General features: G+C 73.3%; 53 protein-coding genes and 2 pseudogenes (1 of these 55 cut by a window edge). 27 read left to right on the top strand and 28 right to left on the bottom strand.

The genetic code is table 11. The features are described 5' to 3' along the window. The 3 genes from IG94_RS0105835 to rhaI all read right to left on the bottom strand — a co-directional run. A protein-coding gene (locus IG94_RS0105835; RefSeq protein WP_031032014.1) for a rhamnulokinase crosses the window boundary here: on the bottom strand, nucleotides 1-451 show its 5' end (the start). 995 nt of this gene lie to the left of the window's left edge; the window shows 451 of its 1446 coding nt (coding positions 1-451); its start codon is at nucleotides 449-451; the stop codon falls past the left edge of the window. Continuing rightward, nucleotides 448-2487, bottom strand: a complete 2040-nt coding sequence (locus tag IG94_RS0105830; RefSeq protein ID WP_031032012.1) for a bifunctional rhamnulose-1-phosphate aldolase/short-chain dehydrogenase — start codon at nucleotides 2485-2487, stop codon at nucleotides 448-450. Before IG94_RS0105830 ends, IG94_RS0105835 begins: the two co-directional genes overlap by 4 nt. Before the next feature lie 148 nt (nucleotides 2488-2635). Continuing rightward, nucleotides 2636-3796 carry an L-rhamnose isomerase gene (rhaI, locus tag IG94_RS0105825; protein WP_031032009.1) on the bottom strand — a complete coding sequence of 387 codons (1161 nt, stop codon included), beginning with the start codon at nucleotides 3794-3796 and terminating at the stop codon, nucleotides 2636-2638. Nucleotides 3797-4080: 284 nt separating this feature from the next. On the opposite strand from rhaI, the gene IG94_RS0105820 reads away from it, so the two are divergent. The 9 genes and pseudogenes from IG94_RS0105820 to IG94_RS0105785 all read left to right on the top strand — a co-directional run bounded on the left by IG94_RS0105820 (nucleotide 4081) and on the right by IG94_RS0105785 (nucleotide 13207). Next, nucleotides 4081-5598, top strand: a complete 1518-nt coding sequence (locus tag IG94_RS0105820) for a sugar ABC transporter ATP-binding protein (protein WP_031032007.1) — start codon at nucleotides 4081-4083, stop codon at nucleotides 5596-5598. Then, nucleotides 5595-6635, top strand: a complete 1041-nt coding sequence (locus tag IG94_RS0105815) for an ABC transporter permease (protein ID WP_031032005.1) — start codon at nucleotides 5595-5597, stop codon at nucleotides 6633-6635. Before IG94_RS0105820 ends, IG94_RS0105815 begins: the two co-directional genes overlap by 4 nt. Continuing rightward, nucleotides 6628-7659: an ABC transporter permease gene (locus IG94_RS0105810; RefSeq protein WP_031032001.1), complete on the top strand. Its 1032-nt coding sequence runs from the start codon at nucleotides 6628-6630 to the stop codon at nucleotides 7657-7659. The genes IG94_RS0105815 and IG94_RS0105810 overlap by 8 nt, the downstream gene beginning before the upstream one ends. Before the next feature lie 50 nt (nucleotides 7660-7709). Further along, entirely contained in the window at nucleotides 7710-8792 is a 1083-nt protein-coding gene (gene rhaS / locus IG94_RS0105805; protein ID WP_031031999.1) for a rhamnose ABC transporter substrate-binding protein, read from the top strand. A 60-nt stretch (nucleotides 8793-8852) separates the two neighbouring features. Continuing rightward, nucleotides 8853-9173, top strand: a complete 321-nt coding sequence (locus IG94_RS0105800; protein ID WP_031031996.1) for an L-rhamnose mutarotase — start codon at nucleotides 8853-8855, stop codon at nucleotides 9171-9173. Between the two features lie 141 nt (nucleotides 9174-9314). After that, entirely contained in the window at nucleotides 9315-10340 is a 1026-nt protein-coding gene (locus IG94_RS0105795; RefSeq protein WP_031031994.1) for a LacI family DNA-binding transcriptional regulator, read from the top strand. A 245-nt stretch (nucleotides 10341-10585) separates the two neighbouring features. Further along, a complete protein-coding gene (locus tag IG94_RS0105790; RefSeq protein WP_031031992.1) occupies nucleotides 10586-11887 on the top strand; it encodes an alpha/beta fold hydrolase in 1302 nt (433 codons plus the stop codon). A 55-nt stretch (nucleotides 11888-11942) separates the two neighbouring features. Further along, a pseudogene (locus IG94_RS43335) lies at nucleotides 11943-12179 on the top strand (PIG-L family deacetylase); the annotation flags it as partial. Nucleotides 12180-12367: 188 nt separating this feature from the next. Then, nucleotides 12368-13207: a pentapeptide repeat-containing protein gene (locus IG94_RS0105785; RefSeq protein WP_031031989.1), complete on the top strand. Its 840-nt coding sequence runs from the start codon at nucleotides 12368-12370 to the stop codon at nucleotides 13205-13207. Here IG94_RS0105785 and IG94_RS0105780 read toward each other — a convergent pair. Then, nucleotides 13169-14749 carry a cytochrome P450 gene (locus IG94_RS0105780; RefSeq protein WP_031031986.1) on the bottom strand — a complete coding sequence of 527 codons (1581 nt, stop codon included), beginning with the start codon at nucleotides 14747-14749 and terminating at the stop codon, nucleotides 13169-13171. The genes IG94_RS0105785 and IG94_RS0105780 overlap by 39 nt on opposite strands. Before the next feature lie 122 nt (nucleotides 14750-14871). On the opposite strand from IG94_RS0105780, the gene IG94_RS0105775 reads away from it, so the two are divergent. Together IG94_RS0105775 and IG94_RS0105770 are read left to right on the top strand one after the other, a co-directional pair. Next, on the top strand, nucleotides 14872-15480 hold the full coding sequence (locus tag IG94_RS0105775; protein ID WP_031031984.1) for a TetR/AcrR family transcriptional regulator: 609 nt from the start codon (nucleotides 14872-14874) through the stop codon (nucleotides 15478-15480). 128 nt (nucleotides 15481-15608) lie between these two features. Beyond that, a complete protein-coding gene (locus IG94_RS0105770) occupies nucleotides 15609-16334 on the top strand; it encodes a DUF2470 domain-containing protein (RefSeq protein ID WP_031031980.1) in 726 nt (241 codons plus the stop codon). Here the strand turns inward: IG94_RS0105770 and IG94_RS0105765 are convergent. The 4 genes from IG94_RS0105765 to IG94_RS0105750 form a co-directional block, all read right to left on the bottom strand. Next, nucleotides 16302-17513 carry a lactonase family protein gene (locus IG94_RS0105765; protein ID WP_031031979.1) on the bottom strand — a complete coding sequence of 404 codons (1212 nt, stop codon included), beginning with the start codon at nucleotides 17511-17513 and terminating at the stop codon, nucleotides 16302-16304. The genes IG94_RS0105770 and IG94_RS0105765 overlap by 33 nt on opposite strands. Before the next feature lie 124 nt (nucleotides 17514-17637). Further along, entirely contained in the window at nucleotides 17638-18690 is a 1053-nt protein-coding gene (locus IG94_RS0105760; RefSeq protein ID WP_031031976.1) for a hypothetical protein, read from the bottom strand. Between the two features lie 128 nt (nucleotides 18691-18818). Further along, the gene (locus IG94_RS0105755; RefSeq protein ID WP_194963091.1) at nucleotides 18819-20084 is read right to left on the bottom strand and encodes an FUSC family protein; all 1266 of its coding nucleotides are present in this window, start codon (nucleotides 20082-20084) and stop codon (nucleotides 18819-18821) included. Nucleotides 20085-20199: 115 nt separating this feature from the next. Further along, nucleotides 20200-20694 carry an FBP domain-containing protein gene (locus IG94_RS0105750; protein WP_031031971.1) on the bottom strand — a complete coding sequence of 165 codons (495 nt, stop codon included), beginning with the start codon at nucleotides 20692-20694 and terminating at the stop codon, nucleotides 20200-20202. Nucleotides 20695-20874: 180 nt separating this feature from the next. Here IG94_RS0105750 and IG94_RS0105745 point away from each other — a divergent pair, with 180 nt between their 5' ends. Together IG94_RS0105745 and IG94_RS0105740 are read left to right on the top strand one after the other, a co-directional pair. Next, nucleotides 20875-22164, top strand: a complete 1290-nt coding sequence (locus IG94_RS0105745; RefSeq protein ID WP_031031969.1) for an ROK family transcriptional regulator — start codon at nucleotides 20875-20877, stop codon at nucleotides 22162-22164. A 151-nt stretch (nucleotides 22165-22315) separates the two neighbouring features. Further along, complete coding sequence (locus IG94_RS0105740; RefSeq protein WP_031031967.1) at nucleotides 22316-22609, top strand: hypothetical protein; 294 nt, start codon at nucleotides 22316-22318, stop codon at nucleotides 22607-22609. A 134-nt stretch (nucleotides 22610-22743) separates the two neighbouring features. On the opposite strand, the gene IG94_RS0105735 is transcribed toward IG94_RS0105740, so the two are convergent. From IG94_RS0105735 to IG94_RS0105720, 4 genes are all read right to left on the bottom strand, one after another. Next, on the bottom strand, nucleotides 22744-23784 hold the full coding sequence (locus IG94_RS0105735) for an SDR family oxidoreductase (protein WP_031031965.1): 1041 nt from the start codon (nucleotides 23782-23784) through the stop codon (nucleotides 22744-22746). Between the two features lie 300 nt (nucleotides 23785-24084). Then, a complete protein-coding gene (locus IG94_RS0105730) occupies nucleotides 24085-25281 on the bottom strand; it encodes an FUSC family protein (RefSeq protein WP_031031963.1) in 1197 nt (398 codons plus the stop codon). Between the two features lie 61 nt (nucleotides 25282-25342). Then, complete coding sequence (locus tag IG94_RS0105725; RefSeq protein WP_031031962.1) at nucleotides 25343-25999, bottom strand: HAD family hydrolase; 657 nt, start codon at nucleotides 25997-25999, stop codon at nucleotides 25343-25345. Nucleotides 26000-26147: 148 nt separating this feature from the next. Continuing rightward, on the bottom strand, nucleotides 26148-27179 hold the full coding sequence (locus tag IG94_RS0105720) for a PHP domain-containing protein (protein ID WP_031031959.1): 1032 nt from the start codon (nucleotides 27177-27179) through the stop codon (nucleotides 26148-26150). Between the two features lie 120 nt (nucleotides 27180-27299). Here IG94_RS0105720 and IG94_RS0105715 point away from each other — a divergent pair, with 120 nt between their 5' ends. Continuing rightward, nucleotides 27300-27536: a hypothetical protein gene (locus IG94_RS0105715; protein WP_031031956.1), complete on the top strand. Its 237-nt coding sequence runs from the start codon at nucleotides 27300-27302 to the stop codon at nucleotides 27534-27536. Between the two features lie 30 nt (nucleotides 27537-27566). Here IG94_RS0105715 and IG94_RS0105710 read toward each other — a convergent pair whose 3' ends face one another. From IG94_RS0105710 to IG94_RS0105690, 5 genes are all read right to left on the bottom strand, one after another. Then, complete coding sequence (locus IG94_RS0105710; RefSeq protein ID WP_031031954.1) at nucleotides 27567-28814, bottom strand: glycoside hydrolase family 16 protein; 1248 nt, start codon at nucleotides 28812-28814, stop codon at nucleotides 27567-27569. A gap of 133 nt (nucleotides 28815-28947) precedes the next feature. Further along, nucleotides 28948-29487, bottom strand: a complete 540-nt coding sequence (locus IG94_RS0105705; protein ID WP_031031953.1) for a VanZ family protein — start codon at nucleotides 29485-29487, stop codon at nucleotides 28948-28950. A 237-nt stretch (nucleotides 29488-29724) separates the two neighbouring features. Further along, the gene (locus tag IG94_RS0105700) at nucleotides 29725-30408 is read right to left on the bottom strand and encodes a DUF4230 domain-containing protein (protein WP_031031951.1); all 684 of its coding nucleotides are present in this window, start codon (nucleotides 30406-30408) and stop codon (nucleotides 29725-29727) included. Nucleotides 30409-30677: 269 nt separating this feature from the next. Continuing rightward, nucleotides 30678-31064 carry an anti-sigma factor antagonist gene (locus tag IG94_RS0105695; protein ID WP_031031948.1) on the bottom strand — a complete coding sequence of 129 codons (387 nt, stop codon included), beginning with the start codon at nucleotides 31062-31064 and terminating at the stop codon, nucleotides 30678-30680. Between the two features lie 154 nt (nucleotides 31065-31218). Next, on the bottom strand, nucleotides 31219-32160 hold the full coding sequence (locus tag IG94_RS0105690; protein WP_031031946.1) for an NADP-dependent oxidoreductase: 942 nt from the start codon (nucleotides 32158-32160) through the stop codon (nucleotides 31219-31221). Nucleotides 32161-32562: 402 nt separating this feature from the next. Between IG94_RS0105690 and IG94_RS0105685 the strand changes: the two genes are divergently transcribed. Genes IG94_RS0105685 through IG94_RS0105665 form a run of 5 tightly spaced genes read left to right on the top strand, consistent with a single transcriptional unit; the run spans nucleotide 32563 to nucleotide 36934 of the window. Then, complete coding sequence (locus IG94_RS0105685; protein WP_031031944.1) at nucleotides 32563-34320, top strand: ATP-binding protein; 1758 nt, start codon at nucleotides 32563-32565, stop codon at nucleotides 34318-34320. Nucleotides 34321-34325: 5 nt separating this feature from the next. After that, the gene (locus IG94_RS0105680; protein ID WP_031031941.1) at nucleotides 34326-34736 is read left to right on the top strand and encodes a roadblock/LC7 domain-containing protein; all 411 of its coding nucleotides are present in this window, start codon (nucleotides 34326-34328) and stop codon (nucleotides 34734-34736) included. Then, nucleotides 34733-35104 (top strand): DUF742 domain-containing protein, encoded by a 372-nt coding sequence (locus IG94_RS0105675; RefSeq protein WP_031031940.1) that lies wholly within the window; start codon nucleotides 34733-34735, stop codon nucleotides 35102-35104. The genes IG94_RS0105680 and IG94_RS0105675 overlap by 4 nt, the downstream gene beginning before the upstream one ends. Then, on the top strand, nucleotides 35085-35690 hold the full coding sequence (locus IG94_RS0105670) for a GTP-binding protein (protein ID WP_031031937.1): 606 nt from the start codon (nucleotides 35085-35087) through the stop codon (nucleotides 35688-35690). The genes IG94_RS0105675 and IG94_RS0105670 overlap by 20 nt, the downstream gene beginning before the upstream one ends. After that, nucleotides 35687-36934 carry a cytochrome P450 gene (locus IG94_RS0105665; RefSeq protein WP_031031935.1) on the top strand — a complete coding sequence of 416 codons (1248 nt, stop codon included), beginning with the start codon at nucleotides 35687-35689 and terminating at the stop codon, nucleotides 36932-36934. The genes IG94_RS0105670 and IG94_RS0105665 overlap by 4 nt, the downstream gene beginning before the upstream one ends. A 101-nt stretch (nucleotides 36935-37035) precedes the next feature. Here the strand turns inward: IG94_RS0105665 and IG94_RS0105660 are convergent, their stop codons facing one another. Beyond that, nucleotides 37036-38064, bottom strand: coding sequence for a 7-epi-alpha-eudesmol synthase (locus IG94_RS0105660; RefSeq protein ID WP_031031934.1), 1029 nt, complete (start codon nucleotides 38062-38064; stop codon nucleotides 37036-37038). Between the two features lie 260 nt (nucleotides 38065-38324). Between IG94_RS0105660 and IG94_RS0105655 the strand changes: the two genes are divergently transcribed. After that, a complete protein-coding gene (locus IG94_RS0105655) occupies nucleotides 38325-38720 on the top strand; it encodes a VOC family protein (protein WP_031031931.1) in 396 nt (131 codons plus the stop codon). 45 nt (nucleotides 38721-38765) lie between these two features. On the opposite strand, the gene IG94_RS0105650 is transcribed toward IG94_RS0105655, so the two are convergent. Both IG94_RS0105650 and IG94_RS0105645 read right to left on the bottom strand, forming a co-directional pair. Further along, nucleotides 38766-39068 carry a DUF4235 domain-containing protein gene (locus IG94_RS0105650; RefSeq protein ID WP_031031929.1) on the bottom strand — a complete coding sequence of 101 codons (303 nt, stop codon included), beginning with the start codon at nucleotides 39066-39068 and terminating at the stop codon, nucleotides 38766-38768. An 88-nt stretch (nucleotides 39069-39156) separates the two neighbouring features. Continuing rightward, nucleotides 39157-40182, bottom strand: a complete 1026-nt coding sequence (locus IG94_RS0105645; protein WP_031031927.1) for a glutathione S-transferase family protein — start codon at nucleotides 40180-40182, stop codon at nucleotides 39157-39159. 192 nt (nucleotides 40183-40374) lie between these two features. On the opposite strand from IG94_RS0105645, the gene IG94_RS0105640 reads away from it, so the two are divergent. Beyond that, complete coding sequence (locus tag IG94_RS0105640) at nucleotides 40375-41295, top strand: cation diffusion facilitator family transporter (RefSeq protein ID WP_031031923.1); 921 nt, start codon at nucleotides 40375-40377, stop codon at nucleotides 41293-41295. Nucleotides 41296-41359: 64 nt separating this feature from the next. Here IG94_RS0105640 and IG94_RS0105635 read toward each other — a convergent pair whose 3' ends face one another. Beyond that, nucleotides 41360-41809 carry a nitroreductase family deazaflavin-dependent oxidoreductase gene (locus tag IG94_RS0105635; RefSeq protein ID WP_031031921.1) on the bottom strand — a complete coding sequence of 150 codons (450 nt, stop codon included), beginning with the start codon at nucleotides 41807-41809 and terminating at the stop codon, nucleotides 41360-41362. 387 nt (nucleotides 41810-42196) lie between these two features. Here IG94_RS0105635 and IG94_RS0105630 point away from each other — a divergent pair, with 387 nt between their 5' ends. The 4 genes from IG94_RS0105630 (at nucleotide 42197) to IG94_RS0105615 (ending at nucleotide 45387) form a co-directional block, all read left to right on the top strand. After that, nucleotides 42197-43420 carry a cytochrome P450 gene (locus tag IG94_RS0105630; RefSeq protein WP_031031919.1) on the top strand — a complete coding sequence of 408 codons (1224 nt, stop codon included), beginning with the start codon at nucleotides 42197-42199 and terminating at the stop codon, nucleotides 43418-43420. A 24-nt stretch (nucleotides 43421-43444) separates the two neighbouring features. Continuing rightward, nucleotides 43445-43645, top strand: a complete 201-nt coding sequence (locus IG94_RS0105625) for a ferredoxin (protein ID WP_031031916.1) — start codon at nucleotides 43445-43447, stop codon at nucleotides 43643-43645. 149 nt (nucleotides 43646-43794) lie between these two features. Beyond that, on the top strand, nucleotides 43795-44340 hold the full coding sequence (locus IG94_RS0105620) for a flavoprotein (protein ID WP_031031913.1): 546 nt from the start codon (nucleotides 43795-43797) through the stop codon (nucleotides 44338-44340). A 78-nt stretch (nucleotides 44341-44418) separates the two neighbouring features. After that, on the top strand, nucleotides 44419-45387 hold the full coding sequence (locus IG94_RS0105615) for an aldo/keto reductase (RefSeq protein WP_031031911.1): 969 nt from the start codon (nucleotides 44419-44421) through the stop codon (nucleotides 45385-45387). Nucleotides 45388-45436: 49 nt separating this feature from the next. On the opposite strand, the gene IG94_RS0105610 is transcribed toward IG94_RS0105615, so the two are convergent. Both IG94_RS0105610 and IG94_RS0105605 read right to left on the bottom strand, forming a co-directional pair. After that, nucleotides 45437-46096: a DUF4232 domain-containing protein gene (locus tag IG94_RS0105610; protein WP_031031909.1), complete on the bottom strand. Its 660-nt coding sequence runs from the start codon at nucleotides 46094-46096 to the stop codon at nucleotides 45437-45439. A gap of 100 nt (nucleotides 46097-46196) precedes the next feature. Then, entirely contained in the window at nucleotides 46197-48602 is a 2406-nt protein-coding gene (locus IG94_RS0105605) for a SpoIIE family protein phosphatase (RefSeq protein WP_031031907.1), read from the bottom strand. Between the two features lie 604 nt (nucleotides 48603-49206). Between IG94_RS0105605 and IG94_RS0105600 the strand changes: the two genes are divergently transcribed. Further along, complete coding sequence (locus IG94_RS0105600; RefSeq protein ID WP_031031904.1) at nucleotides 49207-50808, top strand: RICIN domain-containing protein; 1602 nt, start codon at nucleotides 49207-49209, stop codon at nucleotides 50806-50808. 31 nt (nucleotides 50809-50839) lie between these two features. Here IG94_RS0105600 and IG94_RS0105595 read toward each other — a convergent pair whose 3' ends face one another. Continuing rightward, nucleotides 50840-52009, bottom strand: a complete 1170-nt coding sequence (locus IG94_RS0105595; protein ID WP_031031900.1) for a lactate 2-monooxygenase — start codon at nucleotides 52007-52009, stop codon at nucleotides 50840-50842. 360 nt (nucleotides 52010-52369) lie between these two features. Here IG94_RS0105595 and IG94_RS0105590 point away from each other — a divergent pair. Continuing rightward, a pseudogene (locus tag IG94_RS0105590) lies at nucleotides 52370-52615 on the top strand (subtilase-type protease inhibitor). A gap of 188 nt (nucleotides 52616-52803) precedes the next feature. Here the strand turns inward: IG94_RS0105590 and IG94_RS0105585 are convergent. The 4 genes from IG94_RS0105585 to IG94_RS0105570 are packed head-to-tail and all read right to left on the bottom strand — an operon-like array spanning nucleotide 52804 to nucleotide 54977. Beyond that, a complete protein-coding gene (locus tag IG94_RS0105585; RefSeq protein ID WP_031031897.1) occupies nucleotides 52804-53055 on the bottom strand; it encodes a CDGSH iron-sulfur domain-containing protein in 252 nt (83 codons plus the stop codon). Then, on the bottom strand, nucleotides 53036-53680 hold the full coding sequence (locus IG94_RS0105580; RefSeq protein WP_031031896.1) for a HemK2/MTQ2 family protein methyltransferase: 645 nt from the start codon (nucleotides 53678-53680) through the stop codon (nucleotides 53036-53038). Before IG94_RS0105580 ends, IG94_RS0105585 begins: the two co-directional genes overlap by 20 nt. A 33-nt stretch (nucleotides 53681-53713) precedes the next feature. Next, nucleotides 53714-54742 carry an iron-containing redox enzyme family protein gene (locus IG94_RS0105575; RefSeq protein WP_031031894.1) on the bottom strand — a complete coding sequence of 343 codons (1029 nt, stop codon included), beginning with the start codon at nucleotides 54740-54742 and terminating at the stop codon, nucleotides 53714-53716. 55 nt (nucleotides 54743-54797) lie between these two features. Then, a complete protein-coding gene (locus IG94_RS0105570; RefSeq protein WP_031031891.1) occupies nucleotides 54798-54977 on the bottom strand; it encodes a hypothetical protein in 180 nt (59 codons plus the stop codon). Between the last annotated feature and the right edge of the window lie 154 nt (nucleotides 54978-55131).

Below are 55131 nucleotides of genomic sequence, written 5' to 3'. Positions count from 1 at the left end.
GCAGCCGCCGGGCCGCGGCGAGCTGGGCCGTGCCCCGGGCGGCCACCAGCTGGTACAGGGTGTTGAAGGGCGCGTACTGCAACCCGGTCGCCGCGTACAGCTCCTGGGCGGGCAGCGTGTCCCACACCTTCTCCGCGACGCCCTCGGTGCGCGGGTCGCGGTAGTGCACGGGGTTGCCGAGCAGGGCGCCGTCCGCGTCGAGCAGGCCGTAGTCGACGGCCCAGCTGTCGACGCCGACCGAATCCACCCGGCCAGCCGCCCGCAGCCCGTCCAGCACACCGGCGTACAGCGACAGGACGTCCCAGCGCAGCCCCTCGGGCGTACGGACCGGCCGGTTGGTGAAGCGGTGCGCCTCGGTCAGCTCCAGCCTGTCGGGGCCGACGCGGCCGACCATGACGCGCCCGCTGGACGCGCCGAGGTCGACCGCGGCGTAGGACTTCACGGTGCTCATCGCAGGAACGCGGCGGCGACGCCGGCGTCGACCGGGACGTGCAGACCGGTGGTGTGGGTCAGGTCGCCGCCGGTCAGGGCGAACACGGCGTTCGCGACGTGCTCGGGCAGCACCTCGCGCTTGAGCAGGGTCCGCTGGGCGTAGAACTCGCCCAGCTTCTCCTCCGGCACCCCGTACACGGCCGCGCGCTCGGCGCCCCAGCCGCCCGCGAAGATCCCGGAGCCGCGCACCACGCCGTCGGGGTTGACGCCGTTGACCCGGATGCCGTGCGCGCCCAGTTCGGCGGCGAGGAGGCGCACCTGGTGGGCCTGGTCGGCCTTGGTGGCGGAGTAGGCGATGTTGTTCGGCCCCGCGAACACGGCGTTCTTCGACGCGATGTACACGATGTCGCCGCCCAGCTCCTGCGCGGTCATCACCCGGGCCGCCTCGCGCGAGACGAGGAAGGAGCCGCGGGCCATGATGTCGTGCTGGAGGTCCCAGTCCTTCGCCGTGGTCTCGAGGAGCGGCTTGGAAATGGAGATGCCCGCGTTGTTGACCACCAGGTCGACCCCGCCGAAGGCGAGCACGGCCGCCTTGAACGCCCCGGCGATCTGCTCCTCCGACGTGACGTCGACGGTCACGGCGACCGCCCTGTCGTCCCCGCCCAGCTCCTCCGCGACCGCCGCCGCGTTCTCGGCGTTCAGGTCGGCCACGACCACGCAGGCGCCCTCGTCCACCAGCCGCCGGGCGATCGCCCGGCCGATCCCGCTGCCCGCGCCGGTCACCAGGGCGACGCGGGTGGCCAGCGGCTTGGGCTTCGGCATCCGCCGGAGCTTGGCCTCCTCAAGGGCCCAGTACTCGATGCGGAACTTCTCCGACTCCTCGATCGGCGCGTACGCCGAGACCGCCTCGGCCCCGCGCATCACGTTGATCGCGTTGACGTAGAACTCGCCGGCCACCCGGGCGGTCTGCTTGTCCTTGCCGAAGCTGAACATGCCCACGCCCGGCACCAGCACGATCGCCGGGTCCGCGCCGCGCATCGCGGGGGAGTCCGGCCCGGCGTGCCGGCGGTAGTAGGCGGCGTACTCCTCGCGGTAGGCCGTGTGCAGCTCCTTGAGCCGGGCGACGGCCTCCTCCAGCGGCGCGGTCGGCGGCAGGTCGAGAACCAGCGGCCGCACCTTCGTCCGCAGGAAGTGGTCCGGGCAGGAGGTGCCCAGCGCGGCGAGCCGCGGGTGCCCGGCCCGCGCGAGGAAGTCGAGGACCACCTCCGCGTCGGTGAAGTGCCCGACCTGCGGCCGGTCCTGCGACGCCAGACCACGCACGTACGGCGCCAGCGCCGCCGCCCGCTCCCGCCGCTCGGCGTCCGGCAGGGCGGCGTACCCGTCGAGCACGGCGCCGAACGGCTCGGCCCTGCCCCGCTCGGCGAGGAACGCCTCGGCGGTGCGGATGATGTGCAGCGAGTTGCGCTCGCACTCCTCGGAGGTGTCGCCCCACGCGGTGACGCCGTGCCCGCCGAGCACACAGCCGACCGCCCGCGGGTTGGCCTCCTTGACGGCCGCGATGTCCAGCCCGAGCTGGAAACCGGGCCGCCGCCACGGCACCCACACCACGGTGTCGCCGAAGCACTCGGCGGTCAGCTTCTCGCCGTCCGCCGCGCAGGCCAGCGCGATCCCGGAGTCCGGGTGCAGGTGGTCGACGTGGGCGGCTTCGACGAGCCCGTGCATCGCCGTGTCGATCGACGGCGCCGCACCGCCCTTGCCGTGCAGGCAGTAGTCGAAGGCGGCGACCATCTCGTCCTCGCGGTCGACCCCCGGGTAGACGTCCTTGAGCGCCCGCATCCGGTCGAGCCGCAGCACCGCGAGTCCGCCCTCGGTGAGCGTCCCGAGGTCCCCGCCGGACCCCTTGACCCACATCAGCTCCACATCACCCCCGGTGACGGGATCGGTCCCGGTGCCCTTGGCGGACGCGTTGCCACCGGCGTAGTTGGTGTTGCGCGGATCGGCACCGAGCCGATGGGAACGGGCGAGGAGGGCATCGGCTTCGGGGTGAGATGTCATGACGCAGCCTTTTCGATCGAGGAGAGGTGTGTGACGCGCCCCTTCAGGGGTGTCGGGCTGTATCCATGTGCGGCTCCGCCGCGCGGGCGCGACCGGCCACATACGGCCCGCAGCCCGCGAACAACGGAGACCCGGCAGCCGCTGACGATCAGGCCCCCCACCCGGCCTGCTCACCACCGACCCGCTCGGCAACGACCTTCTCGCCCCAACCGGACGCCCGGTACGCCTTCATGGGCTCGGGGTCCAGCCCCGACTCCTCCCGCACCTCCCGAAGCAGTGGCCGCACATCCGTGTTGTACGCGTCCATCAGCACGGAGTTCGCCTCCAGGACGTCCCCCGCGCCCTGCGCGGCGGCCAGCGCCGTACCGTCGACCAGCAGCGCCTTCGCCGTGGCCTCCTGCACGTTCATCACCGACCGGATGATGGCCGGGATCTTCGCCTCGATGTTGTGGCACTGGTCGAGCATGAACGCCACGTCGGAGGTGAACCCCCCGCCGCGCACCACCTCGTACATGATGCGGAACAGCTGGAACGGGTCGGCCGCGCCGACCATGAGGTCGTCGTCCGCGTAGAAGCGCGAGTTGAAGTCGAACCCGCCGAGCCTGCCCTCCCGCAGCAGCGTCGCCACGATGAACTCGATGTTCGTGCCCGGCGCGTGGTGCCCCGTGTCGACCACGACCTGCGCCTTCTCGCCCAGCTTCAGGCAGTGGGCGTACGCCGTGCCCCAGTCCGGTACGTCGGTGGTGTAGAACGCCGGCTCGAAGAGCTTGTACTCGAGGAGCATCCGCTGCCCGTCGCCGAGCCGCTCGTACACCTCGGCGAGTCCCTCGGCCAGCCGGTCCTGGCGGGCGCGGATGTCGTCCTGCCCGGGGTAGTTGGTGCCGTCGGCGAACCACAGCTTCAGGTCGTGCGACCCGGTCGCGTCCATGATGTCGACGCACTCCAGCAGGTGGTCGACGGCCTTCCTGCGGACCGCCGCGTCCGGGTGGCAGATGCTGCCCAGCCTGTAGTCGTCGTCCTGGAAGGTGTTCGAGTTGATCGCGCCGATCCGGACCCCCCGGTCCTCGGCGTGCTGCGCCAGCGCGGCGTAGTCCCCGACCCTGTCCCACGGGATGTGCAGGGCGACGGTCGGGGCCGCGCCGGTGAACTCGTGGACCTTGGCCGCGTCGTCCAGCTTCTCGAAGGGGTCGCGCGGCACACCGGCCTGGGCGAACACCTTGAACCGCGTGCCGGAGTTGCCGTACGCCCACGACGGCGTCTCGACGGCCTGGGTCTTGAGCGCGGCCTTCACCGCGGCGAGCTCGGTCACTTCGGCGCTCCTGTGGTCGGGTCGTCGCCCCTGGAATGGACGGGAGTGGACGACCGTGGGTGAAACGATTCAGTAGGCGAAACTATGAGCCGCCCGAAGGGGTGTCAACCCTTCCGGTCGCCCGGTCGTTCGTGACTTGGCCGTTACCTTTGGGTGGCGGAGGTTTTTGGACTCCCAACCATTGACGTGACATATCTTCGCTGCCTAACGTCCCCGGCAACCGAGTTGAAACCTTTCACGACGCTGTGAGGGCTGTCCCGTCCGGCGTCGTCGAGGAGCCCCCAATGACCCACCCGTCCGACACGGGTACGGCCCCGGTTCTGGCGCTCAAGGATGTCTCCAAGTCCTTCGGCGCGGTCCGTGCGCTGCGGGACGTCTCCCTGGAACTGTTCCCCGGCGAGGTCCACGCCCTCGCCGGCGAGAACGGGGCCGGGAAGTCGACCCTCATCAAGACGCTCGCCGGAGTGCACCGGCCGGACGCCGGCCAGGTGCTGCTCGACGGCGCGCCGGTCGTCTTCCACGGCCCCGGCGATGCCCGCGACGCCGGCATCGCCGTGATCTACCAGGAGCCCACCCTCTTCCCCGACCTGTCGATCGCCGAGAACATCTTCATGGGCCGCCGGCCGCGCCGCACTTTCGGCCGCATCGACCACCGGGCGACCTACGCCGCCACCGCGGACCTGATGCTGCGCCTCGGCGTCGAGCTGGACCCCGACCGGCCCGCGCGCGGCCTGTCCATCGCGGACCAGCAGATCGTGGAGATCGCCAAGGCGCTCTCCTTCGACGCCCGGGTCCTGATCATGGACGAGCCGACCGCGGCCCTCACCGGCAGCGAGGTGGCCCGGCTCTTCGGCGTGGTGCGCACCCTGCGCGAGCAGGGCGCCGCCGTGCTGTTCATCTCCCACCGGCTGGAGGAGATGTTCCGGATCTGCCGGCGCGTCACCACGCTGCGCGACGGCGCCAGGATCGCCAGCGAGCCGCTGGAGGGCATGACCGAGGACGACCTGGTGCGCCGCATGGTCGGCCGCGACCTCGACGAGCTGTACCCCAAGCAGGAGGTCGCGCCCGGCGAGACGGCCCTGAGCGTCCGCAGGCTGACCCGCGAGGGCGTCTTCACCGACGTCTCCTTCGACGTGCGGCGCGGCGAGATCGTCGCCCTGTCCGGACTGGTCGGAGCCGGACGCACCGAGGTCGCCCGCGCCGTCTTCGGCATCGACCGCTGGGACGCCGGTCAGGTCGAGGTCGACGGCAGGCCGCTCGTCAACGGCGCCCCCTCCACCGCGATGGCCGCCGGCCTGGCCCTGGTCCCGGAGGACCGCCGCGCCCAGGGCCTCGTGATGGACATGTCCATCGAGCGCAACATCGGCCTCACCGGCCTGCGGTCGAGCGTGCGGGCGGGACTGGTGGACCGCGGCGCCGAGCGCAGCCGCTCCCTTGACTGGGCCGTCAGACTCCAGGTCAAGTACGCCCGCATCGCCGACACCGTCGCCACCCTGTCCGGCGGCAACCAGCAGAAGGTCGTCCTCGCCAAGTGGCTGGCCACCGGCCCCAAGGTGCTGATCGTCGACGAGCCCACCCGCGGCATCGACGTCGGCACCAAGGCCGAGGTGCACCGGCTGCTCAGCCAGTTGGCCGCCGACGGCGTGGCCGTCCTGATGATCTCCTCCGACCTGCCCGAGGTCCTCGGCATGGCCGACCGCGTCCTGGTGATGCACGAGGGACGTCTGACCGCCGAGATATCCCGCACCGACGCCACCGAGGAGGCCGTGATGGCCGCAGCGACGGGGAGGGCCGCCGCATGACGGTCACCGCACCCGACCAGGCCCCCGCGGCCGACGTGCCGAAGGCGGGCGCCACCCGGCTGGTGGACCGCATCTTCAAGATGCGCGAACTGGCCATCCTGCTCGTCTTCCTGGTGATGATCGCCATCACCCAGGCCGGCAACAGCGAGTTCCTGTCCGAACAGGGCATCAAGGACCTGCTGCTCAACGCGACCATCCTGGTCCTGGTCGCCACCGGCCAGTCCCTGGTCGTCATCACCCGCAACGTCGACCTCTCGGTCGGCTCCACCCTCGGCATCAGCGCCTTCGCCGCCGGCGTCCATCTGCAGGACGGCGGCAACCCCGTCGTGGCCGTGCTGCTCGCCGTGCTGCTGGGCGTCGGCTTCGGCCTCCTCAACGGCCTGCTGGTCAGCCTCGGCCAGGTGCCCGCCCTGGTCGTCACCCTCGGCACCCTCTACATCATCCGCGGCATCGACTCCATCTGGGTCGGTTCCCGGCAGATCACCGCGGCCGACCTGCCCGGCGGCTTCGTCGACTTCGGCTCCGGCGGCATCTCCGCCCTGCCGTGGCCGGCCGTGATCGCGCTCGCGGTGCTCGTCGCCACGGCGTACTACCTCAAGCACTTCGGCAGCGGACGCGAGCTGTACGCGCTCGGCTCCAACCCCGAGGCCGCGCGGCTCGCCGGCATCCCCGTCCGCAAGCGCATCCTCGCCGCCTACACCTTCTGCGGCGCCCTCGCCGGACTCGCCGGCGCCCTGTACCTCGCCCGGTTCGGCAACGTCGACTCCGGCACCGGCAACGGCTACGAACTGACCGTCGTCAGCGCCGTGGTGGTCGGCGGCGTCGTCTTCACCGGCGGTTCCGGCAGCGTCTACGGCGCGGCCCTCGGCGCGCTCCTGCTGACCTCGATCAACAGCGTGCTGCCCGCCCTCGGCGTCAGCTCCGTGTGGGTGCTGGCCATCAACGGCATCCTGCTCATCCTCGCCATCGCCGTCGACCGGATCGTCGCGCTGCGCGTGGCCGACGCCCTGAAGAAGAGGAACGCCCGCCATGGCTGACAGCCCCCTGACGCGCGCCGCCCGCCGGTCCGTCTCCTTGAGGTGGGACGGGGCGGTCGGTGCCCTCCTCGTGGTCGTGCTGCTGCTCTCCTTCGGCTTCGTCGACGGGTTCGGCAACGCCCTCAACCTGTCGTTCCTGATCGGCAACACCCTGCCGATCGCGCTCATCGCCCTGCCGATGACGCTGCTGGTCGTCTCCGGCGAGATCGACCTGTCGGTCGCCTCCACCGCCGGGCTGTCCGGCGCGGTGATGGGAGCGCTGTGGAACCAGGGTATGACCATCGAGGTGATCATCCCGGTCTGCCTGCTGCTCGGCGTCGTCTGCGGCCTGGTCAACGGCCTGCTGGTCACCCGGCTCGGACTGCCCTCCCTCGCCGTCACCATCGGCACCATGGCCGCCTACCGCGGCATCGCGCAGATTGTGCTCGGCTCCGACGCGGTGACCGACTTCCCCGCGCAGTACCTGGACTTCGCCGCCGGACGGATCGACGGCACCTTCGTCCCGTACGCCTTCCTGCCGTTCCTCGTGCTGCTGGCCGTCGCGGTGGTCGCCCTGCACGCCATGCCGTTCGGCCGGGCCCTGTTCGCGATCGGGGCCGGCGAGGAGGCCGCGCGGTTCGCCGGCATCAGGGTCAAGCGGCAGAAGCTGATCCTGTTCACGGTGACCGGGTTGATGTCCTCCCTCACCGGCGTCTTCTGGGCCCTGCACTACGCCAGCGCCCGCTACGACAACGCCATGGGCCTCGAACTGTCCGTGGTCGCCGCCGTACTCCTCGGCGGCATCGACTTCGACGGCGGCAAGGGCACCCTCGGCGGGGCGATCGCCGGCGTGTTCCTGCTCGGCGCGCTGCAGAACGTGATGAGCCTGGTCAACGTCTCCGCGCAGTCGCAGATCGTCGTCACCGGCGTCCTGCTCGTCGTGTCCGTGCTGGGCCCCCGGGTCGCACGGCAGATCTCCGTCGCACGGGCCGGACGCAGGGCGGGCGCGGCGCCCCGGTCCAAGACCCCCGCGCCGACTCCCTAGCCGCATGCCCTTACGAACCCGCCCTGCCCACCCCCGATAAGGAACCCACCATGCGCAAGTCGACCATCCGCCGCACCTGCGCGGCCCTCGCCGCCGTCACCTCTCTCGCCCTGGCGGCCACCGCCTGCGGCGGCACGACCAAGGAGGACGTCAAGAACGAGGGCGGCTCGGCCGCCGCCGGGGGCAAGGCCGACCCGAACGCCGAGACGAAGAAGGGACTGACCGTCGGCTTCCTGCCCAAGCAGGTCAACAACCCCTACTTCACCGTCGCCGACAAGGGCGGGGAGAAGGCCCTGAAGGAGCTGGGCTCCAGCTACAAGGAGGTCGGCACCTCCAGCGGCACCGACACCGCCGGCCAGGTCTCCTACGTCAACACGCTCACCCAGCAGCAGGTCGACGCCATCGCCGTCTCCGCGCAGGACCCGGGCGCGCTGTGCACCGCGCTCAAGCAGGCCATGAAGAACGACATCAAGATCGTCACCTACGACTCGGACACCAACCCCGACTGCCGCAACGCCTTCATCTCCCAGGCGTCCGCCGACGACATCGGCCGCACGCAGGTCCAGCAGATGGCCGAGCAGATCGGCAACAAGGGCGAGATCGCGATCCTCTCCGCCGCGCAGACCGCGACGAACCAGAACGCCTGGATCGAGATCATGAAGGACGAGCTCAAGGACCCGAAGTACAAGGACATCAAGCTGGTCAAGGTCGCCTACGGGGACGACGACGCCCAGAAGTCCTTCCAGCAGACCCAGGGCCTGCTCCAGGAGCACCCGGACCTGAAGGGCGTCATCTCCCCGACCACCGTCGGCATCAAGGCCGCCGCCCAGTACCTGTCCGGCTCCAAGTACAAGGGCAAGGTCAAGCTGAACGGCCTCGGCACACCCAACGACATGCGCAAGTACGTCAAGAACGGCACCGTCGAGGCGTTCGAGCTCTGGGACCCGGCCAAGCTCGGCGAGCTGGCCGCGCGCACCGCCGTCGCCCTGTCCTCCGGGCAGATCACCGGCAAGGAGGGCGAGACCTTCAAGGCCGGCGGCCTGGGCGAGTACACCCTCGGCAAGGACGGCGTGATCAACCTCGGCAAGCCGACCGTCTTCAACGCCGACAACATCGACGAGTTCGACTTCTAGTCAGCACCGGCCCCCGGTCACCCACGGCCACGGGCCACCACCGTACGGGAGCGGTACTTCATGCAGCGCGTCTGTTTCCTGCTCAAGGTCCGCCGGGACCGCATCGCGGAGTACCGCGAACGACACGCCGCCGTGTGGCCGGAGATGTGCGAGGCGCTCTCCGCCACCGGCTGGCACAACTACTCGCTCTTCCTGCGCGACGACGGCCTGCTCGTCGGCTATCTGGAGACCGGGGACTTCGCCGCCGCCTGGGCCGGTATGGAGGCCACCGAGGTCAACGCCCGGTGGCAGGCGGAGATGGGCGCCCTCTTCGAGTCCCTCGACGGGTCCCGCCCCGACGAGGCGATGAAGCCCCTCACCGAGGTGTTCCACCTCGCCTGACCCGTCCCGCCAGAGCGTGCGCGGGTACTGTGTGAAGGTCCTGCGGCCGCCCCCTGCCCTGCGGAGGGCGCCGTCCGGATCCCGCCGGGGTCGGCCGGAGCCGAACGAAACCCCCAGCCCGACCTCGGAGGTCTTTGCCCGATGGCCCATTCCGTGGGTATCAAGGACGTCGCCCGCGCCGCCGGAGTCTCCGTGGGCACGGTCTCCAACGTCATCAACCGGCCCGACACGGTCGCGACGGAGACCCGCGCGCGCGTCCTGTCGGCGATCGACCGGCTGGGCTACGTCCGCAGCGAGTCCGCGCGCCAGCTGCGCGCGGGCCGCAGCCGGATCATGGGACTGCTCGTCCTGGACATGGGCAACCCGTTCTTCGTCGACGTGGCGCGCGGCGCCGAGCGGGCCGCGCGCGACGCCGGGCTCGGCGTGATGGTCTGCAACAGCGCCGAGAGCCCGGGCGAGGAGGCCGAGTACCTCTCGCTCTTCGCCGAGCAACGGGTCCGCGGCGTCCTGCTCACCCCGGCCGACGCCACCGGCCGCAACATCGAGGGCTTCCGGCGCCACCGCATCCCCTTCGTGCTGGTCGACCGGGTCGCCGAGGGCGCCACCGAGTGCTCGGTCTCCGTCGACGACGTCGCGGGCGGCGCGCTGGCCGTGCGCCACCTCGTCGACGCCGGGCACCGCTCCATCGCGTACGTCAGCGGCCCGCCCGGCCTCCACCAGGTGCGCGACCGCCGCACCGGGGCCCTCGCCGCGCTCGCCGAGGCCGGTCTCGGCCCCGACGCGCTGCGCGAACTGCCCACCGAGCGCCTCGACGTCTCGGCCGGCCGGGACGCCGGTGCCCGCCTGCTCGGCCTCGCCGACCGGCCGACCGCCGTCTTCTGCGCCAACGACCTGCTCGCGCTCGGCGTTCTGCAGGCCCTGTACGCGGCCGGGGTCTCCGTCCCGGACGACCTCGCGATCGTCGGCTACGACGACATAGAGTTCGCCGCCGCCGCGGCCGTCCCGCTCACCTCCGTGCGCCAGCCCGCCGTGACCATGGGCGCCATGGCCGCCGAACTGCTCCTGGAGGAGACCGAACTGGAGGGCACCGACCGGACCCACCCGCACCGGCGGGTCGTGCTCCAGCCCGAACTGGTGGTGCGGCGCTCCAGCCTCGCCGCCCGCTGAGGACTCCGCCGGCGACGGGAGCGTCCGGTACGGCCGCTCGCCCCGTACGGTCGTACAGCGGGGTCCCCGAGCACGGGGTCGCTCACCGCGAAGGCGACTCGGCGCCGAGGCCCCTCCGTACGATTTCATGATCCCGGGGGTCGGCGGCCGCAGGACCGTGTGCTGAACTGGGCCACGGCCGAACCATCGGCTCGGGTCCGTCCGGCGGACCCGCCCGCCACTTCCGTCGTCCCCGGGGAGCCCCGTTGAGCGTCAGCTACCGTCAGCCAGGCGTCGTCCTCACCGACCGCCGCTTCACCGTGCCACTCGACCACGCCGACCCCGCCGGGGAGACCATCGAGCTGTACGCGCGCGAGGCCGTCGCGAGCGACAAGGCGGACCAGGACCTTCCGTGGCTGGTCTACCTCCAGGGCGGCCCCGGCTTCGGCGCGAGCCGTCTCATCGGCCGTCCCGCCTGGTTCGGCCGCGCGCTCAAGGAGTACCGCGTCCTGCTCCTGGACCAGCGCGGGACCGGTGCCTCCACGCCCGCGAACCGCCAGACCCTCCCGCTGCGCGGCGGCCCCGCCGAACAGGCCGACTACCTCACCCACTTCCGCGCCGACGCCATCGTGCGCGACTGCGAGGCCATCCGCCCCCACGTCACCGGCGGCGCCCCCTGGGCCGTCCTCGGCCAGAGCTTCGGCGGCTTCTGCGCCGTCGCCTACCTCTCGCTGGCCCCCGAGGGCCTGAGCACCGCCCTGATCACCGGCGGCCTGCCCTCCCTCGACGCCCACGCCGACGACGTCTACCGGGCGGCCTACCCCCGCATCGAACGCAAGGTCGCCGCGCACTACGCCCGCTACCCCCAGGACGTCGAGCGCGCCCGCCGCATCGCCGACCACCTGCTCACCCGCGACGTGGTCCTGCCGAACGGCTACCGCCTCACCGTGGAGGCCTTCCAGTCCCTCGGCATCCTCCTCGGCGGCAGCGAGGGCAGCCACCGCCTGCACTTCCTCCTGGAGGACGCCTTCGTCCGCACCCCCGGCGGGGCCGAGCTGTCCGACTCCTTCCAGGAGCAGGTCCAGGCCCAGCTCTCGTACGCCGGCCAGCCGCTCTACGCCCTCGTCCACGAGGCCACCTACGGCCAGGACACGCGCCCCACCGACTGGTCCGCCGAGCGCGTGCGCGCCGAGTTCCCGCGCTTCGACGCCGCCAAGGCCCTGGCCGGCGACGAACCGCTGCTCTTCACCGGCGAGTCCGTCCACCCCTGGGTGTTCGACTGCGACCCGGCGCTGCGCCCGCTGCGCGAGACCGCCGAACTGCTCGCCGCCCGCACCGACTGGAACCCGCTGTACGACCCCGCCCGTCTCGCCGCCAACGAGGTGCCGGCCGCCGCGGCCGTCTACCACGACGACATGTACGTCGACACCGCCCACGCGCTCACCACCGCCCGCGCGATCCGCGGCCTGCGCACCTGGGTCACCGACGAGTTCGAGCACGACGGAGTGCGGGTCGGCGGCCCCCGCGTCCTGGACCGGCTGCTCGCCCTCGCCCGCGACGAGGCGTGACGGACCGGCACCCGGAATCCGGGGGGAGGCAGGCGGCGCGGGCTGGTGTGCGGGCATGACGGAGCCGCCGCCCACCCGACTGGAGCCCATGCCCGGCGACCGGCACCGGGCCCGCGCCCTCGTCGCCCGCCCGGACGACCTGGGGTACGGCTGCGCGGCGGCGGTCGCCGCGTGGACCGACCAGGGCCGCGAGGTCGCCCACGTGCTCGCCACCCGCGCCGAGACCGGCATCGACACCCTGCCGCCGGCCGCGTGCGCGCCGCTGCGCGAGCGTGAGCAGCGGGCGAGCGCGCGGCCTTCTCACCGGCTTCGCCGGGGCCGCGGGGGAGCGGGGGAGTGGTTCGGCGGGACGCCGGCGGTGGCCTTCGAGGTCTTCGCGCGGTGGCGGCCCGAACCGCCGGCGCCGGAGTCCGGAGGGGACGGGGCGGGTGCGGAGGCCGTCGGCGCCGGGGTGCGGGCGTGGCCCGTATCCTCGACGACATGCGAGAACACACGGCGGACCGGGCCGACGGGGCGGAACTGCGCGCCGACTGCGAGAGCTGCTTCGGACTGTGCTGCGTGGCCCTGCCCTTCGCCCGTTCGGCGGACTTCGCAGCCGACAAGGACGCCGGTACGCCCTGCTCGAACCTGCGCACCGACCACCGCTGCGGCATCCACGCCGGTCTGCGGGAGCGCGGCTTCACCGGCTGCACCGTCTACGACTGCTTCGGCGCCGGACAGCGGGTCTCGCAGGTCACCTTCGGCGGCCGCGACTGGCGCACCGGCCCGCCGGAGCGGGCCCGCCGCATGTTCGACGTGTTCCCGGTCGTCCGCCAACTGCACGAACTCCTGCGCTACCTGACCGAGGCGCTGACGCTGCCCGCGGCCGGCCCGGTCCACGCCGGCCTGCGCAGCGCCCTCGCCGACACCGAGCGCCTCGCCGACGGCACCCCCGAGGAACTGGCCGCCCTCGACGTGGCCGCGCACCGGCAGCGGGTCAACGTACTCCTGCTGCGCGTCAGCGAGCTGGTCCGGGCCGGTGCGCGCGGCCGGAAGAAGAACCGCCGCCACGCCGACCTGCTGGGGGCCCGTCTCGGGGGAGCCGACCTCGCCGGTGCCGATCTGCGCGGGGCCTGCCTCATCGCCGCCGACCTCACCGGCGCCGACCTGCGGGGCGCCGACCTGATCGGCGCGGACCTGCGCGACGCGAACCTCACGGACGCGGACCTGACGGGTGCCTTCTTCCTGACCCAGCCGCAGGTCAACGCGGCCCGCGGCGGTCCCGGCACCCGCCTGCCGGACTCAGTCGCCCGCCCCGCGCACTGGACAGCGGGACGCTGAGAGCGCCTCGCCGGCACGGCCGTCGTCCGGCGCGGGCCCGTCGTCCTCGGCCGTCGTCGCCGTGCCCGCGGCGCGGTCGGGCACGGGCCCGCTCCGCCGGACCAGTCGCAGCCGCAGCCCCTCCGGCATCAGCGTCAGCCGCTCGGTCACCCGCAGCCGGTAGCCGGGGTCGGGCCGCAGCTCGTAGCGGCGCAGCAGCAGCCCGAGGACCAGCGTGGCCTCGTGCAGCGCGAACTGCCGCCCGATGCACGCCCGCGCGCCCGTCCCGAACGGCTTGAAGGTGTGCGGCGCCCGCGACCGTACGGCCTTCGCCTCGAAGCGGTCCGGGTCGAACCGCTCGGCGTCCGGCCCCCACACCTGCGGATCGCGGTGCAGCATGCCCGTGAGGACCAGCGCCCAGGCCCCGCGCCGCATCGGGTACGCACCGCCGAGCACCGTGTCCTCGCGGGCCTCCCGCGCGAAGCCGGGAGCGGTCGGCCACAGGCGCAGCGACTCGTCGAGGACCCGGCGCACGTAACGCAGCCTGGCCACCTGCTCGTAGCCGGGGGTTTCGGCGCCGCCCCACACGCGGTCCACCTCGGCGCGGGCCCGGTCGGCGACTTCGGGGTGCTGTGCGAGGTAGTGCAGGGCGAAGGAGAGGGCGCCCGAGGTGGTCTCGTGGCCGGCGACCAGGAAGGTGATGACCTGGCGGCGGACGTTCTCCGGCGACAGCCGCTCGCCCGTCACGGGGTGGGACGTCTCCAGCATCCGGTCGAGCAGGTCGCCGCCCCCGTCCCCGCCGCCCGCCCGGCGTTCGCGGACCAGGCCGTCCACGGTGCGGTTGAGGTACGCGATGTCGGCGGCGTTGCGGCGGCCCGCGTCGCGCAGCAGCCAGGGGGCGAGCGGCGCGGGCACCGTGTTCCGGCGCTGCGCGTAGCCCAGAGTGCCCACCATCGCGGTGACGAAGGGGTGGGGCCGGGAGCGTTCGAAGGAGCCGAAGTCGTGCCCGAAGCCGGTGCGCGCGATGGTCTCCAGCGTCAGCCTGGTCATGTCGCCCGCCACGTCGACCGTCCGTTCCGCGGCCTCGGCACGGTCCCAGTGGCCGGTGAGCCGCGTGGCCACGTCCAGCATCATCACGTGGTACCCGGCCATGGCCTCGCGGCTGAACCCGGGCGCGAGCACGTCGTGCGCGAGCTGCCAGTTGGGCTCGTGGTTGTACGCCGTGAACAGGCCGTCGCCCGCGACCGGCCGCAGGTTGGCCACCCCGAGCCCCACGTGCTTGGCGAACCGGGCCTCGTCCGCCAGGTCCGCGGCGAGGGAGGCGCCCCAGACGAACACGAACTCCTTGCCGAAGGCGCGCCGCCGGAAGATCGGCCCCAGCCGTCGCGCGTACCGCAGCGAGTCCTGCATCGGCGTGCTCCTGCTCGCGCCCACCACGTCCCCGAGCAGCGGGAGCCGGTACGGCGGGTGGGGTATGCGGTGAAGTTCGGGCCAGCCCAGCTCGGCGCTGCGGAAGCCTTTCGGCAGCCCGTCCCGGGCCGTTTCCCTCGCTGTCCGGGCCATGCGTGATCTCCCTTGACGCAGCGGCGTGCCGCCCATGCCGAGGCAAGCCTGTTGTACATGGATTCAATAACGCGGGCCCAGTCTCGTCCCGTTGTTGAACCGGCGTCAAGTAAGGTGCGGGCATGGCCGCTTCCCAGGGCGAGCGCACCCGCCGCCGGCTCAGTACCGGCGAACGCCGGGAGCAACTGCTCTCGGTGGGGGCGAGGCTGTTCTCGGAGAGCCCCTACGACGAGGTGTGGATCGAGCAGGTCGCCGAGATCGCCGGAGTCTCGCGCGGGCTGCTGTACCACTACTTCCCGAACAAGCGGGAGTTCTTCGCGGCGGTCGTCGAGCGCGAGAGCGGGCGCATGCTGCGGATGACGGCGGCCGTCCCCGGTGTCCCGGTCCGCGAGCAGCTCGCCGCGGGCCTCGACGCCTACCTGGAGTACGTCCGGGCCCACGCCCACGGCTACCGTGCCTTCCACCGCGCCGACGCCACCGGTGACCAGGCGGTGCGCCGCGTCTACCGGCAGGCGCTCGCCGCGCAGGAGCGGCAGATCCTCGCCGCCCTGGCCGCCGACCCGGAGTTCGGCCCGGCCGTCGGGGAGCGTCCTGACGTACGGCTGGCGGTGCGCGGGTGGCTGGCGTTCACCACCGCGGTCTGCCTGGAGTGGCTGCGGGATCCGGAGCCGGGGCGCGAGCAGGTGCGGGACCTGTGCGCACGGGCGCTGCTGGGGGCCATCGCGGCCTGAGGTGCCGATGGCCTGAGGGGCGCTCGCGCGAAAAGTCACGCAGAGATCACGCGATGTGGTTGGCGCACACCCCGATCTCCGATAAGTTAGGTGAGCCTTACCTAATGGTTGAACGACGGAGGTTGAGGATGGGTGACCGCAACGCCTGGACGGCCGCGCCCGCGGCGGCGGAGCAGGCCCGCTCCGTGCTCGCCGCCGCATGGTCCTGCGCGGTGACCGCGGAGGGCGGCCGCGAGGAGTTCGTCGGCGCGCACACCGTGGCCGAGGACGGCCGGGTGCTCCTGCGCGTACCCGAGGACAGCGCCCTGGTGACGGCGGCGATCTGCGCGCCGCGCGGAGAGCCGTCCGCCGTGCTGGAGTTCGCCGACGTGGCGCCCGTCCCGGTGCGCGGCCGGATCAGGGCCCGGCTCTGGCTCGCCGGCTGGTTCGCGCTGGAGGACGGGGACCTCGCCTTCCGGCCCACCCGCGTGGTCCTGCGGCAGCCCTCCGGCGCCGTGGTGGTCGACGTCGACGAGTTCGCCGCCGCCGCGCCCGATCCGCTGGCCCTGGCCGAGGCCCGGCTGCTGACCCACCTCGCCGACTGCCACGGCGACGCGGTGGAGCGGCTGACGCGGCTCGTCGACGCCGACAGCCTGCACGGCGCGGTGCGGGTGCGCCCGCTCGCCGTGGACCGGCACGGGCTGACCCTGCGCATCGAGCGCGTCCGCGCGCACGGCGACGTACGCCTGCCCTTCCACGCGCCCGCCGACGACATCGCACAGCTCACCGAACGGGTGCACGTCCTGCTGGCGCAGGCGAGCGCCGCCTCCTGCCCCCGCGCCCTACAGCGGCAGCGCACAGACGGCGACGGGTGAGGCGAACGGCTCGCCCGCGGGCCGCAGTCCGCCGTCCTCCCCGGACACGTGGAACACAGCGACCGTCCCGGACCGCTGATGCGCCGCGAACAGCAGCGCGCCGTCCGGGGAGAACGCGATCTGCCGGGGGAAGTCGCCGCCCGCCGGCACCGTGCCGAGCAGCCGCAGCCGGGCACCGCCCGCCTCCACCGCGTAACGCGTGAGGCTGTTGTGCCCCCGGTTGGCGAGGAAGGCGTACGCGCCGTCGGCCGTCACCAGGAACTGCGCCGGGTGGTTGGTGCCGGACCCCGTGCCCGTCGACTGGGCCTCGCCGACGGTCAGACGCCCGGTGTCCGGGTCGTAGCCGCAGACCGCCACGGTGTTGTCGAGCTCGTTGGCGAGGTAGGCGTGGCGCCCGCCCGGGTGGAAGGTGAGGTGGCGCGGTCCGGCGCCCGGCCGGGTCCGGGCCCGCGCGACCTCGGTGAGGGTGCCCGCCCCGTCGTCCAGGCGGTAGGTGTACACGGTGTCCGTGCCCAGGTCCACCGCGAGGACGTGCCCGCCGTCGGGAGCGGTGACGACCTGGTGCGCGTGCGGGCCCTGCTGTCCGGGGCCCGGCGGGGGAGCGGAGTGGGTCACCAGGCCGGTGCGCTCACCGATCGCGCCCGAGGCCTCGACGGGGTGCACGGCGACGCTGCCCGAACCGTAGGCCGCGCTCAGCAGCCAGCGTCCGCCCGGATGCACGGACAGGTGACACGGCGCCGCCGTGCCGGTGCTCCGGCTGCCCAGGACCGTGCGGTCCGACAGCCGCACCGCGGTCACCGCACCGTCCTCCCGCTCGCTCACCGCGTACAGGGTGCGGCCGTCGGGGTGCACCGTGAGGTACGAGGGGTCGGCCACGCCGGTGAGGACACCTCGGCCGGTGATCCGGCCGGTGCCGGCGTCGTACTCGGCGAGGCCGATCCCCTCGCCGCCGCCCTCGGCCGAGGTGTACGTGCCGACGTACAGCGGGCGCGGCCCGGAGGATCCTCGCTGCCTGCCCGACGCGCCCGTGCCGGCGCCCGGCGCCGCGGAGGACCCGGACGGCGCCGGGGCGTCCGGCTCCGACGGTCCGCCGCACGCCGCCGCGGGCAGCGCCGCCACACCGGCCGTCCGGCCGAGCAGGCCGACGAACCGCCGCCTGCTCCAGCCGCCACCGCTCATCCCGTGCTCCTCCCACCGCCGCGCCGCCACCGGCGCCGACTCCCTGTGCTCGCACATCAGACCACGTCGGCCGGCGGGGGCCTGCCGGGGACCGACAGGTGGTGCCCCGGCCGCCCGTTCCCGCCTACCAGTCCCCGTCCTCCACGGTCTTGCCCGGGGTGTCCTTGACGGGGCGGACCTGTTGCTCGCCCGGTGCCTGCCACGGCTCGTGGTCGTCCCCGATCCAGTCGCCGACGGGCCGCACGTCCCGCAGCGGCTCGGTGGGGGCCAGGTCGTCGGCGTCCTCGTCGTAGTAGTCGTACCAGGGAAGACCCGCCCGGGTGTACGCGGCCCGGTCGACCGGGGACGGCGGCGGCTCCTCGCCGGTGATGCGGCGCCACTGAGGAGGCGTCACCAGGTGGACGAAGACCCGGCCGGCCGGGCGCTCGGCCCAGTCGGCCGGGGGCCGTTCGTCGCGGTACACCTCCTGGCGCATGGAGCCCCCGACGCCCAGCCCCATGGCCGGTGCCGAACGGGCCCCGGGCGCAGCGCCGTAGCCCGGGGCCCCACCCGGCGCGGCGGGCGCCGAGCCCGGTGCCGGAGCGCCGAGTGCCCCGCCCGAACGGGCCGCCCGGCGCCGCAGTTCGGCGCGGTGCCGCTCCTCCTCCCGCCAACGGGCCAGCTCCGTCGCGTTCAGGCGGAACGCCTGCAACTGGACGCCGCCCCAGACCTCCTCCCCGGTGACCTGGCCCTCGACGGTCGCCCCCATGCCGAGCGGCACCGCCACGAACTGGCGGACCGTGCCCGTGCCCGAGTTGATGCCGTCCAGCCAGGGCTGGCGCGGCAGGATCACGTAGTTCTGCGGGTCGCGGGACAGCCGGTCGCTCCAGGGCCGCCCCGAGACCGCGCACACCTTGCCGACCCCGACCTGGAGCGCGGCCGGCTCCCGCGTACCGGCGAAGCTCAGCCACATGGCCTCGCGCAGGTACACCGGGAGCATCACCCCGCCGCGGGCCCGCCACGACTCGGGCACGGTGTCGGCGTGGTCGGCGACCCGGCGGAGCGGGAAGTCGCCGAGGCCGGGCGGCAGCGGATGGGTGCCCGTCTCGGGCAGTCGCAGGGTGCGGACGAACCGCACCCCCGCGCCGCCCGGCAGCACCAGCCGGTTCCCGTCGATCCGCACACCGGCGTCCGTCATCCGCGCTCCCTCGTCCGTGACTCTATTCCGTGACTCTCTTCCGCGCCCTGTCTCTGTGTCCTGTTCCGTGTCCTGTTCCGTTTCCGTGTGCTTCCTCCGCGACTTCTGTTCCGGTGTTCCACCGCTCCTCAGGAGGAACGCCGCGCGGCGGCCCCGCGGTTCCGCCGGCGGAACAGACGCCGGACCCGGTCCCGCAGCCGGGTCAGCCGCGGCATGCGCTCGCGCTGCTCGCGCGTGTGCCGGTCCAGCTCCTCCAGGAGCCGGCGGGAACGGTGCTCGGTGTCCATCTCGTCGATGATGCGATTGACCTCGGCCAGCACCGCGCCCTGCAACTGCCACTGCCGGGAGTCGCGCCGCACCTCCGCCAGGAGCAGCTCGTCCAGCCGGTCCCGGGTGACCGCTGCCTGCCGCAGCTCGGTGGCCAGGCGCTCCTCCGCGGACTCTGCGTCCCCACTGGCGTTCGTGGTGACCAGGACCGAGAAGCTCACCACCGCGTCGGCGATCTCGGACAGCAACTGCTGGATCGTGGCGCCCGTCTCCGCCGGGAAGAGGGGCTCGGGCTCGCGTTCCTTCGCGAGGTCGGTGAAGCTGCGGGCGAGGACCCGCATGACCACCGTGCAGATCTCCAGCGTGTCCAGACCGGTGCGCAGCACCACCCGGTGCAGCAGCCCCTCGCGCACCCGGGGATTGAACCGCAGGCTGTCCTCGGCCTGGCGGAGGTCCTCGTCCACCTCGCCGATGTCGTGGTCGAGCCGCCGGGCCTCGTGCAGCCGGGCCGCCGCCTCGTGGAACGCCGTACTTCCGGCCGCCTCCTCGCCCATGCGCAGCAGCAGTTGGCGCACCTGCCGGGCCAGCCCCACCACGGACTCGCCGGCCTGCTCCAGCCACACCGGAGGGGCGAGGAACAGGTTGAAGGCCAGCCCCACGGTCGCCCCGATCAGGGTCTCGACCACCCGGGCCCAGGCCAGGCTCCCGTGCGAGGTCACCCCGAGCACCAGCATCGCGCTGATCGCCACCTCGGCGGTGAACTCGTGCGCCCTCACCAGGTGCCCGACGCCCAGTGCCGCCACGATCAGCAGGCCCAGGCTCCACCAGCTCAGCCCGACCAGCTGGCTGAAGGCGATCGCGACCAGGACCCCTGCCACCACCGCGTTGACCCGGCGGAAGCTCATCTTCAGCGTCGCGTACAAGGTGACCTGGACGACCAGCAGGGCCGTCAGCGGCGCGGTGAGCGGCGCCGCCGACTTGTCCGGGGTCAGACGTACCGCGATGACATAGGCGATAGAGGCGGCGGCGGCCGAGCGCAGGGCCTGTGCGACCACGGGGTCGCTGAGCCACTTCACACGCCGCAGAGCCGACCTCACGGCCTCACGCAGATCCCGCACATCCCGCATCCTTGGGGCGTTTCCTTTCCCAAGCGCCTCGAACGTATCCGGACAAGGACGGTAGCCGGGCCGAGGGGGCGGCAGCGGTTCCCACGCGCCGGGCGGCGGCGCGCGTCCGCGATCGTCAGCCGGCGACCTTGGCGAGGAAGCCGGACAGGTTGCCGAGGGTCCGGGCGGCCTGCTCCTCCAGCGTCAGGCTCTCCTCGATGCGGGTACCGCCCTGCGGAACCTTCTTGCCCCGCAGATACAGGGAACAGGCCAGGTCGGTGCACATGTACAGGCCCACCGAATCGCCCTGGCGGCCCGCCGCGCCCGCCTTGCGCGCCGTCATCAGCGAGACCCCGCCGCGAGGGTGCGCGGTGAGGCACAGGGCGCACAGGCTGCGCTGGAAGAAGCCGCTCCTGGCGGTCTGGAAGCGCAGGGCCACGCCGGTGAGGCGTCCGTCGTGGTCGGTCACGAGGTAGCTGCGGTCCGGCGCCCCGGGGTCGCGCCAGCCGAGGAAGTCGAGATCGTCCCAGGGGCGTTCGCCGAGGTCGCGGGGGACGGCCAGGCGCTTGGCCTCGCCCTTGGAGCAGTTGATGAAGGAGGCGCGGACGTCCTTCTCGGCGAGTGCTCTCACGGAGGTCTCCCTGCGGATTCGTTCTCGGTACCGGCTGAACCTAAGCTGCCTAGGTTTCCGCCTAGCGTAAATAGACGCGGGGGCAACGGGCCAACGGTTTACCGAGGCGGCTTCGGCAAGCGGGCGGCGCCGGGTCGGATGTATGTTTGCAGGCCGGGCACGGCACGGGAGGAAGCCACCATGGCGGGGCGGAGCGGGCGCACGGTGCGCGACCTGAGACGGGCCAACCGTACGGCCGTACTGCAGCGGCTCTACTTCGACGGACCGCTCAGCCGTTTCGAACTCGGCCCGGCGACCGGTCTCAGCTCGGGTTCCGTCAGCAACGTCGTCGCCGACCTGGTCGCCGACGGCCTGGTGGAGGAGGCGGGCAGCGTCGGCTCCGACGGCGGCCGGCCGCGCACCCTGCTGCGCGTAGCCCCGGCCAGCGGCCACCTGATCGGCGTGGACGTCGGCGAGACCCGGGTCCGGGTCGAACTCTTCGACCTGACCCTGACCGAACTCGCCCGCGCCGAACGTCCGCTGACACAGCAGTCCCCCGACGTCGAGGCCGTCGTCGGCCACATCCACGAGGGCGTCGCCGAGGTGCTGGACAGGGCCGGTCTGCCGCCCGGCCGGCTGCTCGGCGCCGGCATCGGCGTCCCGGGCATCGTCGAGCACACGCCGGACCTCGGCGCCGTCGTGCACGGGCAGACCATCGGCTGGGACGCGGTTCCGCTGGAGGCCCTGCTCCGGTCCGGCTCCCCGCTCCCGGACACCGTCCCTTACCTCATCGACAACGGCGCCAAGACCCTCGGCCAGGCCGAGATGTGGTTCGGCGCCGGGCGCGGGGCCCGCAACGCGGTCGTGGTCCTCTTCGGCTCCGGCGTCGGCGCCAGCCTCGTCACGCCCGACGCCGAGCAGGGCCGTGCGGTCGAGTGGGGCCATCTGACGGTACGGGTCAGGGGGCGCCGCTGCCGGTGCGGGGCGTCCGGCTGCCTGGAGGCGTACGCGGGTGCCGAGTCGCTCCTTGCCCGCTGGCGCGAGGAGGGCGGCCGGGTGCCCGGGGGGACCGACGAGGAGACCGCCCTGTCCGCGATGCTCGCCGCGGCCTACCCGTCCGGCGGCGAGGCGGCCGACCCGGTCGCCCTCGCGGTCCTGGAGGAGACCGCCGAGTACCTGGGCGCGGGCCTCTCCGACCTCATCAACCTCTTCCAGCCCGAGCGCATCCTCATCGGCGGCTGGGCCGGCCTGAGGCTCGGCACCCGCTTCCTGCCCGCCGTCCGCCGCCACGCCGTGTCGTACGCGCTGCGCCACCCCGCGCAGAAGGTGACGGTGGAACTGGGGCGGCTCGGACCGGACGCGGTCACCGTCGGCGCCGCGATCCTGCCGCTCGCCGACTTCTTCGCGCGCGGCGGGCGACGCCCGGATCCCGTCCCCGCCTCCCCGGCCCCGGCCTGGCGCACGGCCCTCGCGGAGCGGGCACCGCGGTGAGGCCCCGGGACATACCGCGGTGAGGACCGGGCGCCGTGGAGCGTGACGGCGCTCCGGTGCGCGGTGCCCGCCCCGGCGGGGGTTTCGGCGCCCGACGCGGAGGTACCCGGAGCCGCTCGGACCACCGGGAAACCGCAGGAGGGAGCGTGCCGTGACGGACCGCCGCCACGAGGGACCGGGTGAGAACGGCACCCCGGTCCCGCGGGACCTGCCGGACCAGCAGGCCGGCGACCACGACGACCCGTGGGAGGCCGCCGCGCCCACCCGCGAGCAGCGTGAGCACCTCCAGGGCCTGGACGACGAAGAGGCTGACGAAAGGGCTGAGGGGGAAGAGGCCGAGAGGGACGTGCCCGACACCGACGAAGCGGGAACGGGCCGCCAGGGCGCACCCCACTCGGGCGCCGTGCACCCGGAGCACCCCGTGCCGGACGAGTCCCCGGGCTGAGGGCCTGAACGCCCGCACGCGAACGGCTGAGCCGAACGGCCGTACAGCCGAGACGCGAACCGGGGGAGACTGAGGGACTGAGGGACTGAGGGAGGGGGCGGGCACCAACCCCGTCCCCTCCCTCGCGCGCGTGCTCAACCGACCTTGCGCCCTCGCAGCGGCGCGGTGTCCGCGCCGGCACCCTGCTGGAAGCCGCGCAGGAACTCCTCCAGCACCTCCGTGGCCGTACGCGTGGGCCGCCAGCCCAGCTCGACCCGGGCCCGTGTGCAGTCCATGAGCGGCAGCCCGAGCACCGCGTCGAACAGGTGCGGCGAGGCGGGCAGCAGCCGCAGGCCCCAGGCGGCGGCGACGGCGGAGCGGGCCGCGCTGCGGGGAAGCCGTACCGGCCGGGTCCCGGTCATCTCGCTCAGCAGTCGCGCGTCCACCGGAGGGTCGGCCGCCAGGTTGAACGGCCCGCGGGCGTCCGCGGAATGTGCCGCCAGCCGGTAGGCGTGGGCCGCGTCGTCGGTGTGCAGGGCCTGGGCCCGCAGCCCGGGGACGTCCGGCAGGAAGGGGAGGAGATCCGGGCGCGCCGCCGGGCCCGGCAGGAACCTGCCGCCGAAGATCCGGCGCTGCTCGCTGGCCGACTCGCGCTTGAAGAGGAAGGCGGGGCGCATCCGCACCACCCTGATGTCGGAATGGTCCCGCTCGAAGGTGTCCAGGGCCCGTTCCAGATAGGCCTTCTCCCGGCAGTACGCGGCGTCCGGCCAGCCGTGCGTCGGCCACGACTCGTCCACCGCGCGGTCCTTCGGGCCCGGCGAGTACGCGCCGACCGACGAGGCGTGCACCAGCGCCGGTACTCCGGCAGCGGCCACCGCGTCGAAGACCCGGATGGAGCCCAGTACGTTGGTGCGCCAGGTCGTCGCCGGGTCGTGCGTCGGCTGGAAGGCCCAGGCCAGATGCACCACCGCGTCGGCGGCGGCCAAGTGACCGGCCAGGTCGGTCAGGTCGGCCCGGTCGGAGGCCAGGTCCACCGCGGCCCACTCCGTCTTCGCGGGCTTCCACCCGGGGATCCGCCGGGCCAGCCCCAGCACCGACCCCACCTGCGGGTCCTCGGAGAGCAGCCGCACCACGCTGCTGCCCACGTTGCCGGTGGCGCCCGTCACCACGATCCTGCTGCCCGTCGTGCTGCTCACTGTGCCGCTCCTCTCCGCCGCCTGCCCGTACCGAGGTCACCGGGTACCCGCCGCACGGGAGAGGAACGCGGCAGGAGGAAGCCCCGACCGCGACGGGGGAATCACGGCCGGGGCGGCTTTGCGTGGATACGGATGGCGGTCGCCTCTCGGCGGGGGGCTCCACAGGGCTTCAGCCGAACGATCTTCCCTGTGGGCTATGGGTGAGGCCCGGGGACACTGTTCCATCCGTACCCACGCTTGGTTCAACGGCGAAGTACCTGCTGGTGTTCCACCGTCTGTCGCGTTTTGCGGTGATGTGCGTCACTGCCCGGCGGACTCGTCCGGCTCGGGCACGATCTCGGCCCACAGGTTCTCCGCCTGCAGCACCAGCGTGCCGAGCACCGCCGTACGGGCGGCGCCCTGCCCCTGTTCGCGCAGCCCCTCCTGGAGCCGCCGGTGCAGTTCCTCCATCGTCGTCTCCGTCTCCGCCTCCCGGCGGGGCCCGGCGCTGCTCCCCAGGAGCCGGTCCGCCTCGGCGTGGCAGGCGTCGCCGATCAGCGCCAGCAGTTGTGCGTAGAGGTCCAGCACCGGTCCCTCCGGCGCCTTGGGCGTGCGGTGCTCGTCGACCGTCACCGCCAGCGTCCGGGTGAGCGCCGTGACGTTCCCGGTGACCCGGCTCCACCGCTGGTCCTCGTCCTCGGGCGGGACGGCGGCGGGCGCCCCCTGCAACCTGCGCAGCGGCCCGGAGGTCAGCCGCAGGCTCTCCCGGCTCCAGGAGCGCGCCGCGTACAGCGCGTCCAGCCGCCGCCCGAGCCGCGCGGCGTCACTGGACCAGCCGGCCGCGCTCTGCCCGTCCCACTCGCCCTCCCGCAGGCCCGTGGCGACGGTGTGCAGCAGGTCGCCCGACTCCCGGGCCAGCGCCGCGAGGTTCTCACGCACGTCCCTCAGGTGGATCGGCGGCAGCACGAGGGCGTTGACCGCCACGCCGATGGCCGCGCCGAGTGCCGCCTGCCCCACCCGGTGGCCGACCGCGGCGGCCGAGACCGCCGTCCCGGAGGCCAGGACGAACACCGCGGTCGTGGCGGCGTAGATCCCCTGCCTGCCGAAGCGGGACCAGTTCGCCATCAGCATCAGCACTGGCAGGCAGAGCGCCAGGGCCCCCGTGTGGTCGTCGGTGATCGCCTGGGCCGCCGACGCGATCACCGCGCCGGCACAGATCGCCGCGAACTGCTCACCGGCCTGCCGCACCGAGCTGTAGACGGTTGCCTGGACGAGGACGAGCGCGACCCAGGGAGCCATCAGCGCCATCGGGTCGCCCAGCCAGACGCCCGCCACCGCCCAGGCCAGGAGCGCGGCACCCGCGGCCTTCAGCGACTGCACCACCAGGTCGCGTTCGCGCCCGGGCCCCCGCCAGGCGGCCCGGACCGACCGTCCGACGGCACACGCCTCCCACCACACTGCGGCCGCCGGTCGGCGTCCCCTCAGTGCCTCCCGGGCCGTACGGATCACAGCGGTCATGCGGCGCCGGGTGCCCGCTCCGCCGGCGGGCACGTCGTGGGGTGGATCACGGCACGGCGCCTCATGCGAACGGGCTCCCCTCCCGCGAGGCCAGCAGGTCGGCCGGGTCCGCGAAGACCGCGTCGGCGCCCGCCTCCTCCAGGTCGGCGCGGGGCAGACCGCCGCACAGCACGCCCACGCAACGCACCCCGGCCCGGGTGCCCGCGCGCATGTCCCACACCGTGTCCCCGACGAAGACCGCCCGCTCGGCGGGCACCCCGGCCAGTTCCAGGGCATGCTCGACCGGCTCGGGCGCCGGCTTGCCCGCGTCGACGTCGTCGGCGCTCGCGGTGGCGGCGATCGCGTCGTCCGCGTCGATCGCCCGCCGCAGCGCCCCCAGTTCCGCACCGCCCGCGGAGGTGGCGAGGACCACGCGCCAGCCGTCGCCGGCCAGGCGGCGCAGCAGGTCGCCGGCGCCCGGCAGGGCGGGCAGGCGGTCGAAGTACTGTCCGTACAGCGCCTTGTGGGCGGCGCTCAGCCCGGCGTCCAGGTCGCGGTCGCGGTCCTCGCCCAGCAGGTGCGCGACGAGGTCCGAGGACGGCAGGCCGACGGCGCGGTGGACGGCGTGCATCGGCACCTGGTGGCCCGCCTGCCTGAACGCCTCCCACCAGGTCGTCACATGCAGGTGATTGGTGTCGACGAGGGTCCCGTCGACGTCGAACACGGCTGCCCGTTCCATGCACCGTTCCCTTTCCGGTCCGCCGGTCCGCCGGCCCGTGGTCTCGGGAGCCTCCGGCCCTCGGGCGCTCCGGCCCCCGGCCCTTCGGCCCACTCGTCCCGGTCCGCGAACCCTGCCGGTCCGCGGTCGTCGTCCACCGGGTACCACCTCAGCCGCCGGCCACTCCGGACGGCGTACGGCCCTCGCGGGTCCAGGCCAGCAGCTCGTCCAGGGACCAGGCCGTGACGACGCGCTCCGCCGGTACGCCGCACTCCTCGGCCCGCGCGCACCCGTGGATCTGCCAGTCCAGCTGCCCCGGGGCGTGCGCGTCGGTGTCGACGGAGAACAGCACGCCCGCCGCCACCGCCCGGCGCAGCAGCCGCCGGGGAGGGTCGAGCCGCTCCGGGCGGCTGTTGATCTCCACGGCCGTACCGGACTCCGCGCAGGCGGCGAACACCTCCTCCGCGTCGAACACGGACTCCGGCCGCCCCCGCCCGGTCAGCAGCCGCCCGGTGCAGTGGCCGAGAACGTCCGCGTGCGGGTCCCGTACGGCCGTCACCATGCGGCGGGTCATCGAGCGGGCGTCCATCCGGAGCTTGGAGTGCACCGACACCACCACGACGTCCAGCCGCTCCAGCAGCTCCGGCTCCTGGTCCAGCGAGCCGTCGTCGAGGATGTCGCACTCGATGCCGGTCAGCAGCCGGAACGGCGCCCAGGTCTCGTTCAGCCGGGCCACCACGTCCAGCTGTTCACGCAGCCGCTCGGGGGAGAGGCCGCGGGCCACCGTCAGGCGCGGCGAGTGGTCGGTCAGCGCCGCCCACTCGTGCCCGAGCGCCGCCGCCGCCCGCCCCATCTCCTCGATCGGGCTGCCCCCGTCCGACCAGTCGGAGTGCAGATGGCAGTCGCCCCGCAGCAGCTCCCGCAGCCGCTCACCGCCCTCGGCGAGCGGGGCCTCCGCCTCGTCCTCCAGTTTCTCCAGGTAACCGGGTGTGCGGCCGGCCAGCGCCTCCCGCGCCACCTGCGCCGTCCTGGGACCGACCCCCTTCAGCGACTCCAGCGAACCCGCCCGCTCGCGCAGCCCGTCCGCGCCGAGGTCGCCGAGGACCCGCGCCGCGGTGCGGAAGGCGCGCACGCGGTACGTGGGTGCCTGGGACCGTTCCAGCAGGAACGCGATCCGCTCCAGTGCCTCGACGGGCTCCATCGCCACCACCTCCGGCCGGTCCTCGCGACGGCTCCTCCGCCACGTCCAGGGTTCCCCAGGGGCCCGGGGCCCGCACCACGGACACGGCGCCCGGCGCGACCCGCGGCCTACCCTCTAGACATGACCGAAATCGACAGCCCGCACATCGGCAGCCCGCGGATCCTCGTACTCGGGGTGCAGCCGGGGACGCCCCCGTTCCGGATCGTCGAGATCGACGGCCAGGTGGCCGGTGCGGCCAGGGACGTCACCGACGTACTGGAGGCGGCCGCGGCCTTCGGCATCACGGTCCACGACCTGGACGACCCGGACGTGGTCCGCTGGGTGGGCGGGGACAAGTTCACCTGGACCCGGCGCTAGGGGGTGTCCGGGCCGGCCCCGCCCGGTGGCTCAGCCGACCGTCCACTTCTGGTTGGCGGTGCCCGCGCAGGTCCAGATCTGCAGCCGGGTGCCGTTGGCCGAGTTGTTGCCGGTGACGTCGAGGCACTTGTCGGCCTGCGGATTGACGATGTCGCGCGCCGCGGTGACGACCCACTGCTGTGCGGCGCTGCCGTTGCAGTCCCACAGCTGGACGACCGTGCCGTCCGCCGTGCCGCCGGCGTTCACGTCCAGGCACTTGCCGAGCGCCCGGACCGTGCCGTCGGGGTCCACCGTCCACTGCTGTGCCGTGGTGCCGTTGCAGTCGTAGAGCTGCACGGGCGTGCCGTTGGCGGTGTTCGCCGCGGCGACGTCCACGCACTTGCCGGCCAGGCCCCGGATCGCGCCCCCTGCCGGTGAGTCGCCGGTCGTCACCGAGACGTGGTCGACGACCAGGGTCTGCGGGAAGACCGTGGAGCCGTCCGGGTCGCCCGGCCAGTAGCCGCCGACCGCCAGGTTGAGGATCAGGAAGTACGGCCTGTTGAACACCCACTGCCTGCCGCCCAGGTCGGCCGGGGTGCGCCGCTGGTAGACGTTGCCGTCCACCGACCAGGTGACCGAGTCGGGCGCCCAGTCGACGGCGAAGGTGTGGAAGGCGTCCGCGAAGGCCTGGCCGCCCGGCAGGGTGTACCCGGCGCCGATGCCGCCGGAGCCGGAGTAGCCGGGGCCGTGCAGGGTGCCGTGCACGGTGGAGGGCTCGAAGCCGACGTTCTCCATGATGTCGATCTCGCCGGAGTCCGGCCAGTTGACCGGGGTGCCCAGCATCCAGAACGCGGGCCACATCCCCTGCCCGCGCGGCACCTTCATCCGCGCCTCGACGTGCCCGTACTGCGCTGTGAACTTCCCCGAGGTGTTGAGCCGGGCGGACGTGTACTGGCAGGTGCCGTACCAGCACTGGTAGTTGGCCGGGTTCTCCTTGCGGGCCGTGACGACCAGGTGGCCCTGGCCGTCCAGGGCCGCGTTCTTGTTGCCGGAGGTGTAGTACTGCCGTTCGTGGTTGTTGACGTTGTCGCCGGTCTCGATCTGCCACTTCGAGGAGTCGACGGCCGCGCCGGCCGGGCCGTCGAAGGTGTCGGAGAAGACCACGGCGGCGGCCGAGGCGCCGGCGGTCGCGGGGCCTTCGGGCTCCGCCTGGGCGGGGCCGGTCACGAGGGACGCGGCGAGCCCGGCGGACAGGGCGGCGGCGAGGAGACATCTGCGGAGCAGGCGTGGGCGGACCACGGCTCTCCCTTCCGTACGGCACTCCGCGGGGGAGCGCCGACCGAGGTGGGGGTGGAGTGGGGATGTCGCCTCTTTATTCAAATAGTGAGGTAAGGGGTGGTCAATACATTGGTACGGACCAGAAGTGCCGTCTTCAGTCCCGGGCCTTGCGCGCGTGCACCGTGCGGCTCATCCGCCGGCCGAGGAGCAGGTAACCGATCAGCGCGCCACTGGTGTTGAGGATGACGTCGTCGACGTCGAAGGCCCGCCCGGTGACGAGCGCGCCCTGCGCGAACTCCACCAGCAGCATCACCACGGCCGTCAGCAGCAGTACCCGCAGCACCCCGCGCGTGCGCGGCGCCACGACCGGCACGAGCACGCCGAACGGCACGCCCAGCAGGATGTTCCCGCCGATCTGCTTCACGGCGTCCCGCAGGGCGGGCTGGTCCAGGTAGGCCCTCAGCGAGCTGCCCGGTCGCATGTTGGTGTGCGTCAGGGCCTCGGAGGCGGGGGAGGGGTGCAGGGTCAGCCGCGCCAGCACCACCGCGAACGCCACCATGAAGACGAACGCGCACGCCGTGGCCAGCAGCCGCAACGGCAGGGCGAGCGCGTGCCGTTCGGGTGGGTCGGCCTTCCGCGCCTCGGCGGCGCGGGGGCGCGGCCACAGTCGCAATCCTGAGACGGCACGAGCCATGTCGGTCCTCCAGTCGTCAACGTCCCCGCGTGGAAGGGCGGTTACCCGCCGCGCCGCCGAGGATGCCCGGCAATGCGCAACGGGTCGTATCCGCTCCGCCCGCCGCCATCCGCGCGGTCCTCGGACGGCGGTGCGTCCGGAACGGACAGGGACAAGAATGGACAAAGGCAAGGGTGATGCGAGGGGCGGCCCCGGACCGGGCGCCGGGGCCGGCGCGCCCTCCCGCCCGCGGAGGGCTCAGCCCTTGTATGCCACCCGCACCTCATCGAAGCCCAGGGAGCGCAGCAGGCCCTGGAGCATCGCCGTGGTGTTGCTCTCGGCCCGGGTCTTCAGCTCGCTGTCCTTCGCCGCCTCGCCGATGTGCCGGGACGCGAGCTTCTGCACGGCCTGCTCACCGTTCGGGTTGTCCGAGAACAGGTCGCCCAGGCGGTCCAGCAGCCCGCGCTGCTTGGAGACCGCGTAGGAGCGGTCGGGGTCGAGGGCCGGCTCGCCGAGCGCCGCGTGCGGCAGCCGCAGCGTGGCCGACGTCCGGTCCCCGTCGACCTGCACGTCGTCCTCGCCCAGCTTCCCGAGGTCGACATAGGCGTCCACGGTGCCCGCCCCCACGTACAGGGTGCGGGTCCCGCGGATCGCGTCCGGCAGGAACTTGGTGTCCTTCTCCAGGTCCACGACGACCTGGAAGTTGCCGGACGCCGCGTCGTAACGGCTCATGTCCTGGATGGACTTCAGCAGCGCCGGTCCGGACCGGTCCTGCGTCTCCGAGCCGAACAGGTCCTTGAGGCCGGGCAGGACACTCAGCCGGAGCCCGGCGAACAGCACCGCGAGCACCAGCACCACCGCGGTCAGCGCCTTCGCCCAGCCGGGCATGCGCGGCGCGGGCTTCCGGTCGTCACTCGTGGGCTTCTTGACGGGAGTCGTCATGGCGACGGCCCTCCTTCCTACTCACCCGGATGCCCCTCATCTCCCGTGCCAGACCGAGCAGTTGGAGAACGGGCGGCAGGACGCGGGCATCCCGGGTGATTTGCGGCTGCCGGGGCTCACCCGCGGGGAGGCGGTGTGGTCCTCGCGACCGTCGACGGCCACCTCCGATGCACCGTCGGCCGAAACCGTGACGGCCGCACCGGTTCACCGTCAGCCGGACACCGTGACGGCCGCCGGGTCCGTGTGCCGCGCCGGTGGTGGTGTGCCGGTCAGCACCCCGTTCGGCGAGCGGTCGGCAGGGCGGGGCCGAGTACCTCCCGCAGGGTCGGCCGCGGTGGCAGCAGCCGGGTCAGGCCGGTGATCCGCAGCATGCGCAGGGTGAGCGGGTGCGAGCACACCAGGTGCACCTCTCCGCCGCCCGCGAGCACCTGGTTGCGGGCCCGGGCGAGCAGCCGGACCCCGGAGCAGTCGAAGAACTCGATCCCGCCGAGGTCGAGCACGACACGGGCGCCGGGGCGCCGCGTCTCGCGGTCCAGGCGCGGAGCGATCTCCGTGGCGGACGCGATGTCGATCTCGCCCCGGAACTCCAGCACCGCGTGCCCGCGCTCGTGGCGCACCCGCAGATGGCGGGTGGGCGACGGGGATTCCTGCCGCACGACGACGTCGCCTCCAGCCTGTTCCGGCCCGTTCCGGCCTGTCATGGGGGCCCAACTACCCGTTCTGCTCAGAAAGTTACCTCGGGCGAGCGAGTTTGAGCATGTTCGACTGACATATGTCGCCGACGTCTCATCGCACGGCCGTGCCGACCGTTCAGTCGACCACGAGAACGATCTTGCCGGTGGTGCGGCCGGTCTCCCCCAGAGCGTGCGCCCCGGCCGCCTCGGCCAGTGGGAACGTCTTCGCGATGGTGGGCTCCAGCTTCCCCGCCTCGACCAGCCGGGCGATCTCCCGCATGTCGGCCCGGTCGGCGTCGACCAGCATCCGCACCGCCCGCACCCCGAGCCGCCCGGCCTCCTCGAAGAACTCGCCGGACCCGACCGGCAGGATCGACACCACCACCCCGCCCGGGCGCAGCACGCGCAGCGACCGCAGCGACGTGTCGCCGCCGATCGTGTCCAGGACGACGTCGACGTCGCGCACCGCCTCGGTGAAGTCCGTCTCCCGGTAGTCCACGGCCTCGTCCGCCCCGAGGGACCGCAGGAACGCGTGCTTGCCCGCGCTGGCGGTGCCGATGACGTGGGCGCCCCGCGCCTTGGCGATCTGCACCGCCACGTGCCCCACGCCGCCGGCCGCCGCGTGGATCAGCACCCGCTGCCCCGGCTGGAGGTCCGCCCGTTCCACCAGGGCCTGCCACGCCGTGAGGGACACCAGCGGGAGCGCGCCCGCCCGGACGTGGTCGGTCCCGGCCGGCAGGTGCGTGAAGGTGCGCGCGGGAGCCGTCACGTACTCCGCGTGCGAACCGTGGCCGAAGGGATAGGAGAGCATGCCGAAGACCTCGTCGCCCGGCCGGAACGCGGCGACGCCGATCCCCACCGACTCCACCGTGCCCGAGACGTCCCAGCCCAGTACGAAGGGCGGCTCGCCGAGGAAGCCGCCGTCCGCCCGGTGCTTCCAGTCGGTGGGGTTCACCCCGGCGGCACGCACCCGGACCAGCACCTCGTTCGGCCGCGGAACGGGGCGCTCGACCCGTACCTCCTTGAGGACCTCGGGTCCGCCCAGAACGTCCTGGCTGACGGCGCGCATGGTGGTCATCGGAGAACCTCGCAACTCGGGAGGGGGGTCAGGGGCACGGTCTGCGACTCCGACGTGATCGTGCCATTCCCCGGGCCGGACGGCACCCGCGGGCGCGGCGGCCGGATCAGGGCGGCGGGCGTGCTCAGGCCCCGGTTTCCCGGGCGCGCCCTGTCGGCGCTCCTGGTCAATTGGGGGATTTGTCGACATCTGGCCCGCTGCCGGGTCGTGACGGAATCCTCACTTCCGCAGAGCCGTGAAATTGATCTTTTAGGCTTCCCAACCGATAAGCTCCCCAGCGGCACTGCGAGTTGACGCGATCGCGACGGGTCGGCCCGTGGTGCACACCCTGAGTGCGGTCCCCCTTGCGCACCCTTGCTCGACCATCCCCCCTGTTCGATTGTTTTGCTTCGAAGGATGCAGATGGAACTCGCCACTCCGCCACCGGCGGCGCGGGTCCCTGTCGCCTGGCACAGCTGGTGGCTCATGCCACTGGGGCTGGGCGGCGGGACGGTAGCCGCCACGTTCATGAGCTCGGAGCGAATAACCGTGGCCGTCGCCGGCGCGGCGGCCACCGTGGCCGGCACCGTGTGCGTACGCCTTCTCCTGCGCACCCGCGCCCAGCTGGGCCGGGCCGAGAACGCCCACCGTTCCGCGCGCTCCGAGAACTCCCAGCAGTGGCAGCAGCACGTGGCCGGCCTGGAACGCAAGTTCTCCGCCGAGCGCTCCGACCTGGACGCCCAGCTCACCGAGCAGGCCCAGACCTACGAGGAACGGCTCGCCGAGCACACCCGGGCCTACGAGGACCGGATCGCCGAGCAGGCCACGTCCTACGAGGCCCGGTTCGCCGAGCGGACCGAGGCCTGGCAGGAGCAGCTGGGACACCAGCTGGCCGCGGTGTCCCGGCTCGCCGACGAGCAGTTGCCCGACGCGATGCGCAGACTGCGCTCCGGTGACGCCATCGACGACATCCTGCCGACCGTCGAGCAGTGCTCCAAGGTCGGCGCCGACCTCCAGGCCGAACTGCGCAAGGTGCTCCGGACCGCGCTGATCGGCGTCGAGGCGGAGTTCGACCGCTCGACCTCCGCGGAGCAGGCGGTCATCAGCGTCGGCAACCGCATCCACGTGCTGACCAGCAAGCTCCGTGGCCGCCTGCACGAGATGCAGGGCGAGCACGGGCGGCTGCCCACCGTCGCCCGCGGCCTGATGGAACTCGACCAGGCCATCGGCCCCGCGGACTGCCTCGCCGCCAGCATCGGCGTGCTCGGCGGCTCGGACCGCCCGGGACGGCAGTGGCAGGAACCGCAGCGGCTGCTGAGCGTGATGCGCGGCGGCATCGGCCGGATCAAGGACTTCCACCGCGTCCAGCTGCGCCACCTGCCCGAACTGGGTGTCGACGGCGGCCTGGTGGACCACCTCACGCTGATCTTCGCCCACCTGCTGGACAACGCCGCGCGCTACTCGCCGCCCACCGAGCCGGTGGTCGTCTCCGGCAAGGAGGTGCCCAACGGCGTCGGCATCGAGATCCAGGACTCCGGCAAGGGCCTGAGCGACGAGAAGAAGCGCGAGGCCGAGCACGCGCTGGCCGGCACCTCGCCCGGTGCGGGACTCGGCGGCATCTCGGAGGACGCCAACATCGGCCTCCGCGTCGTCGGCGCCCTCGCCCGCCGCTACGGCATCCGGGTCACCTTCGCCGACTCGCCGTGGCTGGGCACGTCCGTGGTGGTCGTCGTACCCCACAAGTACTTCAGCCCGCTGCCGTCCGCCGCGGCCCCCGCGACCGTGCCGGACACCGCGCAGGCCGTCACCGCCCCCGCGGCGGACCTCGTGCCCCCGGCGGTCGTCGAGGCGGCAGCCGCCCCCGCACCGGCGGTCGAGTCCACACGGGCGGCCGACCCCGCGCCCGCGGCCGACCCCGCGGTGGAGACCACCCCCGGAGGCCTGCCCCGACGCCGGAGCAGGCGTGCCGAACCGGCCGCCGCCTCCGGGGCCGCCGCGCCGACCGCGCAGCCGCCCGGGAGCGAAGCCGCCGACCGGGCCCAGGCCTCCGCCGTTCCACCGGACGCGTCCTTCACCGGTCTCGCCGCCTTCGCCACCGCGGGCCGCGACCCCGGCGCCGGCACCTCCGAATCGACCACCGGTGGCGCGTCCACCGAGCACCGCACTGAAGAGAGCGACTAGTCCCCATGACGCACCAGGGAACCGACGTGAGCTGGGCGCTCCGCGACCTTGTGGAGAGCATCCAGGAGATCCGCTTCGCCCTCGTTGCCTCCAGCGACGGCAAGGCGATCACTTCCTACGGCGCCGAAGACCCCGACGACGTGGACCGCTTCGCCGCCGTGGTGGCCGGCCTGCAGGCGCTGGCCCAGCCGGTGGCCGAGCAGTTCCCGCAGCACGCGGGGCAGCTGCGGCTGGCGATGATCGAGGTGGACGGCGGGCACCTGTTCGTCGTCCGGGCGGGCATGGAGACGTATCTCGGCGTCCTCGCCCGCGAAGGACTCGACCAGGGCCTGCTGGGCCATCAGATGCGCGACCTGGCCCGCCGGATGGGTGAACTCCTCGGGACCACGCCGCGCCAGGAGGAGCACTCTGGATGAGTGCTCCCCGCCGACCGACCGATCCGTCCGGTCTCGAGCGCTACTACGTCCTCACCGGAGGGCGCAGCGGGCCGGGCGGTTCGGCGTCGACCCTCGACGTGGCGACGCTCGTCGTCGCGCGTGCCGCCCCCTTACCGGGCATGCAGCACGAGCACGAGGAGATCCTCCGGCGCTGCCGCGACCCGCTTTCGGTGGCCGAACTCGGCGCCCATCTGCACTTGCCCTTCAACATTCTCGCGGTGCTGCTGTCCGACCTGCTCCAGGCGGGCAGCGTCGAAGCCCGTGATCCCATCCCGGCACTGGATGCCGGCCGCGGGCCCGACCTCGCGCTCCTTGAGGAGGTACTCAGTGGACTTCAAAGGCTTTGACCGACCGGGGTCATCCACGGCGGGGGACACCCGCTCGGTGAAGGTGATGATCGCCGGCGGCTTCGGAACGGGCAAGACCACCATGGTCCGCGCCGTCAGCGACATCAAACCGCTGACCACCGAGGAGACCCTCACCCAGGCCAGCGCCGACGTCGACCCCCTCATCGGGGTGGCCGACAAGACGCAGACCACGGTCAGCCTGGACTTCGGCAAGATCGGCCTCAACGAGACGCTGATGCTGTACCTGTTCGGCACCCCGGGCCAGGAACGCTTCTGGTTCCTGTGGAACGGCCTGTTCAAGGGCGCCCTCGGCGCGGTCGTCCTGGTGGACACCCGGCGGCTGGCCTCCAGCTTCCGGGCGATCGAGGAGATGGAGCGGCAGAAGGTCCCCTTCGTCATCGCGCTCAACGTCTTCCCCGACTCGCGCGACTACCCGGTCGACGAGATCCGCGACGCCCTGGACATCGCGCCGCACACGCCGGTCGTCGCCTTCGACGCCCGTGACCCCACAGCCGGCCGCGACGTGCTGGTCACCCTGATCCGTCACCTGAAGGACCGCTCGGCCGCCGCCCTGGAGCCCCGATGAACGACGACCAGACCCCGTCCGCCCCCACGGGCGGCGGCTGCCCCGTCGCCCACGGCGAGGGCGCCGTCCGGCTCTACGGACCCGACGCGGCGACCGACCCGCACGAGATCTACGCGCGGCTGCGGGGCGAGCACGGGGCGGTCGCGCCGGTACTGCTGGAGGACGACGTCCCCGCCTGGCTGGTGCTCGGCTACCGGGAGAACCGGCGAGTGCTGGACAACCCCCTCCAGTTCAGCCGCGACTCGCGGATCTGGCGGGACTTCCAGGACGGCCGGGTCGCGGAGACGGCGCCGCTGATGCAGATGGTGGGGTGGCGGCCCGACTGCGTCTCCCAGGACGGCGAACCGCACCGCAGGCTGCGCGGCGCGGTCACCGACAACCTGTACGCCGTCGCGGGACGCGGCATCCGGCGGCACATCACGCACTTCGCCAACAAGCAGATCGACGCGTTCGCCGACGAGGGCCGCGCCGACCTGGTGGCCGACTTCGCCGAGTACCTGCCCATGCTGGTCCTCACCCGGGTCTTCGGCCTCGCCGAGCGGGAGGGACGCACCCTCGCCGAGTCCAGCAGCCAGGTGATCAAGGGCGGCGCGGACGCCCTCACGCACAACGAGCGCATCATGGGCATCCTCGGTGAACTCGCCGAGCGCAAGCGCAGGGAGCCGGGGTCCGACTTCGCCTCCGGTCTCATCGAGCACAACTCCGGCCTCGACGAGGACGAGATCGTCAACCACCTGCGCCTGGTGCTGATCACCGCCCACACCACGACCAGCAACCTGCTGGCCCGGGTGCTGCAGCTCGTCCTCACCGACTCCGCCCGGCTGTCCGGCCTGGTGAGCGGGCAGCTGAACATGTCCGCGGTGGTGGAGGAGGTCATGTGGAACTCCCCGCCGCTCGCCGTGCTGCCGGGCCGGTTCGCCACCGCCGACCTGGAACTGGGCGGCTGTCCGGTCAAGGAGGGCGACCTGCTCGTGCTGGGCCTCACGGCCGGCAACCACGACCCCGAGATCCGCCCCGCCACCGGCGTCTCGGTCGAGGGCAACGCCTCGCACCTCGCCTTCAGCGCGGGCCCCCACGAATGCCCGGGGCAGAACATCGGCCAGGCCATCATCGAGACGGCCGTCGACGTCCTGCTCCACCGCCTGCCGGGCCTGCGCCTGGCCGTGCCGGCGTCCGAGCTGACCTCCACGGCCTCCACCTGGGAGTCCCGGCTGGACAGCCTGCCGGTGGAGTTCGCCCGATAGCCAAACGGGACCGAGCGAAAGCCGCGGGACCGAGCGAAAGCCGCGGGACCGAGCGAAAGCCGCCGCCCGGCCGGAACACCGGCCGGGCGGCGGCTTTCGTCCTACACGCCCAGCAGGTCGTCCACCGAGCCCCGCCCGGCCTGTTCGGCCGTGGCGACCGGGCCGTCCTTGGCCGCCGCGTAGCGACCGGTCGTCAGTGCCCACTCGTAGTTGCCGTTGATCCAGTGCTGGATGGCCTCCACACCCAGCCGCACCCGCGTGCGCCCGTCGCCGTCGAGACCCAGCTCGTCGCACATCTGCGGCACGCGCGCCTCCAGGGCGACGTACTCGTCGAGGCAGTCGGTCGTCATGCGGTACGCCTCCTCGGCCGCCTCCTGCCAGGAGCAGCCCCGCTCGCGCTGCAGCACAGCGACGAGGTTGTGCCCGTCGCCGCGGCGGCGCTCGCGCTCGAAGGAGTGGATGTCGTTCATGAACCCGATGGTGTCCGCGGCCAGGTCCCGCATCCGCTCCATGAGGGGGTGCGCCATCGCCGCGGCCGGCACCTCGAAGCCGCGGCTGCGCTCGCCCGCGTCGATGCTGTGGTGGATGCCGACCGTGCGGCGCCGGAAGACGGCGTACTCCTCGATCCCCAGCGTGGCGGCCCGGCCGTGGGCCGCCAGGTCGACCTCCTCGCAGTGCGCCACCAGGAACCGGCCCCAGGACGCCGCGAACCGGGACTTCCACGTCAGGGACATGCCATCCGAAAGGTGACCCCAGACCTCCGCCCACGCCAGCGTGATGGGGCACTCCACGCGCGGCGGGGTCCCCGCCGGACGCAGCGGCGTGGCGATGAGTTCCCGGGCCACCTCGGCTATGCGCTCCGCGCGGTCCGGCCGGGCGGCGTCGAACTGGTCGTCGAAGAGGAAGGCCAGCGAGAACCAGTTCATCAGGACGACCATGTCGTCGGCCGACGCGTGCGGGTAGGTGCGGGCGGCGGCCTCGGAGAGGTCCCAGGAGCGGTACTCCTCGAAGCCCGCCGCGCTGCGCACCAGCCCCCGCTCGCGCACCCAGCGCAGATGGCGCTCACGGGCGTGCGCGAGATGCGGGCTGACGGGGGTGTCGAAGGGGAGGTCGAAGCGGACGTCCTGCATGTGGTTCCTTTCGGGAGACGGAGCGCAGAGTCCCCCCGGCCCTGCGAGCGGACGGCGGCGGGGCCGTCCGCGCACTCGAACTCGGCTTCACGGAAAGAAAGTTGAACCGAGAAGCGATACGAGGCTGCCCGTACCCTAAATGATCTACACGGCGTCCGCTGGTGATCTCCGTTACTCCCGGCTCCGCCGGGTATCCGCACAGTACGAGGTGTGGGGCAGACCGCCCCACACCCGGCATCTCCGGAGGGGAACGAGACGACATGGCACTGGTCAACGCGGGCGTCGTGGTGCTCGACTGCGCCGAGCCCGAGCGGCTCGCGGAGTTCTACAAGGGCCTGCTGGGGGCGGAGGAGACGGACGTGACCGCCAACCGGATCGAGATCGAGGGGCCGAGCGGCTTCCGCCTGGCCTTCCGGCGGGACGTGAACGCCACCCCGCCCAGCTGGCCCCGCCCGGAGAATTCGCTCCAGGTCCACCTGGACCTCGTGGTGGCGGACCTGGACGAGGCCGAGCGCGCGATCGTCGGGCTCGGCGGGCGGCCGGTGGAGGCCAAGGACGCGGCGGGGCCGCACGAGGAACGCGGCTTCTCCGACCCGGCGGGGCACTCCTTCACCCTGCGCCTGGCCGTCGCGCCGACGGCACCCAAGCAGGGCTGAACGCGGCCTGCCGGGTGCCGTCGCGGCGGGGGAGGGGCGGTGCGGTCAGTCCCGCCCGCCCTTGCCGGGGATCGGCCAGGTGCCGGTGGAGCGCGCGATGGCCTTCGCGCCGGTCCGGTCCACGGCACTGCGCACCGCCGCGAAGATGGCGCCCTGGATCGCGGCGGCCAGCAGGATCTCCCCCCAGCCGCGGTCCGGGTCGAGCGCGTCGGGCGCGTCGTCCTCGTCCCGGATCAGCTTCCAGGTCTTCTGGAAGGCCAGTCCGGCCAGCGTGCCGCCCAGCCACCCGAGCGCGAAGCCCACCGGTTTGTAGGCGAGCGGGAGCTTCTTCTTCTTTGTCTTCGCCATGCGGATCTCCTTGCGCGCTGTGCGATGTGCAGCGGGGAAACGGTGGAAGCGGTGGGGCGGTGCTGGAACGGGACGGCGGTGGAAGGGGTCAGGGCCTGCCGCGCGCCGGCACCTCCTCCTCGGCTCGGACCGGGCCCGGCGGCGTCCCGTCGCCGAACGGCCGGCCGCCCAGCTCCTCGCGGTGGTGGGGCGTGAGCCAGCCCGCCAGGTCCGGGCCCAGCGGGACGATGCCGGTCGGGTTGATGCCGGTGTGCACCTGGTAGTAGTGCCGTTTGATGTGGTCGAAGTCGACGGTGTCCCCGAAACCGGGCGTCTGGAACAGGTCGCGGACGTACGCCCACAGCACCGGGTTCTCCGTCAGCTTCCAGCGGTTGCACTTGAAGTGACCGTGGTAGACGGCGTCGAAGCGGACCAGCGTCGTGAACAGGCGGATGTCCGCCTCCGTGATCGTGTCGCCGACCAGGTAGCGCTGCCCCTCCAGCCGGGGCGCCAGCTGTTCCAGGCGCCGGAAGACGCCCGTGCACGCCGCCTCGTACTCCTCCTGGCCGGTCGCGAAGCCCGCCCGATACACGCCGTTGTTGACGTCCTCGTAGACGCCCGCCATGACCTCGTCGATCTCGGCGCGCAGCGCCTCGGGATACAGGTCGGGCGCGCCCGGCCGGTGCAGGGCGGCCCACTCGGTGGCGAGGTCCAGGGTGATCTGCTGGTAGTCGTTGGTGACCAGCTTCCCGCTGGGCACGTCCACCACCGCCGGCACGCTCACCCCGCCCGGGTAGCCCGTCTCCCGGCGGTCGTAGGCCTCACTGAGGAAGCGGATGCCGAGGACCGGGTCGCGGCCGTCCGGGTCCAAAGTGAACCGCCAGCTGCGGTCGTCCTGGACCGGGTCGGCGACCGCCAGGGAGAGGGCGTCCTCCAGGCCGAGCAGCCGCCGGGAGACCAGGGCCCGGCTGGCCCACGGACAGGCGCGGCTGACCACCAGGCGGTAGCGGCCGGGTTCCACCGGCCAGCCGTCCCGGCCGTCCGCGGTGATCCGGTCCGCGAAATGGCTCCGGGACCGCTTGAAGGCCTTCCTGCCGTAACCGCTGTTGCCCGGCGTCGCGTCGTCGCCGCTCATGGGTCTGCCTCCCGTCGTTCGTCTGCCACTGGACGCGTTCCCCGTTTTCGGCCGTCGGCACTGGCGGGCCACCCGCACGGCGGGTGTGAGGGGCACGGCCGGGGGCAGTCGGCCTTCGTGAGTGAGTCAGCCTCGGAACAGAAACCCGGCCGCGACGGCGAGAGCAGGGCCGATCGCAGAACGCGCGTCACCGTGCTCGTGGCCCTGGCCGCCAACCTGGTCATCGCGGTCGCCAAGGCCGTCGGCGGCTTCTTCGCGGGCTCACCGGCCCTGCTGTCGGAGGCGGCGCACTCGGTGGCCGACAGCATGAACGAGATCTTCCTCCTCGCCGCCCTGCGCCGCAGCCGCCGGCCCGCCGACCGGCGGCACCCCTTCGGCTACGGCAAGGAGCGGTTCTTCTGGTCGCTGCTCGCCGCCGTCGGCATCTTCGTGATGGGCGGCTGCTTCTCCTTCTTCCAGGGCGTCGAGGCCCTGCGCTCCGGCGCCGAGGAGGAACTGAGCGGCTACGTCGCCGGACTGATCGTGCTCGGTGTCGCCCTGCTCGCCGAGGGCGCCTCCCTGCTGCGCGCCCTGCACCAGGTACGCGGCCAGGGCGGTCTCGCCACCGGGCTGCGCGACCCGGCGCTGCGCACGGTGGTCGCCGAGGACGGCACGGCCGTGCTCGGCGTCACCCTCGCCATGATCGGCATGGTCCTGCACATGGTCACCGGGCAGGTGGTGTGGGAGGCCTGCGCCTCGCTCGCCATCGGCGCGCTGCTCGTGTACGTGGCCTACCGCCTGGGCCGCGAGGCCCGCGACCAGCTGATCGGCGAGGCCGCCGACCCCGAGGCCGACGGGCGGATCCGCGAGCTGCTGCGGGCGCAGCCGGAGATCGACAGCGTCGAGGCGCTGTTCACCATGAAGACCGGCCTCGACTCCGCCCTGGTGGCCGCTCGCGTCGACCTGGTGCCGGGCCTGGACAGCGAGGAGGTGGAGGAGGCCGCGGTGCGCATCAAGCGGTCGATCGCCCACACCGTGCCCGAGGCCGGGCAGGTCTTCCTCGACGTCACCGACCGCCCCGCGCGGGAGGCGGCGCAAAGCCCCGCCGCGACGGGGGAGCGCGGCGGGGCCTGACCGTCGTGTGCCCGGCACGCGACGGTCCATGCCGTCGGGTCCGGGAGAAGTCCCGTGCGCCGGATCAGCCGGCGTCGGCCGGCTCCAGCACGAAGACGGGGATCTCCCGGCCCGTCTTCTTCTGGTAGTCCGCGTACGGCGGATACGCCGCGACCGCGCGCTCCCACCACTCGGCCTTCTCCGCGCCGGTGACCTCACGGGCCGTCATGTCCTGCTTGCGTGGACCGTCCTGGAGCTCCACGTGCGGCTCGGCCAGCACGTTGAAGTACCAGACCGGGTGCTTGGGCGCCCCGCCCAGGGAGGCGACCGCGGCGTACCGGCCGTCGTGCTCGACCCGCATCAGCGGCGTCTTGCGGATCTTGCCGCTGCGCGCACCCCGGCTGGTCAGCACGATCACGGGCAGGCCCGTGTCCGGGTGAGTGGTGCCCTCGGTGCCGCCCGAGCCCTCGTACAGCTCGACCTGATCCCGGACCCACTGCGTCGGGCTGGGTTCGTACTCGCCCTCAAGAGGCATCTGTGCATCCGTCCCATCGTCGCGTCGTCGGACCGCCCGGCCGGTGCGGACCACCGGGCCGGTGCGGAACCCGTCCGTCCATCCTGCATCCTGCCCTGTACCCCCGAACACCGCGCGGACATCCGGAGCGGGCGCGTCCGTTCGACGGCCGGAACAGGACAATCCCGGCCGCACCCGGGGGCCGGGCCGTCCCGCCGAACGACGTGATCAGGCCACGCCCACCGTCCGTGGCGGCCGCGGGGAGGGCCCCGGACGTCCCTCACCCGGCGGTCCCCGGCCACTCTGCCCACGCCACCGGTCTGGCCGAACTTGACGTCGCCGTATAGGTGCCCAAGGCATCTAATTTAGCTCGGCACGAAGACACCCATTTCGTCTGCGAGGTCTTCCATGACAGAAACGACGGACACGACGACTGACCCGGACACGACGCGACCCGTCGCCTACCCGCAGAACAGGACCTGCCCCTACCACCCGCCCGCCGCCTACGACCCGCTGCGCACCGGCCCGCCGCTCGCCCCCATCACCCTGTTCGACGGCCGCCCGGCCTGGCTCGTGACCGGGCACACCCTCGCCCGCCGGCTCCTCGTCGACCAGCGGCTGTCGACCGACCGCACCCGCGACGGCTTCCCCCTCACCTCGCCCCGGCTGGCCGGGATACGCAGCCGCAGGCTGGCCCTGCTCGGTGTCGACGACCCGGAACACCGCGCCCAGCGCAAGATGGTGCTTCCCGAGTTCACCCTCAAACGCGCCGCCGCCCTGCGCCCGCGCATCCAGGAGATCGTCGACGAGCGCCTCGACGCGATGATCGCGGCAGGCCCGCCCGCCGACCTGGTGCCGGCCTTCGCGCTCCCGGTGCCCTCCATGGTGATCTGCGCGCTGCTCGGCGTCCCCTACGCCGACCACGAGTTCTTCGAGGAGCAGTCCCGGCGGCTGCTGCGCGGCCCGCTGCCGGCCGACGTGCGCGACGCCCGGGACCGACTCGAGTCCTACCTGGGGGAGCTGATCGACGGCAAGCGGACCTCGCCCGGCGACGGCCTGCTCGACGACCTCATTCGGGACCGGCTGGAGGAGGGCGAGATCGACCGCGAGCAGCTCATCTCCTTCGCCGTGATCCTGCTGATCGCCGGTCACGAGACCACCGCCAACATGATCTCGCTGGGCACCTACACGCTCCTGGAGAACCCCGGGCGCCTGGCCGAGCTGCGCGAGGACCCCGCGCTGCTGCCCGGCGCGGTCGAGGAGCTGATGCGCATGCTGTCGATCGCGGACAGCCTGCTGCGGACGGCCACCGAGGACATGGAGGTGGAAGGGCACACCATCCGGGCCGGCGACGGGGTGGTCTTCTCGACCTCCGTCATCAACCGCGACGGGACCGTCTACCCGGAGCCGGACGCCATCGACTGGCACCGCCCGGCCCGTCACCACGTCGCCTTCGGCTTCGGCATCCACCAGTGCCTGGGCCAGAACCTCGCCCGCGCCGAACTGGAGATCGCCCTGCGCGCCCTCTTCGAGAGGCTGCCCACGCTGCGCCTGGCCGTACCCGCCCAGGAGATCCCCCACAAACCCGGCGACACGATCCAGGGGATGCTGGAACTCCCCGTGGCCTGGTAGGAGGGTCGGGACATGGCAACGGGCATGGACATCGGTATCGACAAGGACGTCTGCATCGGCGCCGGTCAGTGCGCACTGACCGCCCCGGACGTGTTCACCCAGGACGACGACGGCTACAGCACCCTGCAGGCCGGCCGGGAGGACGGCGGCGGCAGCCCTCTCGTCCGGGAGGCGGCCCGGGCGTGCCCGGTCGGCGCCATCACCGTGTCGGAGCGGGTGGGCTGACCCCGGGGCGTTCGGCTCCCCCGGGGCCCGTCCCTTAGGGTTCCGGGGTGAGCGAACAGGCCGGGAACAGTCGACGGGCCGCGAGCGGCGGACCGGTGCCGGACGGCGGACCCGCGGGGAACCGCGAACCGGCGCGAACCGGCGCACGGGTGGGGGACGGTGAGCCGGGCGGAAGCAAGGGCGCCCCCTTCCTCTACGTCGTCGTCTGCGCGGCCGGCGTGGCGTCCGGCGTCGGTGCACTGATCGACGCCGCCCTGCGACGCGACTGGGAGGTGGGCGTCTTCGCGACCCCGGTCGCCATGGACGGCTTCTTCGACACCGCCGACGTCGAGGCCCGCACCGGGCGCCCCATCCGCTCGGCGTGGCGACGCCCCGGCGAGCCGCGCCCCTTCCCGGCCCCGGACGCCGTCGTGGTCGCCCCCGCCACCTTCAACACCGTCAACAAGTGGGCCGCGGGCCTGGCCGACACCCTCGCCGTGGCCACCCTGTGCGAGGCCTGCGGCCTCGGCGTTCCCGTCGGTGTCCTGCCGTGCGTCTCCGACGCGCTGGCCTCGCACCCCGCCTACCGGGCGAGCCTGGACCGGCTGCGCGGGATGGGCGTGCGCTTCGGCGACCCGTACGAGGGCGGGGCGGCGGCGGGCGGCGACCGGCGGTTCCACTGGGAGCGCGCCCTGGACCTGCTCGAACGGCGCTGACCGGGGTGGCGTTGGAGTGCGCGCGAAGTCGTACGCTCGCCCTGTACCGATGATCCCGAGAACACAGGAGCAGCAACGATGCAGTACGTGAAGCTCGGTTCGACGGGCCTCGACGTGTCGCGGATCTGCCTGGGCTGCATGACCTACGGCGTCCCCGGCCGCGGCGCCCACGAGTGGACCCTCGACGAGGACGCCGCGCGTCCGCTGATCCGGCAGGCGCTGGAGGCCGGGGTCACCTTCTTCGACACGGCCAACGTCTACTCCGACGGCACCAGCGAGGAGATCGTCGGCAAGGCGCTGCGGGACTTCGCCCGCCGCGACGACATCGTGCTGGCGACCAAGGTGCACGGCCGGATGCGGCCCGGGCCCAACGGAGCCGGGCTGTCCCGCAAGGCGATCATGACCGAGATCGACCACAGCCTCCGGCGGCTGGGCACCGACCACGTGGACCTGTACCAGATCCACCGCTACGACCCGCACACGCCCATCGAGGAGACGATGGAGGCCCTGCACGACCTGGTGAAGGCGGGCAAGGTCCGTTACCTCGGGGCCAGTTCGATGTACGCGTGGCAGTTCTCCAAGGCCCAGTACACGGCCGAGCGGCACGGCTGGACGAAGTTCGTGTCCATGCAGAACCACTACAACCTCGTGTACCGCGAGGAGGAGCGCGAGATGCTGCCCCTGTGCGCGGACCAGGGCGTGGGAGTACTGCCCTGGAGCCCGCTCGCCCGCGGCCGGCTCACCCGCGACTGGGACACCGCCACCGGGCGCAGCGCCACGGACGCGTTCGGCAGCACCCTCTACCCGGAGGGCGACCGCGCCGTGGTCGAGGCGGTGACCCGCATCGCCGGCGAGCGCGGCGTGCCGCGCGCCCAGGTGGCCCTCGCCTGGCTGCTGCACCAGGACACGGTGACCGCCCCGATCGTCGGCGCGTCGAAGCCGGGGCACATCGAGGACGCCGTGGCCGCGGTCGAACTGGTCCTCGGCGAGAAGGAGATCGAGGAGCTGGAGAGCCCCTACACGCCGCACCCGGTCGCCGGTCACTGACGGTCGGGCCGTGCGAGGCGGACACCCTGCCGGTGCCGGTGCCGGTGGGTCAGGGGCCGGAGCCCGCCTCCAGGGCGGTGACGGACACCGACGACGCGTTGCCGCCCACCGGGACCGCACCGGCCGTCCACTCCACCTTGAGGGAGGCCCGCTCGTCCGGCGGCGTGACCAGCAGCGCGGCCGGGGTCGCGGTGCGGGCGCCGCTGATCTCGGGGCTGGAGAACGACAGCCCGGCCCACGCGCTCGCGCCGGGCGTCAGCGTGAGGGTCTCGGGCGAGCCGGGCGCGCGCTCCGGGTCCGGGCCGAGCTGCCTGCCGGACGCGTCCACGAAGGCGGCGCCCGGATAGCCGTACACCGTGCAGGTGCGCTCGGAGGTGTTGGTCAGGACGAGCGGGAAGTTCCGCTGTCCGGCGCCCGGGTCGAGCCGGCCGACGGCGGCCCGCAACTCGGAGGTGTGGCAGCGGCCGTCGGTGCGGGCGGAGGCCGACGCGGACCCGGCGGTGTCGCTGGGCGTGCCGGCCGCCGCCGCGGTGCCGGGGTCGGTGGCGGTGCCCGCGCTCGGGGCCGCGTCCGAGGCGCGGGCGGAGTGCGAGGGCGGGGGCGTGCCGGACGTGCCGTTCTCGCTGCCGCAGGCGCTCAGCAGGCCGAGGACCGCGAGTCCGCCCGCGAGCAGGGCCGTCCGGCGCACCGGCTGGGACGTGTTGGCCATGGCTTCCTCACACTCCCGTGGTTCCCGCGCACGCCTGCCGTGGCGCCGTGCGCCCTGTACTCCGGGTGTCCCGTCGCACGGCCCGGGAAACGGCGACGGCTCACTCCTCCTCGACCAGGCCCAGCTCGGCCCAGATCGTCTTGCCCTCCGTCGTGTGCCTGCTGCCCCAGCGCTGGGTGAGCTGGGCCACCAGCAGCAGACCGCGCCCGCCCTCGTCCCAGGTGCGGGCCCGGCGCAGGTGGGGCGCGGTGTGACTGCTGTCGGAGACCTCGCAGATCAGCGTCGTCGCGTCGTGGATGAGCCGCAGCCGGATGGGCGGGGAGCCGTACCGGATCGCGTTGGTGACCAGCTCGCTCACCACCAGCTCGACGGTGAAGGAGGCATCTGCCAGACCCCAGACGGCGAGCTGGTCGAGCACCTGCTTGCGCACCGGGGCGACCAGCGACGGGTCGGCCGGGATGTCCCAGGTGGCCACCTGCCCGGTGGGCAGCCCCCGGGTGCGGGCCAGCAGCAGGGCCACGTCGTCGCCGGCGCTGCCCGCCGGGAGCAGGCTGTGCAGCACCCGGTCGCAGGCGGCGTCCAGCGAGTCGCCGGGCGCGGCCAGCGCCTCGCGCAGCAGTGCCAGGCCGGCGTCCGGGTCCCGGTCCCGGCCCTCGACCAGTCCGTCGGTGTAGAGCGCCAGGACGCTGCCCTCGCTCAGCTCCAGCTCGGCCGACTCGAAGGGCAGCCCGCCCACGCCCAGCGGTGGCCCCGAGGGCAGCTCGACCTGCCGCGCCGGGCCGTCCGGCGGCACCAGGACGGGCGCCGGGTGCCCGGCCCTGGCCATGGCGCAGTGCCGCGAGACCGGGTCGTACACCGCGTACAGGCAGGTGGCGCCGACCTCGCCGGCCCGGTCGTCGCCGGACTCCTCGGAGAGGCGGACGACCAGGTCGTCGAGGTGGGTGAGCAGTTCCTCGGGCGTCAGGTCGATGTCGGCGAGGGTGCGTACGGCGGTGCGCAGCCGCCCCATGGTGGCCGACGCCGCGATGCCGTGCCCGACGACGTCCCCGACGACCATGGCGACCCGCATCCCGGACAGCGGGATGACGTCGAACCAGTCGCCGCCGACGCCCGAGCGGGCCGCCGGAAGGTAGCGGGAGGCCGCCTGCACCGCTGCGGTGGGCGGCAGCCACCGGGGCAGCAGGCTGCGTTGCAGGGTCAGGGTGGCCTCGCGCTCGCGCGAGTAGCGGCGGGCGTTGTCGATGCAGACGGCGGCGCGGGCGCTGACCTCCTCGGCCAGCAGGACGTCGTCGTGCGTGAACGGGTGCAGGCGCCGGAACCGGATGAAGACCGCCACGCCGAGGGTGGTGCCGCGGGCCTGGAGCGGCACCGACATCACGGAGTGGACGCCGTGCTCCCGCACCTGCCGCAGGCGCGCCGGGTCCCAGCCCATCCAGCGCTCCAGGTCGCCGTGCGCCTCGGCGGCCACGATCGCCCGGCCGGAGAGCAGGCACTCGGCCTGGGGCGAGCCCGCCGGGTAGAAGTCCAGCCGGCCGGTCTCGGCGGCCGCAGGCGGACACGTCGACGAGTGGGCCGAGCCGGCCGAGTGGTCGGGCAGGTGCGTCCGGTGGGCCGTCCGGCGCAGGCCGACCGGCGGTTCGACCACGGTGGCGGGCTCACCGCCGTTGTCCCGCGGGTCCAGCAGGTCGACGCTCACGAAGTCGGCGAGCGCGGGCACGCACACGTCCGCCAGTTCCTCGGCGGTGCGGTTGACGTCGAGGGTGCTGCCGACCCGCACGCTGGCCTCGTTGACCAGTTGCAGCCGTTCCCGGGCGAGGTGCTGCTCGGTGAAGTCGTGGGCGCTCACGCACACGCCGCGCACCAGCCCGTCGGCGTCGGTGAGCGGCGCCATCAGGGCGACCCAGGCGTGGGCGCGCTCCTCGCCCTCGGCCTTCAGATGACTGCGCAGGTCCTGCCGCCGGCCGGTGGCCAGCACCCGGCGCAGGAGGCGCTCCAACTCCATGTTCTGCGGCCGGCTGTTGATGTCGGTGGCGCGCAGGCCGTGCAGCCGGTCGCGCGGGAGCCCGAGGAGCCGGGCCATGGCGTCGTTGACCCCGCGCAGCAGGAGCCGGTCGTCGAAGACCATCACGGCGCAGGGCGACTGGGTGAGGGCGGCCCTGATCAGCGGGTCGTCCTGCGGCGCGGCGGCGGGAGCGGGCGGAGCGACGGCGAGCCAGCTGCCCGGGGCGCCGTCCGCCGCCGTCCGGTGGTGCGCCAGCACCCACACCGAGACGGTGTGCCCGTCGCGGTGCCGCAGCGCCAGGGTGCCGTGCCAGCGGCCGTTCTCCGTCGTCGGCGGCCCGTCGTGGCGTCCGTCGAGCAGGTCGGCCGCGGGGCTGCCCACCACCTCGCCGGCCAGGTGGCCGAGGAGCAGGCGGGCGCCCTCGTTCCACTCCCGCAGGGTGCCGGAGTCGTCGACGACGACGCGGGCCGTGGCGGCGTCGTCGAACGGGTTGACCGGACTCATCGTCGCCACTCCATTGCGCACTCACAGTGAACAGCGCGTCACCTGGCACCCAGCCTAGTCCGTCCGGGACGCCGAGCAGGCCCGAACCACCGGGCCGGCCGCCGCCCGCGCCGACCCGGTGCGGTACGGGGCTGGGACGCCCATGGCAGAAAGGGCTTCCCCCGCCCGTCGGGCCACACATCGGTACGGAGTCGGAATCCGTTCGGTCACGATCGGTAGTGGACGTTTCCGTGCCACCCTCGGTTCGGTGGGCCGGAGCCCCGCCGTCGCGCCGACGTGTGCCGGCGGATGCCCGGCCGCCGCGCGTGAAGGAACGGGAAAGACCGTGTGTCTCCGCTGTGTTGGCCGCCGGAACTGACCCAACTTCAATCGCTTCCCGGGTTGCCCGCTCGCCTTGTTGACCATGAGTGGTTTGTGCAAGAGTGAAGCACCCGTGCGGGGGGTAAAGACCGTGTCTCGCACGCGCCTTGACGGACCAGGTCCGATTTCGCCATGGCGAATTCACGCTCCCCGCACTGTGCCCAAGAGGTACACACCAATCCGCGTGTCCCTTTTCGGCGACCGCGACTTCTGAGTCACATGCGCGTGGGAAGGAACCAGCTCAGTGCCCACCCCCCACCCCCCTCGACCCGCGTACCCGCCACCGGGCGGGGACCCCGGGGAGTCCGACGAGTTGCTCGCCGCGCGGCTGCGGGAGGGACCGGACACCGAGGCCGCGCGGGTCACGGCGCTGCTGATGGCGCGTCACTGGCAGCCCGCGCACGATTACGCCGCCATCTGCCTCGCCACCTCCGCCCCCGTCGGCGCCATGGTCACGGCCGCCGCCTGGCACCGGGTGCTGGACCGTCTGGCCGAGGGGGAGCCCGCCACGGCGCTGCGCCCGCGCCTCCTGGTGGCCGTGCGCGACACGGTGCGGCAGTGGTCCGGCGACGAGGAGATGTCCGAGGTCGTTCCCGAGCTGCTCAAACCGGCCGGGGGGCGCGGTATGCGGGCGGCGAAGTCCCTGACCCCGGAAAACCGCACCCTGGCCGCGCGGGCTTTCGCATCTCTTCCCGGACCGTCCCGTTGTTTGCTGTGGCATACGCAAGTGGAAGGCGAACCCATAAGTGTCCCCGCCGCCCTGCTCGGCATGGATACGGACACCGCGACCGCCACCCTCGAACAGGCGCGGGAGAAATTCCGCGAGGGTTGTCTGCACGTTCACAAGCAGCTCGCACCCGGCGAGGAGTGCCGCTACCACAGCCGGCTCCTCGACGTCCCGATCCGCCGCGGCGGAGCCCTGCTGCCGGAGGTCCGCAAGCATCTGGCGGACTGCCGGCACTGCCGGCACGCGGCCGATCAACTCGGGCACTTCAAGGGCGAGCTGGGCACGTTGATCGCCGAAGCGGTACTCGGCTGGGGCGCCCGGCGCTATCTCGACTCCCGTCCGGCACGCGCCGCAGCGGGGGCGTCGGCGAAGGGCTCCTCCCGGCACCGCGGCCGGCGACCCGGGCTGCTGGCCCGGATTCCGGTGCCCGTGCGCCGGCCGCCGGGCCGGCCGCGCTCCGGCAGGACGCTGCTCAGGCAGTTCGGCGCGGCCTCCGCCGGAGTGGTGGCCGTCGTACTCGTGGTGAGCGTCTGGTCGTACGACGGCGGGGGCGCCGATCCGGCCGCCTCCACCAGCGACGCCGGCGGCGCGATGTCCGCGACCAGCCGTCCGAAACCGCCCGGCGCGGCCGGCCTGCCCGCGGCCGCCGACCGCACCCGGCTGCGCAACGTCGCGGCAGACCTGTGCCTCGACGTCCGCGGCGAGCCGAAGGCCGGTGCGGGGGCCCGGCTCGCGGGCTGCTCCGAGGCGTGGACCCAGCAGTGGACCTTCGAGGACGACGGGCTGCTGCGCAGCGTCGCCGACCCGGGGCTGTGCCTGGACTCGCAGGCGGACGCCGGCGTCGTCATCCTCGGTACCTGCGCCGACGAGGGCACCGAGCGGGGCGACGACGTGCGCTACGACCTCACCGCCGAGGGAGAGCTGGTGCCGCGCTGGCAGCGGCAGCTGGGGCTCGCCACCACCACCGGGGGACCGGACGCGGACGTCGTGGTGAAGGTGCACGAGCGCTCGGACGCCCAGCGCTGGCGGAGCGACCCGGTGCCGACGGCGGAGGGATCCCTGTCGATCGACCGCACCGACCGTCCGGACGCGCGCTCCGTGGAACTGCCGGGCCGCTGACACCGGAGCGGCCGGTCGCGCGGACGGCTCCTCACACCGGGCCCTCGACCAGGTCCGCGGGGCCCGGGAAGCGGGGCGAGGCGTGTCCGGACAGGGCCAGGGTGAGGTCGAGTTCGGCGAGCAGGCAGCGGATCACGTGCTCGACGCCCGCCTGCCCGTCGAGGCCCAGACCGTAGACGTAGGGGCGGCCGAGGAGCACCGCGCGGGCGCCGAGCGCGAGCGCCTTGAAGACGTCGTCACCGGTGCGGACACCGCTGTCGAACAGCACGGTGAGCCGGTCGCCCGCCGCCTCCACCACGCGCGGCAGGGCGTCGGCCGCCGCGACCGAGCCGGCCACCTGACGGCCGCCGTGGTTGGAGACCACCACGCCGTCCATCCCGGCGTCGGCGGCGAGCCGGGCGTCGTCCGGGTGCAGGACGCCCTTGAGGACGATCGGACCGTCCCAGTTCTCGCGCAGGAACGCCAGGTCCGGCCAGGACTTGCCGGGGTCGGAGAACATGCCGACGAAGTGCATCACCGCCGCGTTCGGATCCTCGTGCACCGGCTTGGCCAGACCCGCACGGAACGCCGGGTCCGAGAAGTAGTTCGCGGTGCCCACCCCGTGCAGGAACGGAAGGTACGCCCGGTCGAGGTCGCGCGGGCGCCAGGACAGCAGCGGGGTGTCGAGCGTGACGAACAGCGCGCTGTACCCGGCGGCCTTCGCCCGGTGCAGGAAGCTGCGGGCGACCTCGCGGTCCTTCGGCCAGTACAGCTGGAACCAGCGTTCTCCGTCCCCCATCGCCTCGGCGACCTGCTCCATCGGGGTGCTCGACGCCGAGGACAGGACGTACGGCACGCCCTGCGCGGCGGCGGCCCGGGCGGCGGCCGGCTCCGCCTCCGGGTGCATGATCGACAGCACGCCCACCGGCGCCAGCGCCAGCGGCGCGGGCAGCGCGCGGCCCAGCACCTCGACGGAGAGGTCGCGCTCGCGCACGTCCCGCAGCATGCGCGGGACGATCCGGCGCCGGTCCAGGGCCGCCCGGTTCGCGTCCGCCGTGCTGCCGGTTCCCGCACTGCCCGCCACGTAACCGACGGGGCCGGGGCCGAGCCGGTGCTCGGCCAGCTCCTCCAGCCGGGACAGGTCGGTGGGCAGCCGCGGGACGGCGCCCGTCATGCCGTTCAGGTAGATCTCGTACTGGAAGTCCGCCCAGTGCCCGGCCATTCCACGCCCCGCCTCTCCTCGTCGAGTTCGCGCCGCCAGCACCGTACCCGCCGGTATGCCGGTGGCCGACGCCAGGGGGGAGGGGTGCGACAGGGGTGTTTCCGGCCTATTGGCACCTACGTGGATCACGCCATTTGGCCAATTCAGTTCTCAATTACCGATCAAGAATCGCCCTGTTCCGGACGTGGAACGTTGGAATTCCGTTACTTCACGCCACTGATTCAATACGCAAGGTTACCGAAATCCGAGGGGTCGAGATGAGTTCCGGAGCCGGACTCGGCAGACTCGCGCTCGCCGGTCCGGCACCGACCGAGCCGGACCGGCGCCACCCTCGAACGCAGGAAGCGGAAGGTGCACACCATGCGGAACACCGCGCGCCGGGCGGCAACTCGGGGCCTGGCGGTCACCGCCGTCTGCGGGCCCCTCGCGGGGACCTCCCCGGCCGCCGCCCCCGCGTCGCTCCACGCCCCCTCGGCCCTGGTGCTGCCGCGAGTGCGCCCCCGTCGTCGTGACCGTCGACGGAGTCTGGGCCGCCTCTCCTACGAGCGCACCTTCGCCAACGAGTGCCTGAAGAACGCGACCGGAGCGGGCGTTTTCGCGTTCTGAGAGACCGGGACCGTCCGGCCCGTGCGGCATGACCGGCCGCTCGCCACTGGGGAGTGCGAGCGCCACCGCATCCGGGCCCGCGGTCCCGCACCGGGGGCGGCGGACGGAGTGGGGCCGTCCGCCGCCCGCCGTCCTTCGCCCGTGGTCCGCAGTCCGCACCGCACCTCGTACGGGCGCTCGCCCAGGCCTCAGCCGTCCGTCCGGGGCGGATCGTCGGACGGGCCGTTCGACCTCGCGCGGTGGCTGGTGTCGCACCAGGGATAGCGCCGGCTGCGCCGGCAGGTGCACAGGGCGACCCGGAAACGGTCGGAGTACACCGTCGTCCCGTCCTCCAGCTCCACCTCCACCGGGCCCTCCACCAGCAGCGGTCCCCGCCGCTGCATCTTGACCCGGCGCCGCGCGCCGGACGGACGCCGTTCGTCAGACGGGGAGTTCGGCACGGACGACCACCAGCTCCTCCTCGTTGTCGGCCGGGGCCAGCAGACCCCGCTGCCGCAGCCAGCGCTCCCGGCCGCGCACGACGGGACCGAACGCGATCCGCCGCCGCCGGATCACCGAGGCCTTCAGCCCCGCCTCGCGCAGACACCCGACGGTCAGGCCGGGGTCGCTCAGCGCCGAGTGCACGAGCAGCAGCACGCCGCCGGGCCGCAGCAGTGCGGGAGCCTCGCGGCAGATCCGGTCCAGCACCATCCGGCCGTCGTGCCCCGCGTCCCAGGCCCGGGCCGCACCGCGCGGACGGCGGCCGCCCAGGGGTGCCGGCACGTACGGCGGATTGGCCAGGACCAGGTCGAAGGTCTCGCCGTGCACGGGAGTGAAGAGGTTGCCGTGCCGGACCCGGACCCGCAGCCCCGACCGCGCGGCGTTGAGCCGCGCGCCCCACACGGCGCGCCACGACATGTCCACCGCGGTCACCAGGGCGCCCCGAGCCGCCGCCGCGAGCGCGAGCGCCCCGGAACCCGTTCCGACGTCGAGCACGGCCGCGCCCGGGGGCAGCGACTCGTCGGACAGCGCCCCGGCCAGCAGGGCGGTGTCCTCCTGAGGGGCATAGACGCCCGGCAGCACCATGAAATTCACGGAACCCAGGTACCCCGCCCGTCACTAAATATCTGAAATGCCCGACGCCTCTCGCGACGGTTCGGGCAGTGGCCTGCGCAGCGACGACCGTCCGGCTCGCCAGTCGGCCAGCAGCCGGTCGCCGAAGCGGTCCTCCAGGTGCCCGGTGGCGTCGATGCCGAACACCACGTCGGCCGCGAGGTGCGGTTCCTGCTCCAGCAGGCCGTCGATCACCTCGTGCCGCACGATCTGCTCGTGCACCGCGTCGGCCTCGACGTGCTCGTCGTAGAAGTGCTCGGCGGCCGGCCCGGCGGCGGTACGGCGCATCGCCTGCGCGAGCCGCCGGGAGCCGGGGGAGGAGGTGATCTCGACCGCCGCGAAGTGGCCCACCAGCGCGCCGCGCAGGGCCCGGTGCAGACCGAACAGGGACATCATGTTCACCGTGGCCAGGCATTCGGCCGAGGCGGCGTCGAGATGGCGCCCGTACGCCGTGTCCAGACCCAGATCCGTCATCAGGTCGGCGAACAGGCGCGCGTGCACCCGGTCGGCCCGGCCGCCGCCGTACTCGTCGAACTCCACGGCCGCCATCGCGGCCTTCGCCCGCCCCCACAGCCGCGGCAGCACCCAGGCGTGCGGGTCGGCCTCCTTGAGGTGGTACAGGGAGCGCTGCGCCGCGTACTCGCGCAGCTGCCACAACTCCCCCTCGTCCCGCAGGAAGTGGCTGACGCCCGCACCGTCGACCGGCTCCACGAGCAGCGCTCCGACCGCGTCCTCGACACTCTCGTGGACCGCCGTGCCGGCGCGCAGCGCGGCCAGGAACCGCTCCTCCAGCGCGGCCCGGAAGCCCAGCAGAGCGGGGTCCCACTCCAGCGCCGGCCGGACGCCGGCGAAGCCGCGGTAGTGCAGCTCGTAGCACTGGTACAGGGCCAGCTGCAGGTCGTCGCCGTACGCGGGAGCCCCGGTCACCGCCTCCGGGCCGGGCAGCGGGCCGGACCCGCGCAGATGGGCGCCGACGGCCGCGGAGAGCGGTCCGCGTGCCGTCGGCAGCTGTGGTGCTTCACGGTCGTACGCCATGGGCCGCGAGTACCCAGGGACACCGCCCCGGCACCCGCCCCGGCCGGGTGCGGCGTCACTCGCCCCCGGCGTCCTCCTGGGCGCCGGGGTTCGGCGAGGTGGCGTCCCCCGCCTCGCCCCGGCGCCCGCCCCGTTCCGACTCCGCGTCGCGGGGCCTGGCCTCCTCGATCTCGCGGAGCACCTCCTCGACGGCCGTCTCGGGCTGCTCGTGCTGGTGCTCGCCGTCCTTGGACACGGAGTCCTCCCTCTGGCTCTGCTGTCTCTTCTCGCTCTTCCCGCCTGCTGCGGTTCGCTGCCGCGTACCCGCGTCGCCCGCGCTCAGTAGCTGTTTCCGATCCTCGGTTCTGGGTAGATTTGCGCCCTAGCCTGGACCGGTGTCTGAGGGTGCC

The sequence above is a fragment of the Streptomyces olivaceus genome (assembly GCF_000721235.1).
GTDB lineage: Bacteria > Actinomycetota > Actinomycetes > Streptomycetales > Streptomycetaceae > Streptomyces > Streptomyces olivaceus.
Note: the sequence above shows the minus strand (reverse complement) of the source record. Positions and strands in the feature narration are given on the sequence as shown.

What these genes read in the sequence shown, in the direction of transcription:
- IG94_RS0105830 (WP_031032012.1), bottom strand. Translation starts at nt 2,487, where the DNA reads ATGACATCTCACCCCGAAGCCGATGCCCTCCTCGCCCGTTCCCATCGG.
- IG94_RS0105820 (WP_031032007.1), top strand. Translation starts at nt 4,081, where the DNA reads ATGACCCACCCGTCCGACACGGGTACGGCCCCGGTTCTGGCGCTCAAG.
- IG94_RS0105815 (WP_031032005.1), top strand. Translation starts at nt 5,595, where the DNA reads ATGACGGTCACCGCACCCGACCAGGCCCCCGCGGCCGACGTGCCGAAG.
- IG94_RS0105810 (WP_031032001.1), top strand. Translation starts at nt 6,628, where the DNA reads ATGGCTGACAGCCCCCTGACGCGCGCCGCCCGCCGGTCCGTCTCCTTG.
- rhaS (WP_031031999.1), top strand. Translation starts at nt 7,710, where the DNA reads ATGCGCAAGTCGACCATCCGCCGCACCTGCGCGGCCCTCGCCGCCGTC.
- IG94_RS0105800 (WP_031031996.1), top strand. Translation starts at nt 8,853, where the DNA reads ATGCAGCGCGTCTGTTTCCTGCTCAAGGTCCGCCGGGACCGCATCGCG.
- IG94_RS0105795 (WP_031031994.1), top strand. Translation starts at nt 9,315, where the DNA reads ATGGCCCATTCCGTGGGTATCAAGGACGTCGCCCGCGCCGCCGGAGTC.
- IG94_RS0105785 (WP_031031989.1), top strand. Translation starts at nt 12,368, where the DNA reads ATGCGAGAACACACGGCGGACCGGGCCGACGGGGCGGAACTGCGCGCC.
- IG94_RS0105780 (WP_031031986.1), bottom strand. Translation starts at nt 14,749, where the DNA reads ATGGCCCGGACAGCGAGGGAAACGGCCCGGGACGGGCTGCCGAAAGGC.
- IG94_RS0105775 (WP_031031984.1), top strand. Translation starts at nt 14,872, where the DNA reads ATGGCCGCTTCCCAGGGCGAGCGCACCCGCCGCCGGCTCAGTACCGGC.
- IG94_RS0105770 (WP_031031980.1), top strand. Translation starts at nt 15,609, where the DNA reads ATGGGTGACCGCAACGCCTGGACGGCCGCGCCCGCGGCGGCGGAGCAG.
- IG94_RS0105765 (WP_031031979.1), bottom strand. Translation starts at nt 17,513, where the DNA reads ATGAGCGGTGGCGGCTGGAGCAGGCGGCGGTTCGTCGGCCTGCTCGGC.
- IG94_RS0105760 (WP_031031976.1), bottom strand. Translation starts at nt 18,690, where the DNA reads ATGACGGACGCCGGTGTGCGGATCGACGGGAACCGGCTGGTGCTGCCG.
- IG94_RS0105755 (WP_194963091.1), bottom strand. Translation starts at nt 20,084, where the DNA reads ATGCGGGATGTGCGGGATCTGCGTGAGGCCGTGAGGTCGGCTCTGCGG.
- IG94_RS0105745 (WP_031031969.1), top strand. Translation starts at nt 20,875, where the DNA reads ATGGCGGGGCGGAGCGGGCGCACGGTGCGCGACCTGAGACGGGCCAAC.
- IG94_RS0105730 (WP_031031963.1), bottom strand. Translation starts at nt 25,281, where the DNA reads ATGACCGCTGTGATCCGTACGGCCCGGGAGGCACTGAGGGGACGCCGA.
- IG94_RS0105725 (WP_031031962.1), bottom strand. Translation starts at nt 25,999, where the DNA reads ATGGAACGGGCAGCCGTGTTCGACGTCGACGGGACCCTCGTCGACACC.
- IG94_RS0105720 (WP_031031959.1), bottom strand. Translation starts at nt 27,179, where the DNA reads ATGGAGCCCGTCGAGGCACTGGAGCGGATCGCGTTCCTGCTGGAACGG.
- IG94_RS0105715 (WP_031031956.1), top strand. Translation starts at nt 27,300, where the DNA reads ATGACCGAAATCGACAGCCCGCACATCGGCAGCCCGCGGATCCTCGTA.
- IG94_RS0105705 (WP_031031953.1), bottom strand. Translation starts at nt 29,487, where the DNA reads ATGGCTCGTGCCGTCTCAGGATTGCGACTGTGGCCGCGCCCCCGCGCC.
- IG94_RS0105700 (WP_031031951.1), bottom strand. Translation starts at nt 30,408, where the DNA reads ATGACGACTCCCGTCAAGAAGCCCACGAGTGACGACCGGAAGCCCGCG.
- IG94_RS0105690 (WP_031031946.1), bottom strand. Translation starts at nt 32,160, where the DNA reads ATGACCACCATGCGCGCCGTCAGCCAGGACGTTCTGGGCGGACCCGAG.
- IG94_RS0105685 (WP_031031944.1), top strand. Translation starts at nt 32,563, where the DNA reads ATGGAACTCGCCACTCCGCCACCGGCGGCGCGGGTCCCTGTCGCCTGG.
- IG94_RS0105680 (WP_031031941.1), top strand. Translation starts at nt 34,326, where the DNA reads ATGACGCACCAGGGAACCGACGTGAGCTGGGCGCTCCGCGACCTTGTG.
- IG94_RS0105675 (WP_031031940.1), top strand. Translation starts at nt 34,733, where the DNA reads ATGAGTGCTCCCCGCCGACCGACCGATCCGTCCGGTCTCGAGCGCTAC.
- IG94_RS0105665 (WP_031031935.1), top strand. Translation starts at nt 35,687, where the DNA reads ATGAACGACGACCAGACCCCGTCCGCCCCCACGGGCGGCGGCTGCCCC.
- IG94_RS0105660 (WP_031031934.1), bottom strand. Translation starts at nt 38,064, where the DNA reads ATGCAGGACGTCCGCTTCGACCTCCCCTTCGACACCCCCGTCAGCCCG.
- IG94_RS0105655 (WP_031031931.1), top strand. Translation starts at nt 38,325, where the DNA reads ATGGCACTGGTCAACGCGGGCGTCGTGGTGCTCGACTGCGCCGAGCCC.
- IG94_RS0105650 (WP_031031929.1), bottom strand. Translation starts at nt 39,068, where the DNA reads ATGGCGAAGACAAAGAAGAAGAAGCTCCCGCTCGCCTACAAACCGGTG.
- IG94_RS0105645 (WP_031031927.1), bottom strand. Translation starts at nt 40,182, where the DNA reads ATGAGCGGCGACGACGCGACGCCGGGCAACAGCGGTTACGGCAGGAAG.
- IG94_RS0105635 (WP_031031921.1), bottom strand. Translation starts at nt 41,809, where the DNA reads ATGCCTCTTGAGGGCGAGTACGAACCCAGCCCGACGCAGTGGGTCCGG.
- IG94_RS0105630 (WP_031031919.1), top strand. Translation starts at nt 42,197, where the DNA reads ATGACAGAAACGACGGACACGACGACTGACCCGGACACGACGCGACCC.
- IG94_RS0105625 (WP_031031916.1), top strand. Translation starts at nt 43,445, where the DNA reads ATGGACATCGGTATCGACAAGGACGTCTGCATCGGCGCCGGTCAGTGC.
- IG94_RS0105615 (WP_031031911.1), top strand. Translation starts at nt 44,419, where the DNA reads ATGCAGTACGTGAAGCTCGGTTCGACGGGCCTCGACGTGTCGCGGATC.
- IG94_RS0105610 (WP_031031909.1), bottom strand. Translation starts at nt 46,096, where the DNA reads ATGGCCAACACGTCCCAGCCGGTGCGCCGGACGGCCCTGCTCGCGGGC.
- IG94_RS0105605 (WP_031031907.1), bottom strand. Translation starts at nt 48,602, where the DNA reads ATGAGTCCGGTCAACCCGTTCGACGACGCCGCCACGGCCCGCGTCGTC.
- IG94_RS0105595 (WP_031031900.1), bottom strand. Translation starts at nt 52,009, where the DNA reads ATGGCCGGGCACTGGGCGGACTTCCAGTACGAGATCTACCTGAACGGC.
- IG94_RS0105580 (WP_031031896.1), bottom strand. Translation starts at nt 53,680, where the DNA reads ATGGTGCTGCCGGGCGTCTATGCCCCTCAGGAGGACACCGCCCTGCTG.
- IG94_RS0105575 (WP_031031894.1), bottom strand. Translation starts at nt 54,742, where the DNA reads ATGGCGTACGACCGTGAAGCACCACAGCTGCCGACGGCACGCGGACCG.